51 protein-coding genes (2 of these 51 running past the window's edge) are annotated in these 56,621 nt (G+C 68.2%); 23 read left to right on the forward strand and 28 right to left on the reverse strand.

Features of this window, described 5'->3' with window-relative positions:
• The 3 genes in view from MNR00_RS02605 to MNR00_RS02615 are tightly spaced (each overlapping or abutting the next) and all read left to right on the forward strand, a layout consistent with a single transcriptional unit that may run on beyond the window.
• Positions 1–764: the 3' portion of an ABC transporter permease gene (locus MNR00_RS02605; RefSeq protein ID WP_241927622.1), read on the forward strand. Its footprint begins 193 nt before the window's first position; only the last 764 of its 957 coding nucleotides appear in the window; its start codon lies off the left edge, out of view; its stop codon occupies positions 762–764.
• On the forward strand, positions 761–1,630 hold the full coding sequence (locus MNR00_RS02610; protein WP_241927623.1) for an ABC transporter permease: 870 nt from the start codon (positions 761–763) through the stop codon (positions 1,628–1,630). The genes MNR00_RS02605 and MNR00_RS02610 overlap by 4 nt, the downstream gene beginning before the upstream one ends.
• A complete protein-coding gene (locus tag MNR00_RS02615; RefSeq protein ID WP_241927624.1) occupies positions 1,627–3,228 on the forward strand; it encodes an ABC transporter ATP-binding protein in 1,602 nt (533 codons plus the stop codon). The genes MNR00_RS02610 and MNR00_RS02615 overlap by 4 nt, the downstream gene beginning before the upstream one ends.
• A 112-nt stretch (positions 3,229–3,340) precedes the next feature.
• Here the strand turns inward: MNR00_RS02615 and MNR00_RS02620 are convergent, their stop codons facing one another.
• Both MNR00_RS02620 and MNR00_RS02625 read right to left on the reverse strand, forming a co-directional pair.
• Positions 3,341–4,729 carry an aspartate aminotransferase family protein gene (locus tag MNR00_RS02620; RefSeq protein WP_241927625.1) on the reverse strand — a complete coding sequence of 463 codons (1,389 nt, stop codon included), beginning with the start codon at positions 4,727–4,729 and terminating at the stop codon, positions 3,341–3,343.
• A 26-nt stretch (positions 4,730–4,755) separates the two neighbouring features.
• The gene (locus MNR00_RS02625; RefSeq protein WP_241927626.1) at positions 4,756–6,240 is read right to left on the reverse strand and encodes a CoA-acylating methylmalonate-semialdehyde dehydrogenase; all 1,485 of its coding nucleotides are present in this window, start codon (positions 6,238–6,240) and stop codon (positions 4,756–4,758) included.
• Positions 6,241–6,350: 110 nt separating this feature from the next.
• Here MNR00_RS02625 and MNR00_RS02630 point away from each other — a divergent pair, with 110 nt between their 5' ends.
• Entirely contained in the window at positions 6,351–7,874 is a 1,524-nt protein-coding gene (locus MNR00_RS02630; protein WP_347271923.1) for a PucR family transcriptional regulator ligand-binding domain-containing protein, read from the forward strand.
• Between the two features lie 127 nt (positions 7,875–8,001).
• Here the strand turns inward: MNR00_RS02630 and MNR00_RS02635 are convergent, their stop codons facing one another.
• Positions 8,002–8,241 (reverse strand): hypothetical protein, encoded by a 240-nt coding sequence (locus MNR00_RS02635; RefSeq protein WP_241927628.1) that lies wholly within the window; start codon positions 8,239–8,241, stop codon positions 8,002–8,004.
• An 865-nt stretch (positions 8,242–9,106) separates the two neighbouring features.
• Here MNR00_RS02635 and MNR00_RS02640 point away from each other — a divergent pair.
• On the forward strand, positions 9,107–9,559 hold the full coding sequence (locus MNR00_RS02640; protein WP_241927629.1) for a matrixin family metalloprotease: 453 nt from the start codon (positions 9,107–9,109) through the stop codon (positions 9,557–9,559).
• A gap of 16 nt (positions 9,560–9,575) precedes the next feature.
• On the forward strand, positions 9,576–10,136 hold the full coding sequence (locus tag MNR00_RS02645) for a hypothetical protein (protein WP_241927630.1): 561 nt from the start codon (positions 9,576–9,578) through the stop codon (positions 10,134–10,136).
• Positions 10,137–10,222: 86 nt separating this feature from the next.
• Here the strand turns inward: MNR00_RS02645 and MNR00_RS02650 are convergent, their stop codons facing one another.
• From MNR00_RS02650 to MNR00_RS02660, 3 genes are read right to left on the reverse strand one after another with little or no spacing between them, the layout of a single operon-like run.
• The gene (locus MNR00_RS02650; protein ID WP_241927631.1) at positions 10,223–10,585 is read right to left on the reverse strand and encodes a cupin domain-containing protein; all 363 of its coding nucleotides are present in this window, start codon (positions 10,583–10,585) and stop codon (positions 10,223–10,225) included.
• Positions 10,582–11,979, reverse strand: coding sequence for an FAD-dependent oxidoreductase (locus MNR00_RS02655; protein ID WP_241927632.1), 1,398 nt, complete (start codon positions 11,977–11,979; stop codon positions 10,582–10,584). The genes MNR00_RS02650 and MNR00_RS02655 overlap by 4 nt, the downstream gene beginning before the upstream one ends.
• Positions 11,980–12,028: 49 nt before the next feature.
• A complete protein-coding gene (locus MNR00_RS02660; RefSeq protein WP_241927633.1) occupies positions 12,029–12,496 on the reverse strand; it encodes an Lrp/AsnC family transcriptional regulator in 468 nt (155 codons plus the stop codon).
• 101 nt (positions 12,497–12,597) lie between these two features.
• On the opposite strand from MNR00_RS02660, the gene MNR00_RS02665 reads away from it, so the two are divergent.
• Positions 12,598–14,031, forward strand: coding sequence for a gamma-aminobutyraldehyde dehydrogenase (locus tag MNR00_RS02665; RefSeq protein ID WP_241927634.1), 1,434 nt, complete (start codon positions 12,598–12,600; stop codon positions 14,029–14,031).
• A 193-nt stretch (positions 14,032–14,224) separates the two neighbouring features.
• On the opposite strand, the gene MNR00_RS02670 is transcribed toward MNR00_RS02665, so the two are convergent.
• The 4 genes from MNR00_RS02670 to galT all read right to left on the reverse strand — a co-directional run bounded on the left by MNR00_RS02670 (position 14,225) and on the right by galT (position 18,285).
• A complete protein-coding gene (locus MNR00_RS02670; RefSeq protein WP_241927635.1) occupies positions 14,225–14,764 on the reverse strand; it encodes a GNAT family N-acetyltransferase in 540 nt (179 codons plus the stop codon).
• 85 nt (positions 14,765–14,849) lie between these two features.
• Positions 14,850–15,827: a UDP-glucose 4-epimerase GalE gene (gene galE, locus MNR00_RS02675; RefSeq protein WP_241927636.1), complete on the reverse strand. Its 978-nt coding sequence runs from the start codon at positions 15,825–15,827 to the stop codon at positions 14,850–14,852.
• A 71-nt stretch (positions 15,828–15,898) separates the two neighbouring features.
• On the reverse strand, positions 15,899–17,083 hold the full coding sequence (gene galK / locus MNR00_RS02680; protein ID WP_241927637.1) for a galactokinase: 1,185 nt from the start codon (positions 17,081–17,083) through the stop codon (positions 15,899–15,901).
• A 53-nt stretch (positions 17,084–17,136) separates the two neighbouring features.
• Entirely contained in the window at positions 17,137–18,285 is a 1,149-nt protein-coding gene (gene galT, locus MNR00_RS02685; RefSeq protein WP_241928745.1) for a galactose-1-phosphate uridylyltransferase, read from the reverse strand.
• Positions 18,286–18,390: 105 nt separating this feature from the next.
• On the opposite strand from galT, the gene MNR00_RS02690 reads away from it, so the two are divergent.
• Positions 18,391–19,374 (forward strand): LacI family DNA-binding transcriptional regulator, encoded by a 984-nt coding sequence (locus MNR00_RS02690; RefSeq protein ID WP_241927638.1) that lies wholly within the window; start codon positions 18,391–18,393, stop codon positions 19,372–19,374.
• A gap of 42 nt (positions 19,375–19,416) precedes the next feature.
• Here the strand turns inward: MNR00_RS02690 and MNR00_RS02695 are convergent, their stop codons facing one another.
• The 3 genes from MNR00_RS02695 to MNR00_RS02705 form a co-directional block, all read right to left on the reverse strand.
• Positions 19,417–20,439 carry a zinc-dependent alcohol dehydrogenase family protein gene (locus MNR00_RS02695; RefSeq protein WP_241927639.1) on the reverse strand — a complete coding sequence of 341 codons (1,023 nt, stop codon included), beginning with the start codon at positions 20,437–20,439 and terminating at the stop codon, positions 19,417–19,419.
• A gap of 73 nt (positions 20,440–20,512) precedes the next feature.
• The gene (locus MNR00_RS02700) at positions 20,513–22,435 is read right to left on the reverse strand and encodes a DUF2264 domain-containing protein (RefSeq protein WP_241927640.1); all 1,923 of its coding nucleotides are present in this window, start codon (positions 22,433–22,435) and stop codon (positions 20,513–20,515) included.
• On the reverse strand, positions 22,432–23,436 hold the full coding sequence (locus tag MNR00_RS02705; RefSeq protein ID WP_241927641.1) for a hydroxyacid dehydrogenase: 1,005 nt from the start codon (positions 23,434–23,436) through the stop codon (positions 22,432–22,434). The genes MNR00_RS02700 and MNR00_RS02705 overlap by 4 nt, the downstream gene beginning before the upstream one ends.
• 163 nt (positions 23,437–23,599) lie before the next feature.
• Between MNR00_RS02705 and MNR00_RS02710 the strand changes: the two genes are divergently transcribed.
• The 3 genes from MNR00_RS02710 to MNR00_RS02720 are packed head-to-tail and all read left to right on the forward strand — an operon-like array spanning position 23,600 to position 26,304.
• A complete protein-coding gene (locus MNR00_RS02710) occupies positions 23,600–25,336 on the forward strand; it encodes a DHA2 family efflux MFS transporter permease subunit (protein ID WP_241927642.1) in 1,737 nt (578 codons plus the stop codon).
• Position 25,337: 1 nt separating this feature from the next.
• Positions 25,338–25,790 (forward strand): MarR family transcriptional regulator, encoded by a 453-nt coding sequence (locus tag MNR00_RS02715; RefSeq protein WP_241927643.1) that lies wholly within the window; start codon positions 25,338–25,340, stop codon positions 25,788–25,790.
• A gap of 43 nt (positions 25,791–25,833) precedes the next feature.
• Positions 25,834–26,304, forward strand: coding sequence for a MarR family winged helix-turn-helix transcriptional regulator (locus tag MNR00_RS02720; RefSeq protein WP_241927644.1), 471 nt, complete (start codon positions 25,834–25,836; stop codon positions 26,302–26,304).
• Between the two features lie 17 nt (positions 26,305–26,321).
• Here MNR00_RS02720 and MNR00_RS02725 read toward each other — a convergent pair whose 3' ends face one another.
• On the reverse strand, positions 26,322–28,622 hold the full coding sequence (locus MNR00_RS02725; protein WP_241927645.1) for a PQQ-binding-like beta-propeller repeat protein: 2,301 nt from the start codon (positions 28,620–28,622) through the stop codon (positions 26,322–26,324).
• Positions 28,623–28,798: 176 nt separating this feature from the next.
• Here MNR00_RS02725 and MNR00_RS02730 point away from each other — a divergent pair, with 176 nt between their 5' ends.
• Complete coding sequence (locus MNR00_RS02730; protein ID WP_241927646.1) at positions 28,799–30,340, forward strand: alpha-L-fucosidase; 1,542 nt, start codon at positions 28,799–28,801, stop codon at positions 30,338–30,340.
• Between the two features lie 21 nt (positions 30,341–30,361).
• Here MNR00_RS02730 and MNR00_RS02735 read toward each other — a convergent pair whose 3' ends face one another.
• From MNR00_RS02735 to MNR00_RS02760, 6 genes are all read right to left on the reverse strand, one after another.
• Positions 30,362–31,234 carry a gfo/Idh/MocA family oxidoreductase gene (locus MNR00_RS02735; RefSeq protein WP_241927647.1) on the reverse strand — a complete coding sequence of 291 codons (873 nt, stop codon included), beginning with the start codon at positions 31,232–31,234 and terminating at the stop codon, positions 30,362–30,364.
• A complete protein-coding gene (locus tag MNR00_RS02740; RefSeq protein WP_241927648.1) occupies positions 31,231–32,121 on the reverse strand; it encodes a carbohydrate ABC transporter permease in 891 nt (296 codons plus the stop codon). Before MNR00_RS02740 ends, MNR00_RS02735 begins: the two co-directional genes overlap by 4 nt.
• Positions 32,118–33,047, reverse strand: a complete 930-nt coding sequence (locus MNR00_RS02745) for a sugar ABC transporter permease (protein ID WP_241927649.1) — start codon at positions 33,045–33,047, stop codon at positions 32,118–32,120. The genes MNR00_RS02740 and MNR00_RS02745 overlap by 4 nt, the downstream gene beginning before the upstream one ends.
• A gap of 73 nt (positions 33,048–33,120) precedes the next feature.
• Complete coding sequence (locus MNR00_RS02750; RefSeq protein ID WP_241927650.1) at positions 33,121–34,398, reverse strand: extracellular solute-binding protein; 1,278 nt, start codon at positions 34,396–34,398, stop codon at positions 33,121–33,123.
• A gap of 27 nt (positions 34,399–34,425) precedes the next feature.
• Positions 34,426–35,796, reverse strand: a complete 1,371-nt coding sequence (locus MNR00_RS02755) for a sulfatase (RefSeq protein ID WP_241927651.1) — start codon at positions 35,794–35,796, stop codon at positions 34,426–34,428.
• Between the two features lies 1 nt (position 35,797).
• Positions 35,798–36,829 (reverse strand): hydroxyacid dehydrogenase, encoded by a 1,032-nt coding sequence (locus MNR00_RS02760; protein ID WP_241927652.1) that lies wholly within the window; start codon positions 36,827–36,829, stop codon positions 35,798–35,800.
• Between the two features lie 52 nt (positions 36,830–36,881).
• Here MNR00_RS02760 and MNR00_RS02765 point away from each other — a divergent pair, with 52 nt between their 5' ends.
• From MNR00_RS02765 to MNR00_RS02800, 8 genes are all read left to right on the forward strand, one after another.
• Positions 36,882–38,090, forward strand: coding sequence for an ROK family protein (locus MNR00_RS02765; protein ID WP_241927653.1), 1,209 nt, complete (start codon positions 36,882–36,884; stop codon positions 38,088–38,090).
• Between the two features lie 130 nt (positions 38,091–38,220).
• On the forward strand, positions 38,221–39,378 hold the full coding sequence (locus MNR00_RS02770) for a Gfo/Idh/MocA family oxidoreductase (protein WP_241927654.1): 1,158 nt from the start codon (positions 38,221–38,223) through the stop codon (positions 39,376–39,378).
• A complete protein-coding gene (locus MNR00_RS02775) occupies positions 39,375–40,565 on the forward strand; it encodes a dihydrodipicolinate synthase family protein (RefSeq protein ID WP_241927655.1) in 1,191 nt (396 codons plus the stop codon). Before MNR00_RS02770 ends, MNR00_RS02775 begins: the two co-directional genes overlap by 4 nt.
• A gap of 133 nt (positions 40,566–40,698) precedes the next feature.
• Positions 40,699–41,565 (forward strand): sugar phosphate isomerase/epimerase family protein, encoded by an 867-nt coding sequence (locus tag MNR00_RS02780; protein WP_241927656.1) that lies wholly within the window; start codon positions 40,699–40,701, stop codon positions 41,563–41,565.
• Positions 41,566–41,583: 18 nt separating this feature from the next.
• On the forward strand, positions 41,584–42,345 hold the full coding sequence (locus MNR00_RS02785; RefSeq protein WP_241927657.1) for a TIM barrel protein: 762 nt from the start codon (positions 41,584–41,586) through the stop codon (positions 42,343–42,345).
• A gap of 142 nt (positions 42,346–42,487) precedes the next feature.
• A complete protein-coding gene (locus tag MNR00_RS02790; RefSeq protein ID WP_241927658.1) occupies positions 42,488–43,501 on the forward strand; it encodes a LacI family DNA-binding transcriptional regulator in 1,014 nt (337 codons plus the stop codon).
• Positions 43,498–44,505 carry a hypothetical protein gene (locus MNR00_RS02795; protein WP_241927659.1) on the forward strand — a complete coding sequence of 336 codons (1,008 nt, stop codon included), beginning with the start codon at positions 43,498–43,500 and terminating at the stop codon, positions 44,503–44,505. The genes MNR00_RS02790 and MNR00_RS02795 overlap by 4 nt, the downstream gene beginning before the upstream one ends.
• Complete coding sequence (locus MNR00_RS02800) at positions 44,498–45,616, forward strand: glycerate kinase (RefSeq protein WP_241927660.1); 1,119 nt, start codon at positions 44,498–44,500, stop codon at positions 45,614–45,616. The genes MNR00_RS02795 and MNR00_RS02800 overlap by 8 nt, the downstream gene beginning before the upstream one ends.
• A 10-nt stretch (positions 45,617–45,626) precedes the next feature.
• Here MNR00_RS02800 and pgm read toward each other — a convergent pair whose 3' ends face one another.
• Positions 45,627–47,270 carry a phosphoglucomutase (alpha-D-glucose-1,6-bisphosphate-dependent) gene (gene pgm, locus MNR00_RS02805; protein ID WP_241927661.1) on the reverse strand — a complete coding sequence of 548 codons (1,644 nt, stop codon included), beginning with the start codon at positions 47,268–47,270 and terminating at the stop codon, positions 45,627–45,629.
• A 63-nt stretch (positions 47,271–47,333) separates the two neighbouring features.
• Between pgm and pheA the strand changes: the two genes are divergently transcribed.
• Positions 47,334–48,275, forward strand: a complete 942-nt coding sequence (pheA, locus tag MNR00_RS02810; protein WP_241927662.1) for a prephenate dehydratase — start codon at positions 47,334–47,336, stop codon at positions 48,273–48,275.
• A gap of 177 nt (positions 48,276–48,452) precedes the next feature.
• On the opposite strand, the gene MNR00_RS02815 is transcribed toward pheA, so the two are convergent.
• Both MNR00_RS02815 and MNR00_RS02820 read right to left on the reverse strand, forming a co-directional pair.
• Positions 48,453–49,172, reverse strand: coding sequence for a DUF559 domain-containing protein (locus MNR00_RS02815; RefSeq protein ID WP_241927663.1), 720 nt, complete (start codon positions 49,170–49,172; stop codon positions 48,453–48,455).
• Positions 49,173–49,677: 505 nt separating this feature from the next.
• A complete protein-coding gene (locus MNR00_RS02820) occupies positions 49,678–50,721 on the reverse strand; it encodes an LLM class flavin-dependent oxidoreductase (RefSeq protein ID WP_241927664.1) in 1,044 nt (347 codons plus the stop codon).
• A gap of 80 nt (positions 50,722–50,801) precedes the next feature.
• Here MNR00_RS02820 and MNR00_RS02825 point away from each other — a divergent pair, with 80 nt between their 5' ends.
• Together MNR00_RS02825 and MNR00_RS02830 are read left to right on the forward strand one after the other, a co-directional pair.
• Positions 50,802–51,443 carry a phosphoribosyltransferase family protein gene (locus tag MNR00_RS02825; RefSeq protein ID WP_241927665.1) on the forward strand — a complete coding sequence of 214 codons (642 nt, stop codon included), beginning with the start codon at positions 50,802–50,804 and terminating at the stop codon, positions 51,441–51,443.
• A 49-nt stretch (positions 51,444–51,492) separates the two neighbouring features.
• Complete coding sequence (locus MNR00_RS02830) at positions 51,493–53,202, forward strand: cation:proton antiporter (RefSeq protein WP_241927666.1); 1,710 nt, start codon at positions 51,493–51,495, stop codon at positions 53,200–53,202.
• Between the two features lie 60 nt (positions 53,203–53,262).
• Here MNR00_RS02830 and MNR00_RS02835 read toward each other — a convergent pair whose 3' ends face one another.
• The 5 genes from MNR00_RS02835 to MNR00_RS02855 form a co-directional block, all read right to left on the reverse strand.
• Positions 53,263–54,636 (reverse strand): dicarboxylate/amino acid:cation symporter, encoded by a 1,374-nt coding sequence (locus tag MNR00_RS02835; protein ID WP_241928746.1) that lies wholly within the window; start codon positions 54,634–54,636, stop codon positions 53,263–53,265.
• Positions 54,637–54,824: 188 nt separating this feature from the next.
• Positions 54,825–55,022, reverse strand: a complete 198-nt coding sequence (locus MNR00_RS02840) for a hypothetical protein (protein WP_241927667.1) — start codon at positions 55,020–55,022, stop codon at positions 54,825–54,827.
• A gap of 78 nt (positions 55,023–55,100) precedes the next feature.
• Positions 55,101–55,337 (reverse strand): helix-turn-helix transcriptional regulator, encoded by a 237-nt coding sequence (locus tag MNR00_RS02845; RefSeq protein ID WP_241927668.1) that lies wholly within the window; start codon positions 55,335–55,337, stop codon positions 55,101–55,103.
• Positions 55,334–56,116, reverse strand: a complete 783-nt coding sequence (locus MNR00_RS02850; protein WP_241927669.1) for a hypothetical protein — start codon at positions 56,114–56,116, stop codon at positions 55,334–55,336. The genes MNR00_RS02845 and MNR00_RS02850 overlap by 4 nt, the downstream gene beginning before the upstream one ends.
• Positions 56,116–56,621 carry the 3' portion of a hypothetical protein gene (locus tag MNR00_RS02855; RefSeq protein WP_241927670.1) on the reverse strand. It continues 121 nt past the right edge of the window, so only the last 506 of its 627 coding nucleotides appear in the window; the start codon falls outside the window, past its right edge — the gene reads right to left on this strand; its stop codon occupies positions 56,116–56,118. Before MNR00_RS02855 ends, MNR00_RS02850 begins: the two co-directional genes overlap by 1 nt.

Below are 56,621 nucleotides of genomic sequence, written 5' to 3' on the forward strand. Positions count from 1 at the left end.
GGCAGCAGTACATCAACTGGCTCCTCGGCCTGCTGCAGGGCGACTTCGGCCGTTCGCTGCAGTACCGCCAGGACGTCTCGGTCGTGATCGGCGAGCGACTGCCGGTGACCCTCACCCTCGTCGCCATGGCGGGGCTCATCATCGCTGTCGTCGGCCTGATCTCCGGTGCCATCGCGGCTCTGAACCATGGCAAGCCACTGGATCGGTCCATTCTGATCTTCCTCACCGTGCTCGGCGCCATCCCCTCCTTCGTCGGATCGATCGTGCTGATCGCCGTCTTCGCCGTGCAGCTGGGCTGGTTCCCCACCTTCGGGTCGGGTGAAGGGTTCTGGGATCGCATCTACCACCTGATCCTGCCCTCCATCGCGCTTGGCATCGTCTTCATCGTGCTGGTCGGCAAGGTGACCCGTTCGGCCATGGTCGAACAACTCGGCCGCGAGCACGTCGAGGTGGCCACCAGCCGTGGCATCGCCTCTGGAACAGTGCTGCGCCGCCACGTGCTGCGCAACGCGCTGATGCCCATCCTCACCGTCTCGGGTGTGCTGGTCGCCGGCCTCATGGTCGCCAGCACCATCGTCGAGGCGGCCTTTGGCCTCGCCGGCATCGGCTCGCTGCTGGTGCAGTCCGTCGACCGGCTCGACTTCCCCGTCGTCCAGGCGATCGTGCTTCTCGTGGTGACCGCGTTCGTGGTCATGAACGCGATCGTCGACATCCTCGAACCCTGGGTCGACCCTCGATCCGCAGCAGGAGCAGGTGCCAGATGACCGCCACCCCGACGCCCACTCTGGCCGTTCGCATCCTGAAGGCCCCGAGGGCGGCCCGTGCGAACCTCCTCTTCACGATCAGCGTGATCGTGCTCGCAGTGGTCACGCTCGCTGCTATCTTCGCGCCCTGGGTCGCCCCGTACGACCCGGATGCCGTCGACTTCTCCGCCTTCTACGCCCCGCCGTCGGCAGCGCACTGGCTCGGCACTGATGCGCTCGGTCGCGACCTGCTCAGCCGCATCATCTGGGGCGGCCGCACGGCCCTGGTCGGGCCGCTCGCGGTCGTCATCTTCTCGACCATCCTGGGCATCCTGCTCGGCCTCATCGCCGGGTGGCGGGGCGGATGGATCGACGCCGTGCTCGGCCGAGTCTTCGACGTGCTGTTCTCGTTCCCGTCGCTGCTGATCGCGATCATGGCCGTCGCGCTGTTCGGCAAGGGCCTGCTCGCCCCGGTCATCGCGATGAGCATCGCCTACGCCCCGTTCGTGGCGCGCCTCACCCGCAGCCTGATCGCCGCCGAACGCACTCGCCCATACGTCGCCGCCTACCAGGTGCAGGGCTTCAGCGGCCCGTGGATCGCGCTGCGCCGAGTGCTGCCCAACGTCGTGCCGATCGTCGGTGCGCAATCGACGCTGAACTTCGGCTACGTGCTGGCCGAGCTCGCCGGCCTCTCGTTCCTCGGGCTCGGCGTGCAGCCGCCGACCGCCGATTGGGGAGCCATGATCAACGAATCGCAGTCCGGCCTCCTCGCCGGCCAGTTCCTGCCGGCGATCGCCCCGGCCGTGGTCGTGGTGCTCATCGTCGTGGCCGTCAACATCATCGGCGAAGAGCTGTCAGACCGCATCGGAGGGGAGATCCCGGCATGACCATTCTTCTTGACATCGACGATCTCACCCTCGACCTGCCGAACGGCACGAGACTGCTCGACGGCATCAGCCTCACGGTCGCCGCCGGCGAGACCGTCGGCCTGGTCGGCGAGTCCGGCTCTGGCAAGTCGCTCACTGCGCGTACGGTGCTCGGGCTCATGCCCGACGGGGCCGTCATCGGCGGCAGCGTGACGGTAGACGGCCAGTCGCCGCTCGACGGCGGAGTGGTGCTGCAGGGCATCCGACGCTCTGATGCCGCGATGGTCTTCCAGGATCCGCGCGCCGGGATCAACCCCATGCGCACCGTCGGCGACCACGTCACCGAGGGGCTGCGGCTCGCTCCAGCGCCCGGCAAGTCGGCCTGGAAGAAGAGCGCCGCGCGCAAGCGCGCCGAAGACCTGCTGACCGCCGTGCGGCTGCCGTCGCCGGCCGCGCACCTCGACCAGCATCCCTACGAGCTCTCCGGCGGAATGCTGCAGCGCGTCATGATCGCAGGGGCGCTGACCACCGAGCCGCGGCTGCTCGTCTGCGACGAGCCGACCACGGCGCTGGACGTCACGACGCAGGCCGAGATCGTGCAGGTGCTGCGCGAGCAGTGCGCGCAGCGCGGGATGGGGATGCTCTTCATCACGCACGATCTGAACCTCGCCGGCTCGCTGTGCGATCGCCTCGTCGTGATGAAGGACGGCGTCGTGGTCGAAGAGGGACCGGCGCGCGAGGTGCTGGTCAACCCGCAGAACGCCTACACCCGCCGCTTGGTCGCGGCGACGCCGCGCCTGCACGGCGAGGGCGGCGCGACGGGCGGTGCCGCCGCCGATTCGGATGCCATGGTCACCGTCACCGGAGTGTCGAAGACGTACAGCATCCGCGGCGGCCATCAGGTGCGGGCCGTGGTGGATGCTGAGCTGACGATCCCGGTCGGCGGCGCGCTTGCCGTCGTGGGGGAGTCCGGGTCTGGCAAGTCGACGCTCGCCCGCATGATCGTCGGCCTCGAAGGAGCCGACACCGGCGACATCCGCATCGGCGGACAGGATGCCACGACGCCGCCGCGCAACAAGGTCGAGCGACTGGCGCGGGCAAAGAGCGTGCAGATGGTGTTCCAGGATCCGTACCTGTCGCTTGACCCGCGGATCCCTGCCGGGCGCGCCATCGAAGACGTGCTGAAGCTGCACCAGGGTCTTGACGGCGCCGCGGCGCGGGCTCGTGCCCTCGAGCTGCTGACGTCGGTCGGCCTCGGTGAGGAGCACCTGAAGGCGCGGCCCAAGACGCTCTCGGGCGGCCAGCGACAGCGCGTCGCGATCGCCCGTGCGCTGGCCATCGAGCCCGACCTGCTGGTGATGGATGAGGCGACCAGCGCCCTTGATGTCTCGGTGCAGGCGCAGGTGCTCGATCTGGTCGCCGACATCCGCCGCAGGCAGGGCCTCACGCTGCTGTTCATCAGCCACGACCTGGCCGTCGTGCGCAAGGTGTGCGAGCAGACCATCGTGATGAGCAAGGGCGAGATCGTCGAGCGGGGCGCCACGGCACAGCTGCTGGCCGATCCGCAGCATCCGTACACCCGCCTGCTCATCGACTCGGTGCCGGTGCCGGTGGTGTGAGCCGGGCGGAGGCGCTCCGAAACCACGATGCTCCCGTATGAGTTTCTGTCGCTGATCCCGCGATCAGGCGACAGAAACTCATACGGGAGCGGGTTCGGTCAGCGGCTTCGGCTCAGGCAGTCGTGTATTCGTCCGCCACGGTCAGCGCCTCGTCGAGCACCGTCAGACCGCGCACCAGGTCGTCCTCGCTGATGATCAGCGGAGGCGCGACGTGCATGCGGTTGAAGTGCGTGAACGGCCAGACGCCGCCCTTCTTCGCGGCAGCGGTGAACGCGCCCATCGGCGCAGCATCCGCCCCAGACGCGTTGAACGGCACCAGCGGCTCGCGCGTCTCGCGATCGCGCACCAGCTCCACGGCCCAGAACAGGCCCTGCCCGCGGACCTCGCCGACGCTGGGGTGCTTCTCAGTCCACGCGCGCAGCGTCGGCTCGACGACGCGCGAGGAGAGGTCGCGCACGCGCTCGAGAATTCCGTCGCGACGGAACACCTCGAACGTCGCCACGCCGGCAGCGCAGGCCAGCGGATGCCCGGAGTAGGTGAGCCCACCCGGGAACGCGACCTTGTCGAAGCGCTCGGCGATGGCATCCGAGATCACGACGCCGCCGAGCGGAACGTACCCCGAGTTCACGCCCTTCGCGAAGGTGATCAGGTCGGGCTTCGCATCGAAGGCGTCGATGCCGAACCATTCGCCGAGCCGGCCGAAGCCGACCATGACCTCGTCGGCGATGTACACGATGCCGTGCTTGTCGCACAGGTCGCGCACGCCCTGCAGATATCCGGGCGGCGGCACGAGCACGCCGTTGGTGCCGACGATCGTCTCGATGATGATCGCCGCGATCGTGGCGGGGCCCTCCAGCAGGATGGTCTGCTCGAGGTGCTCGAGGGCGCGCTGCGACTCCTGCTCGATGGTTTCGGAGTGGAATGCCGAGCGGTACAGATACGGGCCGAAGAACCGCACCGCTCCCGCGTCGCTGACCTCGGTCGCCCAGCGCCGCGGGTCGCCGGTGAGCGAGATCGCGGTGGCAGTCGAACCGTGGTAGCTGCGGTACATCGAGAGCACCTTGCGGCGGCCGGTCACCTGGCGGGCCATGCGCACGGCGTACTCGTTGGCGTCGGCGCCGCCGTTGGTGAAGAACACCTTGTTCAGCCCGTCGGGTGCGACCTCGGCGATCAGACGGGCGAGCTCGCCGCGCACGTCGTTCGCGATGGCCGGCTGGATCGTCGCGAGACGGCCTGCCTGATGCTGGATGGCCGCGACGAGATCCGGATGCTGGTGACCGAGGTTCAGGTTGACCAGCTGGCTCGAGAAGTCGAGGTAGTCCTTGCCCTCGTAGTCCCAGAACGTCGCGCCCTCGCCGGCGGCGACGGGCAGCGGGTCGATGAGACCCTGTGCGCTCCAGGAGTGGAACACGTGGTTGCGGTCGTCCGCACGCACCTGCGCTTCAGCATCCGGCGCCGGAAGCGCGTGCTGCGCGCCGTGACGGTCGGTGAACTGTGCCATGTCGATTCCTTTCCGAGTTTCGGGGCTCAGTGGTTGCTCGGGAAGCCGAGGTCGATCTGGGCGGGGGTGTGGTCGGGCCAGCGGGTGGTGACGACCTTGGAGCGCGTGTAGAAGTTGATCGACTCGGGGCCGTAGATGTGCGAGTCGCCGAACAGCGAGTCCTTCCAGCCGCCGAACGAGAAGGCGCCGACGGGCACGGGGATCGGCACGTTCACGCCGACCATGCCGACCTCGATGTCGTACTCGTACTGGCGGGCGGTGCCGCCGTCGCGGGTGAAGATCGCGGTGCCGTTGCCGAAGTGGTTGGCGTTGATCAGCTCGACGGCCTCGGTGTAGCTCTCGACTCTGACCACGGTCAGAACCGGGCCGAAGATCTCGTCCTGGTAGACCTTCATGTCGGTCGTGACGTTGTCGAGCAGCGTGACGCCGGTGAAGAACCCGTCGCCCTCGAACGTCTTCTGCGTGCCGTCGACGATGACCGTCGCACCCTCGGCAGCGGCGCCGGCGACGTAGGAGTTGACCTTGTCGCGGTGCTCGCGGGTGATCAGCGGTCCCATCTCGCTCGACGGGTCGGTGCCGGCGCCGATGCGCAGGTCGCCGATGCGCGAGCGGATGCCCTCGACGAGGTCATCGGCGATGTCGCCGACAGCGACCAGCACCGAGACGGCCATGCAGCGCTCGCCGGCCGAACCGTATGCGGCCGAGATCGCAGCCGCTGCGGCGCCCTCGAGGTCGGCGTCAGGCATGACGACCATGTGGTTCTTCGCCCCGCCGAGTGCCTGCACGCGCTTGCCGTTCGCCGATGCGCGGGAGTAGATCGACTTCGCGATCGGGGTGGAGCCGACGAAGCTGACCGCGCCGATGTCCTTCGAGTCGAGCAGGGTGTCGACGGCGACCTTGTCGCCGTTGACGACGTTGAGCACGCCGTCGGGCAGGCCCGCATCCTGGAACGCCTTGGCCAGCCAGATCGCGGCCGACGGGTCCTTCTCGCTGGGCTTGAGCACGACGGTGTTGCCGCACGCGATGGCCGAGGCGACCATCCAGAGCGGAACCATCACGGGGAAGTTGAACGGGGTGATGCATGCGACCACGCCGACCGGCTGCTTGACGGAGTGCACGTCGACGCCGCGCGAGACCTGCTCTGCCCGCTCGCCCTTGAGGTGGTGCAGCAGGCCCGCGGCGAACTCGACGTTCTCGATGCCGCGCGAGACCTCGCCGGCAGCATCCGAGAGCACCTTGCCGTGCTCGCTGGTGACGATCGCGGCGAGCTCATCCGTGCGCTCGGCGAGGATCTGGCGCAGCCGGAAGAACACGTCAGCGCGCTTGATGAGGGTGGACTGGCGCCAGTCGGCCGCGGCGGCCTTCGCGGTGGCGATGGCCTGCTCGACCTCGGCGGCGGAGGCGGCGGCGACCTGACGGTGCGCCTCACCCGTTGCGGGGTTGTAGACCGGCAGGGTGCGGGTGGTCTCGCCGGCGTCTGCGCCGCCGATGAAGTGACGAATGATGGTCACGGGATTGCTCCTCATCGAGTTCTGGTGGGGTGCCGCACACAATGACCGGGCGGCTTGATTCCAATGCTGACAGAGGCGAGGATGGGTTGGTGCCCGCAGATCGTCAGGACTTGAGCGCGATCCATACAGATCGTCCGGATGCTGTCGCGCTGCCTTCGGTGCGCGACGTGCTGCAGGTCGAGGCGGTCCGCCGCGGCGGTCCTGAGGTGCTCGTCGGCGGGGACGCACTCGACGTCCCGGTGCGCTGGGCCCATGTCTCGGACAGTGATCAGGTGGCCGACCTGCTCGAGGGCGGTGAGCTGCTGCTGACGACCGCCGCGGGGTGGTCGGGATCGGATGCCGCCCTGCGCGCCATGGCGAACAGCCTGGCCGATGCCGGAGTGGCCGGGATCGTCGTCGAGCTGGGCAACCGTTTCGCCGTCGCCCCGCCGGCACTGGTCGCCGCGTGCCGCGCGCGCGGGCTCGCGTTGATCGCGCTCGAGCGCGTGGTGAAGTTCGTCTCGGTCACCGAGGCCGTCCATCGGCAGATCATCGCTGGGCAGTTGGAGGCGCTGCAGGAGCGCCAACGGCTGCACGAGCTGTTCACCGAGCTCAGCCTGCGCGGGGCGCCGGCCGACACGGTGGTACGTGAGACCGCTCGGGTGCTCGGGGCGCCGGTGGTGCTCGAGACGCCGGGCCGCGAGGTGGTCACCGCCGATGCGCGCGATGCCGTGGCATCCGATGTTCTGAACGGCTGGGCCGCGCGATCGCGAGCCGACGCCGAACTGCTCGCCGTGCCGGTGCAGGCGCGCGGCGTGCGCTGGGGCACGCTTGTCGCGCTGCCGGGAGCGGCGCATCCGGCCGGGGTGATGACCGTGCTCGAGACCGCAGCGACCACTTTGGCACTGGCGCGGCTCGCGGACGGTCCGGCGGCGTGGGCCGCGCTGCCGGCGCGTGAGATCGTCGAGGCGATCGCCGGCGGGCGGCACACCGGCGTCGACGACGTGTCGGCTCGGATCGAGGCTGCGGGGCTGCCATTGCGTGGCCGGATGCTGAGTGTGCTGGTCGCCGAGCGGGTAGAGGCCGCGGCGGTGGCCGCGGTTGTCGGCTCGCTGACATCGTCGGATGCTGACGTCAGGGCGCTCGGGGCCGTCTTCGACGGCGACGGCGTGATCGTCGTGTCGTCGGCTCGGGAGCTCACGCCGGACGAATTGTCACGGGCCGCCGAAGGGCTGCCGGCCGGGCTCGCGATCGGGGCGCCGGCGTCGTCGGTGGCGGAGCTGCTGGCATCCATGCGCCCCGCGCGACTGCTGGCGGCGCGACTCGGTGCCGGCGAGGTGCGCCGCGTCGATGACCGTCCGCTGACCCGGCTGGTCACCGAGCTCGGCGACGACCACCGGCTGCAGGAGCACAGTGAGCGGATGCTGGCACCGCTGATCCGCTACGACGAGCAGTACGGCGGTGACCTGGTGCGGGTGCTGCGCGCGGTGGTCGCGCATCCCGGCAATCGCACGGCAGCCGCCGGGGCTTCGCACCTGTCGCGGTCGGTGTTCTACCAGCGGCTCGCGCTGATCGCAGATCTGCTGGACGCCGACCTCGACGACGGCGAGACCCTCGCCGCCCTGCACCTGGCGCTGCTGGCCCTGGCGGGGTGACGCCGGGTCTGAACCGAGGTCGACCCGCCCCAGCGGCGCCATGCAATCGCCTTGAGACCAAGCGCGGTGAGAGTCGTCAACGGGACGGCCCGAGGGTGGCCGATGAGGGCTTCTCCGCGGATACGGATTAGCCCCGGATGATGTCGACGACGTGCTCTTCGTTGATCTCGGGGAACACCACCACGGCCTTGTCGGGGATCACCTCGCCGACGTGCTCAGCTGAGAACGAGTGCGTGGTCGGCGCCATGTCCGCGGTGCACGGGCCCGCCGCATCGACCTCGAACACGATGACGAGAAGCGAGCCATCGTTCTCGATCGCTGTCGCCGTCGCCGGGCAGCTACCGCTGCCATACGTGACGACCTTCACTGAACCGTCATTGAACGCGAACACCGTCGGGGGTCAGTGTCGAATTCCGGGACCTCCACACCTTCGGGGATCCCGGCTTCGCGCGAGTCTGCCACTCCTGCCGAGGAGCACGATGCGAGCAGGGTCGTCATCCCGATCATCGTGCACGCCAGGGCGATGCGCATCTTCCGCACCGTGCTCGTCATATTCAGGACGTCGTGTAGATCAGGTTGTGCGTGGACTGCGCTGACGTCCAGCGGCATTCGCGGGCACGGTGGTGGACGCGAGTACCGGCGCGAAGATGAGGGCGAGTGCCCGTCTGAAATACGGCAGCTTCATCTGGACTCCTTCATCGGGCGGGACCACATCGTCCTGCTGTGCGACTTACCCTGACCGATACCCCGATGGAAAGCAAGGAGAGCTCCTACACCGGCGCCGGGGCTCGGCTTCCGCGCGACCCGGCGGCCCTCCCCCGCATGAACGCCGCCAGCAGCAGCCTGCCATTGCTGCGGGCCGCTGGCGGCGCGGCTCGGCACCGGCGAGGTGCGGCGCGTCGACGACCGTCCGCTGACCCGGCTGGTCACCGAGCTCGGCGACGATCACCGTCTGCAGGAGCATAGTGAGCGGATGCTCGCGCCCCTGATCCGCTACGACGACCAGAACGGCGGCGACCTGGCAAGCGAATGTCCTCTATTGACACCGGTCTCCATTGCGGCCAGTATCTATGCCCAACAGAGGGGCGTTCGGTCCTGGCCCAGTGCAAAATGAAGTGGATTGGTGATCTGAGATGGAGATATCGACACGCAGGCGCGGGCAATCTCGAGGCATCGCCCTCATCGCAACAGCATTGTTGTTTCTCACAGTCATTTTGTTCCCAGCGCCAGCAATGGCGTACGTGAAGACCGGCTGCTACTGGCCGAACAATCCAGTGACGTGGAATCGAGCGGTTACCGGGAACTACGCCACGGCGGCGAATGCGGCGGCCGCTTCCTGGAGCTCGTCAACCGACGTGAACATGACCATGTCCTACTCCTCCAACCTCAAGGCATCTTCCAAGAATAAGGGAGCAGATGGATATGACGGCTACGCAGTGTGGAACTGCCCGATCCTGAACGTCACCATCTCGGCCGAGTGGTGGTTCAACACTCATTACACAACTGGCATGGCCGTCAACAAGCTGAGGGCTATTGCTGTACATGAGTTCGGGCACACGCTCGGACTGAACCACGTGACCAGCAATAAACAGATGATGTACAAGTGCCCGGCGTGCGTGTACAACACCAACGGCTTCTACACCCCGCAGGACGACGACAAAAAGGGCATGAACGCGATTTACTAGCGGTAAGGAGAACATCATGAATACGAGGCTGATTCGGCGCTTGGTGCCTGCTCTTGTTGGAACAGTGCTGGCCTCCGCGCTGATCGGCTGCGCGCCATCAGAGAAGAGTCTGGAGGGCGCCAGGCATGAGATCTACTCGTCAAACGAAGCCGTCATCGAGTCGAGTAACGCGATGGTCACCGGCACAGTAGTGTCACAGTCCGAGACGCAGCTTGATGGCGATATGGCTCCGACCACGTTCTCGGAAGTGAAGGTCGAGACAAGCTACGCGCCAAAGGGGCTCGCAGCGAAGCTGACTGATTCCTCTGTTACGCAGATCAGGACCGGAGTGACCGTCACTGTGATGCAGCTTGGTGGCAAGGGGTGGGAGACGCCCTATCAACTTCTCAAAGAAGGTGAAACGTACCTTCTGATGCTCAGCGACAGCATGCTCGCCGAGCGTCCCGGCTTTTACACGACCGGTGGTCCGGCGGGCATATTCAGTCAGACTGACGTTGGATTCGCGCCGACCTCGACCGATGGCGACGCGCTGACCCCCTACAGTGTCTCTCAACTGCAGGCCATCCCTGCGCGCTGACGCAGGCCCGCGGCGTCGAGCGCATTCTCGGGTCCAGCCCCTATCAGCTGCTACCCGGAGTGCGTAGTCGGGGCGGGCTGTCGTTGTCAGGCCTCGACCAGGTACACCTTCCGGAGCGTCTCGGTGACGGTCCACGTAGTGCGCATGCCCTGTGTCAGGCGCACCACCGAACCAGGGCTCACCTCGATCGACGGCAGCGCGGGCATGGTGAAGTCGATGCGGGCGCGGCCGGACAGCACGATGAAGACCTCATCGGCTTCGGTGTCTGTCGCGACTCCCGGGCTCATCTCCCAGACGCCCAGCTCGACGCCCGCGAACGTTCCCAGCTCGTGCACGCCGGCGGTCGGGGTGCCATCGATGACGTCATTGGCGGGGAGCAGCTCGTGCACGACGGTCAGCTCGCCAGCATCCGACACCGCGCCAGCGGCCTCCAACGGCAACCCGCTCATGAGTCGAAACCCATCCCGATCGCATCGAGGGTCTTCAGCAGCAGGTTGCGTTTGCCCTCGTTGTGGTCGGCGCGGTCCATCGAACGGCGCACCAGGTTCACGCCGATCGCGGCGGCGGGCTCGGGCGGGAACGGGATCGGGCGCGTGCGCACCATCTCGAGCTCGGTGCGCTCGGTCTTCAGCCCCTCGAGCTTGTCGAGCATGACGTCGGCGGCGAAACGGGTCGCGCCCACCCCAAGGCCGGTGAACCCGGTGGCGTACGCGACGCGTCCGCCGCGGGCGACGCCGTAGAACGCGCAGAAGCGGCTGCACGAGTCGATCGCGCCGGCCCACTGGTGCGTGAACTTCAGACCCTCGAGCTGCGGGAACGTCGTGAAGAAGTGCGAGGCGAGCTTGCGCCACGACTCCGGCCGGTTCTCGCATTCGGCGCGCACCTTGCCGCCGAAGTGGTAGACCGCGTCGTACCCGCCGAACAGGATGCGATTGTCGGCGGTCATCCGGTAGTAGTGGAACTGGTTCGCGGTGTCGGCGAGGCCCTGGCGGTTCTTCCAGCCGATCGCGTCGACCTGCTCGTCGGTGAGCGGCTCGGTCATCAGCACGTAGTCGTACACCGGAACGGTCATCAGCTTGTTGCGCACCAGCAGCGACGGGAAGACGTTGGTCGCCAGTGCCACGTGCTCGGCGACCACGGTGCCGCCGCCGTCGATGGTGATCGTCTGCGCGCCCTTGCCGGTGATCCCGGTCACGCGGCTCTGCTCGTGGATCTCCACGCCCAGTTCGGTGGCCACGCGCGCGAGCTCGATGGCGAGCTTGGCGGGGTGCACCATCGCGCAGCCCTCACGGTCCCAGCTGCCGGCGAGGAAGGTCGGCGAGTGCACCTCGGCACGCACGGCGTCCTGATCCAGGAAGTCGTCGCCCTCGAGCCACTCGATCTGGTGCGGCTCCGTGGCGATGCCCATCTGGCCGGTGCGCTCCCAGTCGACGTCCATGCCGTAGCGCTGCACGGTCTCCTCGATGCCGTCGAGGTTCTCCAGCCCCAGTCGCTCGAGATGCTCCATCTCGTCGGGCCAGCGGCTCATGCCGTTCTCGTAGCCGTGCGTGAGGCTCGCCTCGCAGAAGCCGCCGTTGCGGCCGGAAGCTGCCCAGCCCACACGCGCCGCCTCGAGCAGCACGACCTTGCGCTCGGGGTTGCGCTCCTTGGCGCGCACGGCTGTCCACAGTCCCGCGTAGCCACCGCCGACGACGACGAGGTCGGTGTGGATGCTGCCGCGAAGCGGCGGGTAGGCCGGACGCTCGACGTCCTCCAGCCAGAAGGTCTCGTGCTTGGTGTCGCGCAGGGCGTCATCGATCAGCGCGTCGGCAGGGGGGAACCGCTCGAAGACGGTGGTGCCCATGTTCTTCACTCCAGTAGTAGGTGAGGGTGGTTGCGTGGTGCGTCCCGGGTCAGCGGGTGCCCCAGTTGTAGAAGTCCTTGTGCAGGCCCGCGTAGAGGAAGCTCTCGGTGTGCGTGACGCCGGGAATGGTGCGCACGCGCGTCGAGAGCAGTTCGAGCAGGTCCTCATCGGTCTCGCAGATCGCCTCGGCGAGCACGTCGAACGACCCGAGCGTCACGACGACGTACGCGAACTCGTCGATCGCCTTGATCGCCTCGGCCAGCTCGCGCGGGTCGCCGCTGGTGCGGATGCCGATCATCGCCATCCGGGCGAAGCCGAGCTGACGCGGGTCGGTCACCGCGACGATCTGCACGATCCCTGAGTCCGTCAGGCGCTGCACGCGCTGCCGGACTGCGGCTTCGCTGAGTCCGACCGCGCGGCCGATGTCGGCATAGGGGCGCCGGCCGTCCTGCTGCAGCAGCTCGATGATCTGTTTCGAGACGTCGTCAAGGACGGGGGCTTTCGACTTGTCGCTCACGTGTCGATCTTGACACTCCAAACGATGGAATGCAACTGATTCCGCAGAATTACTGACGGAATACTTCCGATTCCGTAGGAAAGCCGGCTAAAGTGGGGTTCATGGCCACGAAGACGTTGCAGAACCACATCGCGGGTGCGTACCGCGAAGCCCACGCCACCGAGCGGCTCGACCTGATCGACCCCGCCACCGAGGGCGTATATGCCAGCATCCCGCTGTCCGATCAGACCGACATCGATGCCGCCTACGCGGCGGCAGCGGCGGCGTTCCCGACGTGGTGCGACGCGACGCCGGGCGAGCGTCAGCTCGCACTGTTCCGAATCGCGGATGCCATGGCCGCGCGCGCCGAAGAGTTCGCCGACCTCGAGTCGCAGGACACCGGCAAGCCGCGCGCGAGCCTCGTCGACGACGAGATCATGCAGTCGGTCGACCAGTTGCGCTTCTTCGCCGGTGCCGCTCGCAGCCTGGAGGGACGTGCGGCGGGGGAGTACCTCGCGGGGCACACCTCTTATGTGCGCCGAGAGCCGATCGGCGTGATCGGGCAGGTCACACCATGGAACTATCCGCTGAACATGGCGGTCTGGAAGATCGCCCCCGCGCTCGCCGCGGGCAACACCGTGGTGCTCAAACCTGCCGAGTCGACCCCGCTGTCGACGCTGCTGCTCGCCGAGATCGTCGCCGAGCACACCCCCGCCGGCACCCTGAACGTCGTGCTCGGCGCCCGCGACACCGGCGCCGCGCTCGTCGCACACCCCGTGCCGCAGATGGTCGCGATCACCGGTTCCGTGCGGGCCGGCATGGCAGTGGCCGAGTCGGCAGCATCCGATCTCAAGCGTGTGCACCTCGAGCTCGGCGGCAAGGCGCCGGCGGTCGTCTTCGACGACGCCGAGATCGAGAAGGCAGCGGATGCCATCGTCGCAGCAGCCTTCTTCAATGCCGGCCAGGACTGCACCGCCGCCACCCGCGTGATCGTGCACGAATCGGTGCACGATGAGCTGGTGCGCGCACTCGTGGCTCGGACGCAGGCGCATGCCCGCACCGGCGGGCCGCACGAGGAGGGCGTCTTCTTCGGTCCGCTCTCGAGCGCGGCGCAGCTCGCGCAGGTGCAGGGCTTCATCGACCGGCTGCCAGCGCACGCGAAGGTCGAGACCGGCGGGCGTCGTCAGGGTGACACCGGCTACTTCTTCGAGGCGACCATCGTGTCGGGCATGCGCCAGGACGACGAGGCCGTGCAGAACGAGATCTTCGGCCCGGTGCTGACCGTGCAGTCGTTCAGTGACGACGACGAGGCGCTGGGCTTCGCGAACGGCGTGCGCTACGCGCTGGCGGCATCGGTCTTCACGCGCGACCACAGCCGCGCGATGCGCTTCACGCGCGACCTCGACTTCGGCTGCGTGTGGGTGAACACGCACATCCCGTTCGTGTCAGACATGCCGCACGGTGGATTCAAGCATTCCGGCTACGGCAAGGACCTCTCGCAGTACGGCTTCGACGACTACACGCGCATCAAGCACGTGATGACCGCCTGGGACTGACTGCTGGCGACGGCCGCGGCCGAACACCTCTCATCGCTCCGGTCGCAATTTCTCCCGCTTGGACTCGCGTCGAGCGGGAGAAATCGCGACCTGAATAGCGCGATCAGACGCCAGGCGGGAGAAATCGCGACCTGAGCAGGACGCGGGGGACGCGGGGCGCGGGGCGCGGGGACGCGTCAGGCGAGGGGGCGCGTCAGACGAGGCGTTTCACGTGGCGGTGCTCGTGCAGCACGAGGCCGGGGCGGCGGTCGATCTTCGTGCCGCCGTCGGCGCGCCAGTCGTGGCGCTCGTAGAAGCCCGCGGCCCGATCGTTGCCCTCCAGCACCCAGAGGTACGCGACCTCGTGACCCTCGGCGCGCAGCGCCGCTTCGACCGCGGTGAGCAGAGCGTGCCCGACTCCGGTCGCCCAGGTATCAGGGTGCGCGTAGATGCCCCACAGCTCGCCGGTTCCAGGGGCATCGTCATCGCGGGCGGAGCCGAATCCCGCCCAGCCGACGACGTGTCCGTCGCGTTCGACCACCAGGGTGCGCGAACTGCGCTCCGGATCCTCCATGAACCGCGCCCAGTTCGCCTCGCGCTCGGGGATGGAGAGGCCGTCGAGCACGTCCTGCGGCATCAGTCCGCGGTACGCCTCCTGCCATCCGCGCACATGCACGACGGCGAGATCATGGGCATCGGCGACGGTGGCATTGCGCACCAGCATCCGATTCGCAGGCATCCGATCGTTCGTCATCGCACCATCCTCGTGCATCTCCGGTCGCACGTTCGGTCAGTGTGACGGCGTTCGCACTCGCAGGCCCGCGACCGGAACGTGGGACTCAGCCGGCGTTGCGGCGCGCGGCCCAGCCCGAGCGCACCATCTCGTCGACCGTGTGGCGCATCTGCCAGTCCAGGTCGCGTGCGGCCAGCTCGCCGGTGGCGACGATCCGGTCGGGATCGCCCGGCCGGCGCGGACCCACCGCCGGGACGAAGTCGATGCCAGTGACGCGCACCATGGCATCCATGATCTGCTTCACGCTCAGCCCGTCACCCGAGCCGAGGTTGTAGGCGGGCTCGATCGGCTCGCCGCCGGCGAGGCGCTTCGCGGCCGCGACGTGCGCGAGCGCGATGTCACCGACGTGCACGTAGTCGCGCACGTTGGTGCCATCGGGGGTGTCGTAGTCGTCGCCGAAGATGGCCGGGGTGCGGCCCTCGATCAGCGCCTCGAACACGATCGGGAAGAGGTTGTGCGGGCTGACATCGAACACGGTCGGGTCTGCGGATCCGACGACGTTGAAATAGCGCAGTGAGGTGTGCCGCAGCGGAGCGTCGGATGCTGCCGTCGCCACACCCTGATCGCGCAGCAGCCACTCGCCGATGAGCTTGGACTCGCCGTACGGGCTCGCCGGCTTCTTGGCGGTGTCCTCGGTGACCAGTGCCACGTCCGGCGTGCCGAAGACCGCAGCGCTGGACGAGAACACGATGTTGGTGACGCCTGCGGCCGCCATCGCCTCAAGGATCACACGCGTGCCCTCGACGTTCTGCTCGTAGGTGTGCAGCGGCCGGTCGACCGAGACGCCGGCGTATTTGAACCCGGCGACATGGATGACGCCCTCGACGGAGTGGGTGCGCAGCGTGCTCTCGACGACGTCGCGGTCGAGGATGCTGCCCTCGACGAGCGCGACGTCCTCTGGCACGAACGACGGGCGCCCGCTGGAGAGATCATCGAGCACGACCGGGGTGAGTCCCGCCGCCGCCAGTGCGCGCACCACGTGCGCTCCGATGTAGCCGGCTCCGCCGGTGACAAGCCACGACATGGTGCTCCTCTCGCCGCGCAGGTGCGCGGTGTCCATTGTGTCAGCGATGCAGCTGTGTCAGCGATGCAGCCTCACGCGTCACGGCGCGGTCCCTCGGACGGATGCACGGTGAAGATGTTCGGGGCGGTGAAGCCGGCATCCGCGAAGGCCTGCGCGACAGCATCCGACACCGACGCGACCGCGTCGTGCTCGATCAGGGCGATCGCCGCCCCGCCGAAACCGCCGCCGGTCATGCGCGCGCCGATCGCGCCGTGCGCAAGCGCGGTCTCGACGGCCAGGTCGAGCTCTGGCACCGAGATCTCGAAGTCGTCACGCATGGAAGCGTGCGAGGCGACCAGCAGGTCTCCGATCGCCCGCGGGCCCTGTTCGGTGAGCGCGGCGACCGTGTCGAGCACCCGCTGGTTCTCGGTGAGGATGTGGCGCACGCGACGGAAGGTCACGTCGTCCATCAGCTCGGCCGCGCGGGGCAGGTCTGAGGTGTCGGCATCGCGCAGCGAGCGGATGCCGAGCAGCTCGGCGCCCAGCTCGCACGACGCCCGGCGCTCACGGTATCCGCCGGTCGAGTGCGCGTGGGTGACCTGTGTGTCGATCACCAGCAGCTCGAGGTGCTCGGCGGTGAACCTGGTGGGCACGGAGCGGGTCTCGAGGGTGCGGCAGTCGAGGAACGTGGCGGCATCGGGGCGGCCGAGCATGGATGCCATCTGGTCCATGATCCCGGTGGGGGCGCCGACCGCCTCGTTCTCGGCGCGGCGGCCGACCTGGGCGAGGGTGACGGGGTCGAGTCCGAGCGACCAGAGATCGTTGAGGGCGGATGCCACTGATCCCTCGATCGCGGCGGATGATGACAGTCCAGCGCCGACCGGCACGTCGGAGGCGATGGCGATGTCGACGCCAGGTGTGACGGCATCGGGACGCAGCGCACGCAGCGCCCACGCGATGCCCAGCACGTACGCCGACCACTCCGGCACGTCACGGTCGGCACCCTGAGATTCGACGGGGAACATCCGGTCGAGATCTGCCAGTGCGCAATCGACGGTCAGGTGCGCGAAGCTCGAGGTCACGCGGATCCGGTCGTCTGCGCGCAGACCGACCGCGGCATAGGTGCGGTGCTGGATTGCGAAGGGCAGCACGAAGCCCTCGTTGTAGTCGGTGTGCTCGCCGATCAGGTTCACCCGGCCCGGCGCCGACCAGATGCCGTCCGGGGCGCTGCCGGTCAGGTCGGTGAACAGATCGCGGGCGGCGGTGAGAGCGGTCATGGCGTGTCCAAACGAGGTGGTGGGGAGTCGTGCGGTGAAGGCGAGGGGCGGGCTCAGGAGACGGAGGCGATCGCGGTGCGCAGGCGATCGGCAGACACCTCGGGCAGGATCTCAGCGGTCCAGGCGCCCATGGCGGCCTCGGACCCGGCGAGGAACTTCAGCTTGTCCTCGGCGCGCCGCGGGCTGGTCAGCTCGAGGCGCATGCGCACCGTGTCGCGGCCGACGTGCACGGGAGCCTGATGCCAGCCGGCGATGTACGCGGTCGGCGTCTCGTAGAGGGCATCCACTCCACGCAGCAGCTGCAGGTAGAGCGGGGCGAGCTCGTCGCGCTCGGCATCGTTCAGCGCGGCGAAATCGGGCACGTGCCGGTGCGGCATCATCTGCACCTCGAGGGGCCAGCGTGCCGCGAAGGGCACGAAGGCCGTCCAGTGCTCGCCCTGCAGCACGACCCGCTCAGAGGTCCGCTCGAAATCGAGCACCTGACCCAATAGAGCGGGGATGGTGCGGTGGATGCTGTCGAGCAGCTGCTGCGTGCGCGGGGTCACGTACGGGTAGGAGTAGATCTGGCCGTGCGGGTGGGGCAGCGTGACGCCGATCGCCTCGCCGCGGTTCTCGAACGGGAACACCTGCTCGACGCCGGGCAGTGCCGAAAGCGCGGCGGTGCGGTCGGCCCAGGCCTCGATGATGGTGCGGGCGCGGGTGACCGACTGGCTGCCGAACGACCCCTCGTGCTCGGGGCTGAAGCAGACGACCTCGCAGCGGCCGACGCTCGTGCGGGTGCGGCCGATGCCGAGCTCGGCCAGGTCGTCGAGTCCGCGGGTGGGGTTCACGGCGGCGGGCACGCCGCCGGTGGCCCGGTTCAGTGCCGGACCGAACGCGGGGGAGCGGTTCTCGAACACGGCGACGTCGTACCGCGATGGCACCTCTGACGGGTTGGTCGGCGTCTGCGGGGCCAGCGGGTCGGCGTCGGCGCTGGGCATCATGACGCGGTTCTGCCGCTTGGTGGCGAAGGTGATCCAGTCGCCGGTGAGGATGTCCTGCCGCATGGTCGCGGTCTCGGGGCGCTCGTCGAGCATGCGGGCGTCGACATTGCGCTCTGGGCCGAGTGCGGTGCCGGGGTCATCGAAGTAGAACAGCTCGCGACCGTCGGCCAGGCGCGTGCTGCGCTTGACGACGCCGGCGCCGAGTTCGGTCGTCTGCATCTCCGGAGTTTCGCTCGTGTTCACGTCAACACGGTAACGCATCGAGCGTGGTAACGTCAACACGCCGGAGTTGCGGCGGAGCCGGAGTCGAAGAGGAGAGATCGGATGCTGAAGACCACGCGCGTCTCGATGGCGATGGTCGCGGCGCGGGCCGGAGTGTCAGGGCAGACCGTCTCGCGCGTCGCCAACGACAGCCCTCGCGTTGATCCGGAGACCCGGCAGCGCGTCGAGCAGGCGATGGCCGAACTCGGCTACCGTCCGAACCGCGCCGCCCGCGCCCTGCGGACCGGTCGCACGCAGACCCTCGGCCTCGTCGCACAGACCCTCGCGACCGTGGGAAACTCCCGCATGCTGCAGGCGGTCGCCGACGCGGCATCCGCCCGCGGCTACGCGCTCACCATCGTCACGCTGGGCGACGACGGTGACATCGCCCAGGCGTTCGAGCGGCTGCACGATCAGGGGGTCGATGGCGCGATCGTGCTGAACGAGGCCACCGCGCTCGCTCGCGAGGTGGCTGCCGCCGGCATCCGACTCGTCGTCGTGGACTCGCCGCCCGATCCCCGCTTCACCGTCGTCAGCACCGATCACGCCACCGGCGCGCGTGCCGCGGCGGCGCACCTGCTCGCATCAGGACACGAGACCGTGCACCACCTCGCGGGCCCGGTCGGCTCATTCGCAGCATCCGAACGCGAGCGCGGCTGGCGCGATGCGCTCGCCGCTTCCGGCGCCGAGGCACCCGAGATCGCGCGCGGCGATTGGAGTGCGGCGTCCGGCTTCGAGCAGACGGAGCGGATGCTGGCAGCTGGCGCCCCCGACCTGTCCGCGCTGTTCGCGGCCAACGACCAGATGGCGCTTGGCGCGCTGCGGGCGCTCGCCGAGGCGGGTCGCCGAGTGCCGGAGGATGTCGCGGTGGTCGGCTTCGACGACATCGCGGATGCTGCGCAGTTCCGCCCGCCGCTGACCACGGTTCGCCAGGATTTCGACGCCCTTGGCGAGGAGGCCGTCGAGCGCCTGGTCGCGCTGATCGAAGGCACCCAGCCCGTCGACCTGCGCCTCGCGCCGGAACTCGTCCTGCGCGCCAGCGCCTGAGCGACGTCCGGCGCTCCGCGCCTTGCCCACAGGGTTCCTCGCTCAGAACTCCAGCATCGTCTTGATGGCGCGCCGCTCGTCCATCGCACGGTAGCCCTCGCCGGCCTCGTCGAAGGGCAGCGTCAGGTCGAACACGGCGCCTGGATCGATCTGATCGGTCATGATCAGGTCGATCAACTCGGGCAGGAATCGCCGCACCGGAGCCGGACCACCGTGCAGGTGCACCGTCGCGCCGAACAGCGCGCTGCCGTCGATCGTCACCCCGTGCGACACCCCGACGAAGCCGACGTGCCCGCCGGAGCGCGTCGAGCGGATCGACTGCTGCATGGCCTCCTGGGTGCCGACCGCCTCGATCGTGGAGTGCGCTCCGTAGCCGCCCGTCATCTCCTTGATGCGTGCGATGCCGGCATCCCCGCGCTCCTCGACGATGTCGGTCGCGCCGAATCGCTGTGCGAGTGCTTGGCGGCTCGCGTGCCTGGACATCGCGATGATCCGCTCGGCGCCCAGCCGTGATGCGGCGAGGATGCCGAGCAGCCCGACCGCTCCGTCGCCGACGACGGCGACGGTCTTGCCCGGCCCCGCCTCGGCGGCGACTGCTGCGAACCAGCCGGTGCCGAGCACGTCGGATGCTGCCAGCAGGCCGCGCCGGCGACTCGGCGTCACGTCTCCTTCGACCTTGACCAGCGTGCCGTCTGCCCACGGGATGCGGGCGTACTCGGCCTGTGTGCCGACTGACCCCATGCCCACGACGTGGGCGCAGCGGGACTGGTACCCGGCGGCGCAGATCTCGCACGTGCCATCGGATGCCATGAACGAGCCGACCACGTAGTCGCCGACCTTGATGCCCTGCACATCCGCGCCGACCTGCTCGACGGTCCCGATGTACTCGTGGCCCATCTGCGTCGGGCGCGACAGTTTCGAGACGCCGCGGTAGGGCCACAGGTCCGACCCGCAGACGCAGGTGGTGTCGACCTTGATGATCGCATCGGTCGGTTCGATGATCTCAGGGGTGGGGACTTCTTCGACCCGGACATCGCCGGGTCCGTGCATGATGACAGCGCGCATGTGCTCAGTCCACCACCGCAGCGGTCCTGGCGCGAGCACTTTCTGCGGCGCTGGACTCCAACCTGGTGAGAGGTCAGGCCGGCAGCGCGGGGGTGGTCGTGTGGGCGTCGGGCCAGGTGATCGTGTGGGTGGACGTGACGACAGGGGCCGTCGCGTCGCCGGAGGCGCCGAGGTGGATGCCGAAGACCTGCCACTCCCCGGGACGAGGGGCGACCTCGACCCACGGCACGGCGGTGCGGCCGGCCAGCGGCGTCACGTCGTCCTGCACGAGGGCGCCGGACTGCGTCGGCGGGTCAGAGGCTGCAGCATTCGATCCGGCCAGCGTGACGACCCTGCTCGCAAGCCGTGGAGTCTGCGCCCAGGCACCCTCATGGGTCGTGACCTCTCCGGTGAGCGCCCACCCGCCGACGCGCAGCACGTCGCGGAGCGCGAGGCCAGTGGCGTGAACTCGCACGAAACGCACCTCCCACGCCCCGTGCACGACCGAGACGGTGTCGATGAGTGGCCCGATGTCGGTGTGCCCGGTGTGCGTGTCGACACCGTGGTTCGGCCGCACCTCGTATCCGAGAGGCCAGTGCGCCCGCGCAGTGGAGGACCCAGACAGCGTCGTCGAGTCGAGTGCGCAGGACCCACCCACGACGAACCCCGAACGGTGGCTCGGCAACCCATCGCGCACGAGCGCGACCGTGCCGTCGACGGGTGCCGCCACACCGGGGCCGGCCAGCACAGGCGCGGTCGCCGTCGAGTAGCCGAACTTCGCATAGAGCGGGGAGTCCGGCTCCAGAGAGCCCTCGACGCGGTGATCCGTGCCGTGATTCACCACGCGCACGATGCCGTCAGATGTCCCGACCGCCAGCCATCCTGGCGTCACCAGCGCTCGCGCGAAAGGCCCCTCATCGATCGGCAGGGGCTTCTCGACTGCCGTCCACGCCGGATGAGTCGCCGGCAGAGCGAGCCCCAGCATCCCCTTCGACGCCCAATACGGTGATCCGAGGCCGGAGTAGTTCTGCGCGATGGCCCGCCACGGGTGGTGCCAGCCGAGGGAGAGGATGCCATCGGCATCCGGTGCACCGCGTGAGACGAAGTGCTTGATCTGGCCGCTCGCGGCGCGGCGCAGCAGTCCGGCATCGTGCCGGGATCCGCCGTGGAACGCGGCCGCCCACGCTGGCGCGGCCGTGGCGAAGCGGTAGGTGAGGCTGCGTCCCTGCAGCAGCGGCGCGCCATCGGCGCCGATCAGGTGCAGCGCGTCGTCGAGGTAGTCGTCGAGGCGGGCGCGGTAGCGGGCGATGCGCGCGGAGTGCCCCGGGTCGCCCTCGACCATCTGCGCCCAGATGACCGGGTAGAACGGCAGCGCCCATCCGCAGTAGTGGTCGAAGTTGCGGCCGACACCGTCGGCGATCCAGCCGCCCGGCAGATCGAACGAGTCGAGCAGTGCGAAGTCCTCCGCGCGGTCGGTCTCCGAGAAAGGCCCGCCGACGCTCTCGAGGAAGTACGAGACCATGATCCGGAACCACGCCCAGTTGTTCGGCGGGTACGGCCGGCGCATGAACGTCGCGAGGTAGTCAATCGTCTGCTGCTGCGCACGATCGTCGAGCCTGGCCCACACCGTGTCGAGGGTCAGGTGCAGACCCAGCGCGAGTGCCGCCGCCTCGACCTTGGCCTGGTCGTGCTCGTCGATGCGCACCCAGCGCTGCGGATGCTGCGGATCGACCCCGGCGGCGATACCGCGCGCATAGCGCTCGGCCAGCGCTGTCGTGCCGGCCGGGTCGCCGGCGATGCGGAATGCGGCGAGCATGAAGGTGCGCGTGAACCCCTCGAGGTGGTCGATGTCGCGGCCGAGGCCGCCGGGTTCGCCGGGATAGCGAATCAGAGATTGCGCCGGGCTGGCGTGCCGTACGGCCCCGTCCAGGATCGCATCGGCGACGCGCTCCCAGTGGGCGCGCGTCCATCCGGTGTACGGCGAGAGAGTGCGATCGTCGCCGGGCAGAGCGATCATGCCGAGGTCGCCATATCGGCGGCGGTGATCGGATGCTGGGGCGCGGCCCCCGCGGTGTACGCCGCCAGCTCGTCCAGGGCCGAGTCCGCGAGACGGCGCAGCTCGGTGCCGAGAGAGCCGGCGATGTGCGGGGTGATCGCGACGTTCGGCAACCGGTGCAGCTCGGAGTCGGCCGGCAGCGGTTCGGGGTCGGTGACGTCGAGCACGGCGTCCAGGCGTCCGGTGCGGCATTCCACCAGCAGCGCGTCGTGGTCGAGGATGCGCCCGCGCGCGGTGTTGATCACGGTCGCGCCGTCGGGCAGCGCGGCGAGCTGCGCTGCCCCGATCATGTGGTGCGTTGAGGGCAGGTCGGGGGCGTGCAGCGAGAGCACGTCGACCTGCGGAAGCAGATCGTCGAGGGGCACGAGCTCTGCGCCGGCAGCAGCCACGGCCGCCGCTTCAGCGAACGGGTCGGCGACCAGGACCCGCACATCCAGCGCCCGAAGCATCTCCGCCACCCGCCTGCCGATGCGCGAGAAGCCGACCAGGCCGATCGTGCGGTCGACGTTGCCGATGTTCGTGTAGTCGAGCAGGCCGAGCTGGGCGCGCTTCTCGACCGGCGTGCGCAGGTGCACGAATGCGCGCTTGCCGGCGAGCACGATCGCCGCGAACGTGAACTCCGCGACCGGCACGGCGTTGGCATCCGCGGCGGAGGTGATCAGGATGCCTCGGTCCCAGAACGCGTCCGTGACGATCTCGCGCACGCTGCCGGCGGCGTGGAAGACGGCGCGCAGCTTCGGCAGACGGGCCAGGCGTCGGGCATCCAGCGTCGGCGCGCCCCATGAGGTGATGAGCACTTCGATGTCGCCCAGCTCCGCATCCGAGATCGCGTCGATGTCGACGGGGACGGCGGATGCCAGGTCGCTGAACTCTGCCAGCCGGGTCAGACGGCTGTCGTCGAACACGGTCTGTGCGGCATCCGCCGACATGGCGAGCAGGGCGCGAGGGCGCGGAGCAGTCATGGAGTCTCCTGAGATCGGGCGGCGCTGTCAACGATAGATCCTGGCGAACGGGCAACGGGCAACGGGCATCCGTGAACTGGTTGACGCTCGGCAATAGTTGCCAAAGTGCAACTACTCGTGTATGGTTGACGTCTGTCAACTTTCTATCGGGAGCATCCGCCTTTTGAACGCCACTAAATCCACCACCTCCGAGACCGCGAGCTCGCCCCGTGAGATCTTCACCGCGATTTCCGGCCTCGTCGTCGGCATGTTCGTCGCGGTGCTCTCCGGCACCGTCGTCTCGACATCGCTGCCGGTCATCATCGCCGACCTCGGCGGCACGCAGTCGCAGTACACCTGGGTGATCACGGCCAGCCTCCTGGCCACGGCAGTCTCCACCCCGATCTGGGGCAAGCTCGCCGACCTCGTCGACCGCAAGATCCTCGTCCAGCTCTCGCTGATCCTCTTCACTGTCGGAACCGTGATCGCGGGATTCTCGACCGACACCAACATGCTCATCGCCGTCCGCGTCGTGCAGGGCATCGGCGTCGGCGGTCTGATGTCGCTGGTGATGATCGCAGTGGCACTGATCATCTCGCCGCGTGAGCGCGGCAAGTACATGGGTGTCGTCGGCGGCATCATGGCGTTCGCCACGATCGGTGGCCCGCTGCTCGGCGGCTTCATCACCGATGTGTGGGGATGGCGTGCCAACTTCTTCGTCGGCGTGCCGTTCGCCATCATCGCGCTGATCCTGCTGCAGTTCACCCTGCACCTCCCCAAGCCGCAGACCGCGAAGGTCTCGATCGACTACTTCGGCATCGTGCTGCTCGCCGTCGGCGTCTCGACCCTGCTGATCTGGGTCTCGATGGGCGGCAGCCAGTTCGATTGGGACTCGAGCACCAGCATCATCCTCGCCGCCATCGCTGCGGTCACGATCGCCGCGTTCATCACCGTCGAGTTCTTCGTCAAAGAGCCGATCGTGCCGATGTCGCTGTTCCGTAACCGCACCTTCACGCTGTCGGTCGTGGCATCCATCGCCATCGGCGTTTCGATGTTCGCCACCTCGGTCTTCCTTGCTCAGTACTTCCAACTCGCGCGCGGCGCGACTCCCACCGAGTCGGGTCTGATGACGATCCCGATGATCGTCGGGCAGATGGGTGCGTCGATCATCATCGGTCAGCTCGTCAGCCGCTTCGGCAAGTGGAAGGGGTGGATGCTGACCGGCTCGATCCTGGCGCTGATCGGCGTCAGCCTGATGGCGACGCTGCGCTACGACACTCCGTTCGTGCTGGTCGCGGTGTACATGTTCGTCCTGGGCGCCGGGCTCGGCATGGTCATGCAGAACCTCACGCTGATCGTGCAGAACGACACGCCACCCCAGCAGCTGGGCGCGGCATCGTCGAACGTCAACTTCTTCCGCACGATCGCCGGCACCATCGGCGTCACGATCATGGGCTCGGTGATGGCGAGCAGCGTCGCGACCCACGTCTCCGACGGTCTGAAGGGCTTCACACCGACGTCCGCCGACGAGGTCGAAGCGCTGGGGCACCTCGCCTCCGGCAACGTGCCGAACGTCGGTGAGCTTCCGCACGCCATCCGCACGGTCGTGGAATCCGCCTACGGTCTCGGCATCGCCGACGCCTTCATCATCGCCATCCCGCTCGCCGTCCTCGGTGTCTTCGCGATCGCCTTCATCAGGAACAAGCCGCTGTCGACGAAGAACGCCGCCGAGCAGCTGCGCGAGCAGGCGGAGGAGTCCGTCATCGACGTCGGCGAGGCCGAGGTCGGTGCATCCATGAACACCACCGGTGCGATCCGGGTCGTCGGCGCGGATCAGACCTCGACGAATCGCGTGGCCGTGCTCGAGCGTGAGGACGCGGAGTCTTCGGCCGCGCCCGAGGACGAGGGCCGGGGACGCTGAGATGACGGTCCGTGCCGTGGTGCCCGTCGACTCCGACGAGGCGGTCGCTGAGTTCCAGGGGCAGCTGCACCTGGTCTTCGCGAGGGCCCGCACGGTGTGGAAGGAGTCCGCGGCGCGCGTCCACGGCGAACTGTCGCCGGCGGGGTACAAGCTGCTGACATTCATCGCCCGAGCGGGGAGCGCCAGCGCCCACCAGCTCGCCGAGGCGTTCGAGATGGATAAGTCGGTCGTGAGCAGGCAGGTGCGGATGCTGGAGGAGCTCGGTCTCGTGCAGTCGCGCCCGGACGAGAGCGATGGTCGTCTGCGGGTGCTCGAGGCGACACCGGATGCCGTCGCGGCGCTCGCAGCAGTGCGGGCGGACCACTCGGCGTGGCTGCGGTCTGCGCTCGTGCAGCTGACACCCGAAGAGCTGCGGGCCGCGTCGAAGGTGTTCAACGCGCTCGCAGAGGCGTGATGCGGCACCGGCCGCAAGGTCTCGGCGCCGTACACTGGCGAACATGAGCGACCCGTCCGACCACCCTGCTGACGCCACTCTCGCAGGGGACGCTCTCGATCAGGCGGTCACCCGCGTCGAGCATGAGCTGGGTCGGCTCTTCGCACGGATCAGGGTCGGCTGGCGCGAGGCGGCGGCCACCGTGCATCCCGACCTTCAGCCGCTCGGGTACCAGGTGCTGACCTCTATCGCGAGTGGCAAGGCGAACTCGGCCGGTGCGATCATCGAGCGGCTGCAGACCGACAAGTCGGCGGTCAGCCGGCATGTGCGCCAGCTGGAGCAGCTCGGCCTCGTCGACAGCGTCCGCGACCCCGACGACCGTCGTGCCAGACGGCTGGTCGCCACCGACCTCGCGCAGGAGCGCGTGGCGATCGCGCGTGCACAGTACGAGGGCCGGATCGGCGACCGCCTGCGCACCTGGTCGGCCGCCGATCTCGAGCACTTCGCAGACCTGCTGGATGCTCTCGGGCGCTGAGAAGAGCCCTCAGCTTGTCACGAGCACACCGGTGATTCGTAGCTGGTGGTGCTGCGGCTGGTGAGGGTCGCGCCGGCGACCGTGGCCGTGGCCTCCACGACGACGGCTCCTGCGGTCGAGGAGGGTCGGTGCAGGTTGAACGGACGCGTGCTGCTCTGGCCGGGGGCGAGATCGCGGATCGTCTTGGTTCCCCGGTCGGTCGTGATGACGACGTCGACGGGGACGGACTCCGTGTTGCGCACCGTCACCGAGATCTTGACGTTCCTGCCCGCACAGCGCGTCGCGACGGTCGTCTCGATCGCCGGATAGGCGGGCACGGTGATGCGGACGAGCTCGCGATCGCGCATCGTGTAGATGTCGCCCTTCTCGTCCACGTCCATCTTGGTGTGACCACCGTAGAACGCGCCGTTGAGCTCGGGGACGACGACCGTCGGCTCGAACGTCACTGGATCGAACCGGTACAGCGTCGTGCTCGACACGCCGTGGACGCGTCCGCCGCTGACGGCGAGTGAGGAGCGGTTGGTGCCGAGCTCGCGGATGTCCGCCGTGTGCACGATCTCGCGCTTGACGACATCGATCACACAGAATCTGCCCTTGTTGACGCTGACGTAGAGCAGGTCACCCAGGAAGGCCAGAGAGCTGACACCCCCCGGCAGCTGAGGGTCGATCCGCCAGAGCTCCTTGCCGCTCATCAGGTCGAACGCGACGACTTCACCGCGCGGGCCCTCGGATTGGGCGTTGTCGCCGCCGAGATAGGCGATGCCGTCCCGGGTCTCGACCCAGCGGATGAGCTGTCGACTGTCGATGGGGTTGATGTGCACCGTCATGTCGTCGGTGGCAGGGTCGTACGCGCCGACGGCGCCGCCCCCGTCGATGTCCGACTGGGTGGAGATGATCACCCGCTTGTTGACGTCATCCCATCCGACGAATACGGGACGGTTCTGTGAAGCAGGCAGTGGTGCGAGCTGTGCGGGGAGCCGGCCCGTCGCAGGGTCGTAGCCGAACAGACCGAGACCGGCGTACTGGCCCATGTACAGCCTGCCGTCGACGACCTCGCCGTGCTTCGTCTCGCCCGCGGCGATCAGGTTGAGCACCGTGTGATCGTCGAGCGAGTGGCGCGCCAGTGATCCGGTGCCGGCGACGTACGCGTACCCGCCGCCCGCTGTCACACTCATCGCCAGCTGTGGCTCTGCGGGAGCGCCGGCGTCGATGAGCCCGGTCAGCTCCGCCGTGCGACCGGCGACGTCCACGTGCGCGACGAAGCCGTACGCCGAGACGACGTGCAGTCGTCCGTCGAGCCATCCCATGCCCCAGACCTCGCCGAAGTCGACGCCTTCGATCTCGAGCGACGTCATCTCGAGCGTGTCGAGGGAGACGATGCGCACATCGTTCGCTCCAGCGGAGAAGTACAGGTCTCCGTCGTGCACGAACGGTGCGCGCGTGGTCACCGCGGCCGTCTCGAGCACGCGGTACGAAGTCGGATCGACGGTGGAGATGACCGCGAGCTTGCTCGGCACCGAGCCGCCGTACGTGCCGACGACCAGCTTGTCGTCGTGGAGGGCCAGCGAGCGCACCGTCTCGTCATCGGCCAACTCGGGCGGGAGGATCTGGCGCATCTCACCGGTGGCGCGGTCGTAGGCGGCCAGGACGGCGTTGCTGGTGGTCTCGCTGCCGTTGAGCACGGTGCCGGAGCCGATGTAGACGGTCTCGTCGGTCGCCAGAACGGTGCGGATGCCGGTGGCCGTCGCCTCTGGTGTGCCGATCGAGGTGATCTGTCCATCTGCCGGGCTGTACTGCCACACCGTCGGGGGAGCCTCCTTGCCGCCGAAGTAGGCGAACCCGTCCGGGGCGACGCTCATGTTCCAGATCGTGACGTCCGCTGCGCGGCCGAGTGGCTCGGCGGGAAGGGATCGGTCCGTGAGGTCCCACCGGTACACCGTGTCCTGGTCGCCCGCAGGACTCTCGATCGCGAAGTACAGCCACTTGCCGTCCGCCGACCCGTCCATGCCCTGGATCGAGCGTCCGTTGGGGATCGCCGCGGTCGCGATGATGCGCCTTGTCGGGATGTGGAAGGCGGCGACGTAGGTCGGCTCGATGTTGCGCGAGCCGATGTAGATCGTGTCTCCGACCTGCACCGCGCTCTTCGAGCCGAACTGCACGACACCGGCGCCGAGGCTCTCGACGGCCGGGCCGAACGCGCTGTGCGAGACCGAGGCGGATGCGGCCTCGGTCATGCCGACTCCGCAGACGACGGCGACCGCTCCGATGGAGCCCAGTTGGAGGACGCGACGGCGGGTCAGTGTGAGGTTCTCATTCACGGGGTGATCTCCTTCGATCGGGCGGGAGTTCCGCACTTTTATCAGTGACAAAAATTAGCGATGGCAGTCATGCTAACGACCGTGACAGAGTTATTTCAATGATTGACTTAACTGCGGTCGGCCCATATGGTCGGGCGTAGCCGACTGGCTGCTGCAGAGGCACGAGGAGTTCATGCATGCCTGATCTGACGTGGGTGCCGCCCCGTATCCGCCCATCGAGCGAAGACGACGCCGCCGAGGTTCGCGAGGTCGAACGGATCATCGCGCAGGGCCCGTTCTCGGACACCTGGGAATCGCTCGAAGCGTACGAGCCGCCGACCTGGTACATCGATGCCAAGTTCGGGATCTTCGTCCACTGGGGTGCGGCGTCCGTCCCGGCGACTATGAGCGAGTGGTACCCGCGTCTGATGTACCGCCGGGGCAGCGAGGAGCACCTTCTGCACCGGGAGCACCATGGATCGCTGGCAGAGCACGGTTACAAGGACTTCCTGCCGAGATTCACGATGGCCGACTATGACGCGCCGCAGATGGCGGCGCTCTTCCGGCAGGCCGGCGCCCGATTCGTCGTTCCGGTCGCCGAGCACCACGACGGCTTCACGATGTACGACGAGCCGCGCACGCGTTGGCGGGCACCGCTCGTCGGTCCCCGTCGTGATGCCTTCGGTGAACTCGCGCAGGCCACCCGTGAACTCGGCATGATAGCCGGCGCCTCCTCGCACCGTGCGGAGAACTGGTGGTTCTTCAATGGCGGCAGAGTCGGCGAGACCGATGTGCAGGAGCCTGAGTGGAGTGACCTGTACGGCCCGGCCGCTCGCGAGGAGGTCAGCCCGGACGAGGATTTCCTCCAGGACTGGCTGCTGCGCACCGTGCACATCATCGATCGCTATCGCCCGCAGATGCTGTGGTTCGACTTCTACATCGAGGCACCCGGCTTCGAGCCTTACCTCCGCAAGGTCGCGGCGTACTACTACAACCGCGCGGCCGAGTGGGGGCGGGGCGTCGTGCTGTTCTACAAGAACGAGGCGTTCCGCCCAGGGACGGCCGTCTTCGACGTCGAACGCGGAGCATCCGCCGGCATCCGCCCAGAGATCTGGCAGAACGAGACCGCGGTGTCACGCAACGCGTGGGGCCACATCGACACCCACGACTACAAGACGCAGCGCGAGATCGTGAGCGAGCTCGTCGACGTCATCTCGAAGAACGGATGCCTGCTGCTGAACGTCGGGCCCAAGGCTGACGGAACTCTGCCGAGCGAAGAGGCGGAGCTGCTGAGAGGCGTCGGTCGCTGGCTCGACGTCAACGGCGAGGGCGTCTACGGAACCCGGCCATGGCGGGTGTTCGGTGAGGGGCCCACGGCATCCCGTGCAGGGGCGATGATCGATGCGGCGCCGTTCGAGCTCGCGCACGGCGACTTCCGCTTCACCTGGCGAACCAATGCCGATGTCGACTACCTCTACGTGCTCGCGGTGACTGCCGAGTCGCGTGATGTCGTGGTGCGAAGCTTGGCGTCCGAGCTGAATCTCCTCGAAGGAGAGGTGGAGTCGGTCGTGCTGCTCGGCGATCTCGAGCCGCTCGTCTGGCGGCGCGATGGCGACGCCCTGCGGGTGCACCTTCCCGATTCCGTCGATCTGCAGGATGGCTTCGGGCTCAGAGTGGCGGTGCAGCGCCCGCCTCGCATCGAGCGACGCGACTTCCTGCACAACGGCACCGCTCCCTGAGCGGCGGTGTACCCGGAGCGGTCAGCGCAGCGACACGGGTGCGTCGTCGGCGAGTGCAGCAGTGCCTGCCGCGACGACCCGAGAGATCTCGCGGATCTCGGGCGCCGTGATGTTCGGCTCGCCTGAGCGGCACGACTCCACGACACTGTTGAGCAGGCCGATCAGCATGTGCTCGTCGGCCTCGATCGCGAAATCGATCGTGCCGCCGTCGACCGTGCGTGCCGTGCCCCGTGTCCACGGCTCCCACTCGGCCGATCCGCCGATGGTCGCGGAGCGCCCATCGGGCCATTCCAACCTGAGGCGCTCTCCTGCCGGTTCCACGCGAGTGCATCCCGGGCCGAACACGGCGACGGCGAGATCAACGAGATGCACGCCATACCAGGCGAGCCCCGGATGCCCTGGCTGCGCCACCATCGGGCCGGTCAGCTCGAGGGTCTCGACCTCCGCTGCGCGCACGGGGGCGAACTCGGGCGTGAACCGTTTGGGCGAACCGCTGAGCACGAGGGTGTCGTGCTCAGCGGCGAGTCTCAGCAGGGCATCCGTCTCCTCCGGCGAAGCCGAGAACCGGGTGTCGACGTAGATCGGCAGGCCGAGAGGTGCGAGGCGACGGACGTGCTCGAAACGGGTGCGCGCATCGGAGGCGACCAGCAGCAGAGCATCGGATGCTGCCGCGACGGCCTCTGGCGTCTCGAGCAGCTGCACGCCCAGCTGCGGAAGCACCAGGGCATGATCCTCCGCACGCCGGCTGAGCGGGAAGTCGGTCACCGCGGGTGCTTGCCATGCGCTGACCACCCGCCCGCCCTCGACGCGACCGTCGCGGAACACGCGGGTGAACTGCGGAGCGTGCGACGAGTCGATGCCGATGAGTCCGAAGCGGAGCTGCCGTGTCGTCATCCCTTGATCCCACTCGCAGCGATGCTCTCCACGATGTGGCGCTGCAGGAAGATGAAGATGATCAGGCAGGGGATGAAGCTGATCAGGGCCGCCGACATGATGTTCGACGTCGAGATCGTGTCGCTGTCGAGCGACGCGAGGCCGACCGTCAGCGTGCGCGCCTCATCGGACTGGCCGATGATGAGCGGCCAGAGCAGATCGTTCCAGTGCCACAGGAAGACGAAGATGGCGAGGGTCGCGAGCACCGGCTTGATCAGCGGCAGCACGATCTGCACGAAGGTGCGCCATTCGCCGGCACCGTCGATCCGTGCCGCGTCGAACAGCTCGTCCGGCATCCCCTTCACGAACTGGCGGATGAGGAACACCGCCTGCGCGTTCGCGAGCGTCGGCAGGATCAGTCCCCACAGGGTGTTCACGCCACCCCAGTCCGCGATCATGATGAACATCGGAATCAGCGTCGCCTGCATCGGCACCATGAGGGTCGCGACGATCGACCACAACACGATGTTCTGGCCGGGGAATCGCTTGCGTGCCAGTGCGTAGGCGGCCATCGACGCCGTCAGCAGAATGACGACGACCGACACCACCGAGTACACGAGGGAGTTCCAGATCCACTGCGGGAAGGCGCCGACGTTGAAGATGCGCGTCAGGTTGTCGAAGGTGAACTCGGACGGCCATGTGTACGGGATCGTCGGCGCGTGCTCGGGCGTCAGCGCGAGGATGACGACGGCGATCAGCGGGGCGACGGTGAACAGCGAGATGACGCTGAGGGCGATGATCGGCCACGGCTTCGTCTTCGGCCTGCGGCGGCGGGTGATGGGGCGTCGGCCACCGGGAGTCGTCGGGTCGGTGGCCGCGACGGGCGCTTCGAATGAGACGGTTGTCATTTCTCTTCCCTGCCTTCGAAGAAGTAGCGCTGGATCAGCGAGAGGATGAGGACGATCGCGAACAGGACGAGTCCGATGGCGGCTGCGTAGCCGAAGTCGAAGAACCGGAAACCCTGGTCGAACAGGAAGTAGATGATGCTGTAGCTGGCGCGCGATGGCCCGCCGCCGGTCATGACGTAGATCGTGTCGAAGACCTGGAAGCCGACGATCGTCTCGATCACGAGCACGAAGAAGACCACGGGCTTCAGCAATGGCAGAGTGATGTGCCAGAAGGACTTCCAAGGTCCTGCGCCGTCGATGCGGGCGGCCTCATGCACCTCGGCGGGCTGCGCCTTGAGGCCGGCCAGGAAGATCAGCATCGAATACCCGAACCCCTTCCAGACAGCGACGGCGGCGAGGCTGGCGAGGACCAGCCACTGATCCCCGGTGAGGAACGGGATCGGACCCACGCCGACCGCGCCCAATGCGGCGTTCATCGGTCCGTCGGCGGCGAAGATCCACTTCCAGATGATGCCGGCGAGCACGAACGAGCTGAGATAGGGGATGAAGAGCAGGGCGCGGAACAGCGAACTGGTTCGGGAGAGCCCGTTGAGCAGGAGCCCGCCCACGAGCGATACGGCGATGATGAATGGGACGAAGATCGCAACATAGCCGATCGTCACCCACAGCGACTGCCAGAAGTGCGGATCCTGGAAGAGGCGGGTGTAGTTGTCGGCGCCGATGAACTCCACGTCGCCATTGAGGCGGTAGCGGGTGAGGCTCATCGCCCCGGCGCCGCCGATCGGGATGAACTTGAACACGACGAAGATCACGATCGTCGGCAGGACGAACAGCAGGCCGGCGATCGCCTCACGACGTCGTGCGGCGCGACTGCCGGGGCGCATCATCGCGTCGGACCGTCGGGATGCGGATGTTGCGGTGGACATGAGGAGGCCCTTCTCGGCGGAAGTGTGGAAAGTGTGTGGGGGCCGTCGCGGGTCACGGCCCCCACACAAGTGGTCAGCTGCGCTCGAGGATCGCACGCGCCTCGGCGGCGGCCTTGTCGAGAGCCTCCTCGGGCGACAGATCGCCTCGCAGCGCGGACTGGATGTACGGTGCGAGCGCGGCCATCACGGGGCGTGCTGCCGGGCTGGGCTCGCCGGGGTTGGAGAACTCGAGCACCTCCTGCAGCGTCTCGTAGTCGGCACCCTCGCCCGGCGCGGGGACATCGGTGCGCGGCGAGAAGTTGCCGGACGCGACGCTCAGCTCGGTCTGGAACTCCGGCGTGGCGAGGTATTCCAGCACGGCGAGCGCAGCGGCGCGGTTCTCGTCCTTGTTGATCGACGTCAGCGAGAGCAGACCAGGATTGCCGAAGGTCACGCGCTCCTCGTTCTCGAACGGAAGGGCGACCTCGACACCCTCTCCGCCCACGGCGGCGCGCAGGGGCTCGACCTCAGCCGGCAGGCCGTTGGTATGGATGCCGACCTTGCCCGCGGCCCACGGTGAGCCGTCGACGTTGATCGAGGCGGTCGGCGCTTCATCCGGCAGTCCGCCCATCTCGTACAGGTCGACGAGGAAAGAGAGCGCCTCGACACCGGCATCCGAATCGAAGGCGATGTCCGAGCCGTCCTCGGTGAAGACGGTGCCGCCGGCCTGCCAGAGGAACGGGTAGAACGACAGGTTGAGCGTCTGCTCGGTGGTGCCGGCGTAGTCCATCACGGCGATGCCCTTCTGCGCCAGGATCGGCGCGGCCTCGAGCACCTCGTCCCACGTGTCGGGGACCTCGAGGCCGGCATCCTCGAAGATCTTGGTGTTGACGACGTTGGTGGCGACGTTCTGGAAGATCGGCAGACCGTACAGCTTGCCGTCGAAGGTGGTCGCCTTCAACGAGCTGGGCACGAACGCGTCGCGCTCGGACTCGGGCAGGGCGTCGTCGATCGGCAGCACGCCGCCGACGTTCAGGTACGTGGCCGCCATGTCGGGGGTGACCAGGGCGAGATCCGGTCCGGAGTTGGCGGCGAGAGCTGCGGAGATCTTCTCATCCCGCTTGGCGAACGGCTGCAGCTCGATGCTCAGGTCGACTCCGGGGTTCGCGTCCTCGATGTCCTTCTCGACGCCGGTCCAGAACTCCTTGCTGGCGGCCTCGTCCTTGATGACGGGGTACATCCACATGGTGACCTCACCCGAGACCTCGCCGTCAGCGGCGGGTTCGGACGAAGAGTCGTTGGACGAGCAGGCGGTCAGCACGAGTGCTGCTGCCGCGGTGAGGGCCGCCGCGCGGGCGATGCGGTGCGTCATTGCAGGGATCTCTCTTTCGGGGTGGGTTCAGATCGCGAGCGCGGCGTCCGCGGTCGGGCGTGCGCGAACGATCTGAGCGAGGGTGGACAGTGCTTGGGCATGGCGGGGTGAGGTGGGCTGCGAGAGCAGCGGATCATCGACCCGCCGCATCCAGTCCTGGAGGGCCTCGGCGAGTTCGGCGATCCGATCTGCATAGGCAGTGTCGTCGATGCGGTTGTCGAGTTCGTTCGGGTCGGTCCGCAGATCGTAGAACTCCAGCACGGGGCTGGTGCCGATCGTCGGCCCGCGCAGATCGACCGGCACGCTGCGGTGCATCCACGACTGCGTCGGGTCCATCGCCTGCGGAGCGTTCGACAGATTGAGGATCAACTTGGCATCCGACGAGCGCACCGATCGCTTGGGATCGAAGTAGGTATGGTACGTCAGCTGCCCGAACGCGTGCTCGCGGGCGGGCACGTCGTCCTCGACCAGCGGGACGAGACTGCTGCCTGCGACGTCGGCGACGGGGCCTGCCGAGGTCAGTTCCATCAGCGTCGGCAGGACGTCGACATGGCTCACGAGTCCGCCGATGCGGCGAGCCGCCCATAGCGGGCGGCCGGGCACGCGGATGATCAGCGCCACGCCCACGCCGGCGTCATACAGCGTGCACTTCGCGCGGGGGAGTGCGAGGCCATGATCGGTGGTGAAGACGACCACGGTGTCCTCATCGAGCCCCAGTCGCTCCAGCGTGGCGAGGATCGAGCCGACTCCCTCATCCATGTAGCGCACGGCGCCCTGCAGCTCCGCGATCTCCGCGCGGGCCTCATCTGTCGCGGCCAGGTACGACGGCACCGAGACGCCGTCGGCAGAGTCGGGATCGACGGCATCGCCGAGGAATCCCATGATGCCGGTGTCATCGCGGTCGGAGGGTGTGCGGTGCGGCTCATGGAAGCCGACCTGCAGGTAGAACGGGCGCTCGGAGGTCGCGGCCAGCGCCAGCGCCTCCTGCGCCCGCGCGACGACGGTGTCACGATCACTGGCGGTGCGTGCGCGGTCGAAGCCGAGGCGTGTGGCGATCTGGTCGTCCGGCAGGTCGGCGGACTCGTGGTGCACGCCGATCAACTCGGTGCGGTACCCCTGGTCGCGCAGGCGGTGCGCGATGTGGGTGCTCGGGTCGATCAGATCCCAGCCGAACGGCTGGTGCGCCAAGCCCAGCACACCGTGCTGCTGCGGGTAGTTCCCGGTGAACAGCGAGGCCCGGGCCGGGCTGCAGTGCGGAGCGGTGGCGAATGCCGATTCGAACAGCGTGGCACCATCGGCGAGCGCGTCGATGTGCGGGGTGCTCACGGTCTCCACGCCGTATGCGCCGGCGAATCGACCGAGGTCGTGGCAGTGCAGGATGAGGATGCTGCGAGACATCTCAGCCCATCCTTTCGAGAGTCGCGCGGGTCACTGCGTGCTGAAGGGGGGCGCCGGCCCGGAAGCGGGCGACCTCGTCGACGACGATGCGGCCTGCGCGAGCGCGCGACTCCGCCGTGGCGCCACCGACGTGACCGGTGAGCAGTGCGTTCGGCAGGCTGCGCCAGCGGTCGTCCGTGGCGACAGGCTCCGGATCGAAGACATCGAGTGCCGCGTCGATTCGACAGGATGCCACTTCCTCGTAGAGGGCGTCCTCATCGACAAGGGAACTGCGGGCGGTGTTGATGAGCGACGTCCCATCGCGCAGCAGCGCGAGCTCGCGCCGCCCGATCATGCCGCGGGTCTCGTCGGTGGCGGGCGCGTGCAGCGCCACGACATCGCTGGAGGCGAGCAGTTCGTCGAGGCCGAGAACGTGCGGGTGCAGTGGATCCGAGTCGGTCACGTAGGGGTCGTAGACGCGCACGTCGGCACCGAGAGCTGCGCACATTCGGATGTACTCGCGACCCGTGCGAGACGCGCCGACGACGCCGATGCGGGCACCAGAGATCTCGCGGGCGCGGGAGATTGTGCGGGCCTCATCCCAGGCGGCGCCCGTCCGCAGCGCGTGATCCATGCGGTGCACTCGGCGCAGCAGCGACAGAGTGAGGGTGAGAGACATCTCGGCCACAGCGGGCGACATGGCGGCGCCGGACTGGGTGATCGGGATGTCGGCGTTCCAGAAATCATCGGTGACGAGGGCCCGCACCGAGGAGGCAGCGTTGACGACCAGATCGAGTCGCGGCATGCGAGCCAGCAGCGCGGCGTCGAATGCCGGGAATCCCCACGCGACCACGGCGATGTCGATGTGTCGCAGGTCTGCGTCCGCGATGTCGGCGGGGTCGATGATGTCGATCGACTCGGTGATGTCGGCGAGCGCCGCAGCGGGGCCCGCAGGGAAGAATGCGGCGCGCTCGTGGGGCGCGATGCTCACCAGGAGGCGGGGCTCTGTGCCCGGCACTTCACTGTGGTGCTGGCGGACGGCTTCGTTCGGCATGCCGAGAATTCAATCAGCCCAGATTCGTTTTGTCAATGACAAAAATAATAGAATGAGGGACACGGCGAACGGCGGGAGAGACGGCGTGAATGCGATGGCATCGAATGCAGAGGTGCAGCGGTCCGCGGCACGCGTGGGCAGCAAGGCGCTGATCCGCGAGATCAACGAGGCCCTGGTGCTGGACGTCGTTCGCCGACGCGGCGAGACCTCGCGTGCGGAGATCACTGCCATCACCGGCCTGAGTCCCGCGACCGTCACGGGGATCACGGCGCAGCTGGTGGGGGACGGACTGCTCATCGAGAGTCAGGTGCTGCGCGGCACCGGCGGACGCCCCGCGCGTCTGCTCCAGCTCGGCAGCGTCGCGGTCGTCGCGGCCGGCGTGCGGCTTTCCATCGACAGCGTGGAGGTCGTGCTCGTCGATCTGCGCGGCGACGTGGTCGCCACGCATCAGGAGTCGCTGCAGAACGTCTCGCCGGATGCCGCGGCTGACGCTGTCGCGGCCGCCGTCAGCGCCGTGCGCGAACGCGTTGCAGACGCTCGGATGCTCGGAGTGAGCGTCGCACTGTCGGGCATCGTCGATCGCCCTCGCGGCATCGTGCGACACAGCGGTTCGTTCGGCTGGCATGACGTGCCGTTCGCCGAAATGGTCGCGCAGCGTTGCAGCACACGCGTGGTGATCGACAGCCTGGTGAACGCGTTCGCCACCGGGCTGCTGCTGCTCGACGACGATCTCGCCGAGCGCGATGCGATCATCTTCAGCGTGGGGGTGAGTCTGGGCGCGTCGGTGCTCGTGGGTGGTCGGATCCACCGCGGACATGCGGGCGCCGCCGGGGGCTTCGCCCACGGTGCGCCCGGGCCGCGCGATGAGGCCAGGCCATGCCACTGTGGTGACGTCGGGTGCCTGGAGACGTGGAGCAGCATCGGGGGCATGCGCGCCGAGATCGAGCGTCGCGGAAGCGCGGGCGATGCCCTGGATGGCCAGGAGGCTGGTGCGGTGCTCGACGACGGCGGTCGCCATCTCGGCATCGCCATGGCGAACACAGCCAAGATGTTCGGACCCGAGCAGCTGGTTCTCGTGCAGGCGCCGGAACTGGAGGGGACGGCGTTCGAGCGCGCGTGCCGCGAAGCCTTCACCCTCGAGTACGCGCACAGCGAGACGCCTGCTCCGCCGCTGGCGCTGACCCCCGCCGACACCGATGTCTTCGCCCGCGGGGCCGGCTACGGCATGATCAACGAGCTCTTCACCGCCGACGCTCGCTGAGTTGGTGCTCGCGCAGTTCTCTGGCGCCCCCGAGGTTGCGCTTGCGCACAGAACCTGGTTTTATGGCGGAAAGCGCTTACCCAGTCGGGTGTAGCGCGATGACTTCCAGCAACTGAGAGAACGGACCACCATGACCGACGTGCGTGAGATCGGCATCATCATGAACGGCGTCTCCGGACGCATGGGCTACCGCCAGCACCTGGTGCGCTCGATCCTCGCGATCCGCGACCAGGGCGGCATCGAACTCTCCGACGGCACCCGCGTCACCGTCAAGCCGATCCTCGTCGGACGCAGCGAAGCCAAGCTCGCCGAGCTCGCCGCGAAGCACGACATCGCCGACTACACCACTGACCTCGACGCGGCGCTCGCCGACCCGCAGTGGGAGATCTACGCCGACTTCCTCGTGACCAAGGCTCGCGCCACGGCGATCCGCAAGGCCATCGCGGCGGGCAAGGCGATCTACACCGAGAAGCCCACCGCCGAGTCGCTCGAAGAAGCCCTCGAACTCGCCAGCCTCGCCAAGGCCGCAGGCGTGAAGACCGGCGTCGTGCACGACAAGCTCTACCTGCCCGGTCTGCAGAAGCTCAAGCGCCTCATCGACTCCGGCTTCTTCGGACGCATCCTCTCGGTGCGAGGCGAGTTCGGCTACTGGGTGTTCGAGGGCGACTGGCAGCCCGCGCAGCGGCCCAGCTGGAACTACCGCACCGAAGACGGCGGCGGCATCATCACCGACATGTTCCCGCACTGGAACTACGTGCTCGAGAACCTGTTCGGCGAGGTCAAGAGCGTCTACGCGCAGGCCGCCGTGCACATCGCCGACCGCTGGGATGAGAAGGGCGAACACTACACCGCCACCGCCGAAGACGCCGCCTACGGCATCTTCGAGATAGAGGGCGGCATCATCGCCGAGATCAACTCCTCGTGGACCGTGCGCGTGAACCGCGACGAGCTGGTCGAGTTCCAGGTCGACGGCACCCACGGCTCGGCCGTCGTCGGACTGTTCGGCTGCAAGATCCAGCCGCGCAACGCCACCCCGAAGCCGGTCTGGAACCCCGACCTCGAAGACACGCACGACTACGACGCCGACTGGCAGAACGTCCCCACCAACGACGTCTTCCTCAACGGCTTCCGCCAGCAGTGGGAGGAGTACCTGGAGTCGTACGTGCTCGGCACCGAGTACGCCTTCGACCTGCTGGCCGGCGCCAAGGGCGTGCAGTTCGCCGAGGCCGGCCTCACCTCCAGCGCCGAGGGCCGCAAGGTCGTGCTCGACCAGTTGAGCCTGTCATGACCCAGCTCCGCCTGCTGTCAGCATCCGGTACCACGTCGGATGCCGCACTCAACGACTCCGGTGCGTACACGCGCCCTGTGTCGCCGCTGCGCAGCCGCGTCGCGTACGCGGCTGCGCACGTCGTGCCCAAGGTGCACGCCGACAACACCCCCGGCCAGCCCGCCGACATCGACTGGGACGCGACGCTCGCGTTCCGGCGCAACGTGTACTCGTGGGGCCTCGGCGTGGCCGATGCCATGGACACCGCGCAGCGGAACATGGGCCTCGACGCCACCGCGACCCGCGAGCTCATCGCACGCAGTGCCGAGGTCGCCCGCGAAGAAGGCGGCTCGGTCGTGGTCGGCGTGAACACCGACCACATTCTCGAGGAACGCATCTCGCTCGACGAGATCATCGACGCGTACAAGTCGCAACTGCACTTCACGGAAGAGCAGGGTGCAGGGCCCGTGCTGATGGCATCCCGTCATCTCGCTCGCGTCGCGACCAGCGCCGACGACTACCGCCGGGTGTACCGGGCGGTGCTCGAGTCCGCGACCACGCCGGTCGTGCTGCACTGGCTGGGGACGGCATTCGACCCGGCACTGGAAGGCTACTTCGGCGCGACCGACTGGCAGACGGCATCCGACGTCCTGCTCGAGATCATCAACGAGAACCCGGCGAAGATCTCGGGTGTGAAGATGAGTCTGCTCAACGCCGAGAGCGAGCTCTCGGTGCGCTCTCGTCTGCCGGAACAGGTGCGGATGTTCACCGGAGACGACTTCAACTACGTCGGCCTGATCGGCGACTCCGGGGCCTCCGACGCCAAGCGCACGCACTCCGACGCCCTGCTCGGCGCCTTCGCGGCGATCACGCCGGTCGCGTCGGCGGCGATCCAGGCGCTCGATGCCGGTGACCACGCGCTGTACGAAAAGATCCTCGGCCCGACCGAAGAGCTCAGCCGCCAGGTGTTCGCCGCTCCCACGTTCTACTACAAGACGGGCGTCGCGTTCCTGTCCTGGCTGAACGGCCACCAGCCGGCGTTCCAGATGGTCGGCGGGCTGCACTCCGCACGCAGCCTTCCTCACCTCTCGCGCATCGTCGAGCTGGCGAACGCCTCGCTGGCGCTGGAAGATCCGGAGCTGGCCCGCGGGCGCTGGCACGACATGCTGCTCCTGAACGGCATCAGCGTGAACGGATTGGACGCATGAGCCGTATCAACCTCGCGGCCACTACACGGATGGCGGGCGAAATCACGGATGGCGGGCGACACGCCGGGCTTCCTCCTGCCAAGCGTTCAAGCTCCCGCCAGCCGTACCCGGCACTGGCGAACGGAGCGACCCGATGACCGTCCCGCATCCCCGCCTGTCGATCAACCAGGCAACCATCAAGTACGCGAACCTCGAGACCGCCCTGCGCGTGACAGCGGATGCGGGCGTGCAGTCGATCGGACTCTGGCGCGAGCCGGTGAACGAGGTCGGCCTCGACACGGCCACCAAGATGCTCACCGATTCCGGTCTGCGTTTCTCGACGCACTGCCGCGGCGGGTTCTTCACGCTGCCTGCAGGCCCGGAGCGCGATGCCGCACTCGAGGACAACCGCCGAGCCATCGACGAGACGGCAGCCCTCGCGGCGGCCGGCGCCGAGGGCTCAACCGCCGTGCTGGTTCTCGTCGCCGGTGGCCTGCCCGAAGGGTCGCGCGACCTGATCGGGGCGCGTGAGCGGGTGCGTGACGCCATCGGCGAGCTCGTGCCCTACGCGCAGAGCGCCGGTGTGACGCTGGCGATCGAGCCACTGCATCCGATGTTCGGATCTGATCGCTGCGTCGTCTCGACGCTCGGACAGGCGCTCGACATCGCGTCCGACTTCGCTCCGGAAGCCGTTGGTGCGGCTGTTGACACGTTCCACATCTGGTGGGATCCACAGGTGCTCGAGCAGATCGCCCGCGCCGGGCGCGAGGGCCGCATCGCGACGTACCAGGTGTGCGACTGGGCGACACCCCTGCCTGCTGACGTGCTGCTGTCGCGTCACTACATGGGCGACGGCGTGATCGACTTCGCTTCGCTCACGAGTGCGGTCGTCGCGACCGGCTATGACCGCGACATCGAGGTGGAGCTTTTCAACGCCGACATCTGGAACGATGATCCGGCCGCTGTCGTGGCGCGCACCGTGGCATCCTTCACCGCCACCGTCTCGCCGCATCTGCCCTGACCGGGCCACACTGAGGAGATGACTGTGCGACCTGGACTGTGCTCTGTGACGTTCCGGCAGCTCACGCCGGAGCGGATCGTCGCGCTCGCCGCGGACGCGAAGCTCGAGGTGATCGAGTGGGGCGGCGACGTGCACGTGCCGCCGGGTGACCCCGAGCGCGCTGCCGCAGTCGCGCGGATGACCTCGGATGCCGGACTCGCCGTCGCCTCGTACGGCTCGTACTTCCGCGCCGGCGCCGAAGAGCCCCTCGCACCGATCCTCGACAGTGCGGCCGCGCTGGGCGCGGACCGTGTGCGCATCTGGGCCGGCCAGCTCGACTCCGCGGACGCGACGCCGCAGGAGTACGCACAGGTGGTCGCCAGGTTGTCGGATGCTGCCGCCGAGGCATCCGATCGCGGCATCTCCCTCGCACTGGAGTTCCACCGCGGCACGCTCGCCGACAACCCCGAGGCGGTGCTGCGGCTGCTGGCCGACGTCGACAGCCCTGCGCTGACGACGTACTGGCAGCCGTCGGTCGACGCGCCAGATGCCGTCGCGCTCGCCGAGTACGACGCCGTGGCCGTGCACACCAGCGCCGTGCACGTGTTCTCGTGGTGGCCAGCAGCTGAGCGTCTTCGACTGGATGTACGGGAGGGCCTGTGGCGGGCGCTGTTCGCTGCGGCCGCCGCACAGCCCGCGCCGCCGAGGGACGCCCTGCTGGAGTTCGTACCCGACGACGACCCGATGCTGCTGGCATCCGAGGCCGCGACCCTGCGCCGCTGGCTCGCCGAGGCGCGATGACCTGGGTCGGTCTTCCCGTCCAGGTCGCAATGGTTGCCGCTATTCGCACGTCGAAGCGGCATCCATTGCGACCTGGACGAGTCCTGGGTCCCGAGAGCGGCATGAAGCACGACCCGCACGCGCCCGTCGATAGGCTCACCTCATGACTTCCGACGCGCGGCGATCGCCCACCCTGCACGACGTCGCCCGCGAGGCCGGTGTCTCGCTGGCGACAGCATCGCGCGTGCTGAACGGCTCCGAGCGCAAGGTCGCGGAGTCCTACCGCGAGCGGGTCGAGAAGGCCGCCGACGACCTCGGCTACACCGCCAACGCGTCGGCACAGGCCACCGCCCGCGGCACCTCGGCCGCCATCGCCCTGCTGGTCGCCGACATCGCCGACCCGTACTTCGGGCTGATCGCCTCAGGCGTCGCGCACGGCGCCGATGAGGAAGGGCTCATCGTGACGATCGCAATCACCGAGCGAGACCCCGACCGCGAAGCGAAGATCCTGCGCGCGCTGCGCGGACAGCGACCGCGCGGCGTGATCCTCGCGGCCTCGCGAACAGGGGACAGCGACAGCACCTCGCTCGCCGAACTCGCCGCCTTCGGCGACCTCGGCGGACGCACAGTCACATTCGGTGAAGGCGGTGATCGCAGCATCCGCATCGACAACCGCGGCGGCGCCGAGCGGCTCGGCCGCGAGATGGCGCGCCTCGGCTACCGCCGCGCGATCGCGATCGCCGCCGACGAAGGCGTGCGCACGTCCGACGACCGCCTCGCCGGCTTCATCACCGGATTCGCGGCGGGCGGCGGTGAGGTCGAGCGCACCTATCGCGGCACCTTCGAGCGCGAGTCAGGCATGACTTCGATGACGCAGGCGCTCGCCGACGGAGTGGATGCCGGCACGCTGGTCTTCACGCTCAGCGACGTCGTCGCGATCGGCGCCATGAAAGCCATCCGCGAAGCGGGGCGCACGGTCGGAACCGACATCCCCGTGACCGGTTTCGACGACGTGCCCGTCAGCCGTGACGTCACGCCGCAGTTGACGACCGTTCGGGTGCCACTGAGCGACCTCGGGTATCAGGCGTTCCGCGCCACAGTGGATGCCGAGTGGGAGCAGCCGGCAATGGATCTCGAGGTGCTGGTGCGCGAGAGCACGCCAGGGCTGACGCCGTGAGCCCAGAAGCGGACCAGCGCCGTCGACGACGGAGTTGGGTGATCCGGGGCGTCGTCATCGCTGCGGTGGTGGGCTTGGCTGTGGTGGTCTTCCGTGCGTGTGCGCCCATGACAGTCGCCTCGTGGTCGGCGGTGTCTGCAGCGGAAGCCCTCGTCGGCGACCGGGGAGAAGTGGACGCGTACATCGTCGAACCGAACATCAATGTGATGCCGCGATGCGAGGTGCGGCTGCAGATGCGCGAGAACGTCACCGCAGACGAGCTCGTCGAGGTGCTGTCGGGCATCGACGGCACGGACACGGGCAGCACCTGCTCGATCGTGTCGGTCCGGACCGAGCATCCGACCTCGCTCGAGGCGGACGACTGGAGCGGTGTCAGCGATGAGGGATGGGCGCTGCTCGCGGACCGGATGCTGCGCAGCGAGTGGGTGTCGATCTACCGGGCCGACGAGCAGAGCGATGCCGCCCGTGACTGGAAGATCGTAGGGGTCAAGCTCGACGGTGATACGGCGCAGGGCGCTGCGGGCATCCGCGAGATCATCTCAGGCGGGCCGCTTGAGCCGGAGCTCGGCAGGACAGAGTGGGACGTGCATTGGAATCCGTCGCGCGCGGATCCGGTGCCCCACGAGATGGGGATCATCTCCGACGTCACCCCGCCGATCGCCGTGGCGGACATGTTCGACGACCTGGTGCCGATCATCGAGCGGATCTCCGCCGACACGGCCGCGCACCAGCAGGACGGGGTCGCCGACATCGGCGATGCCGTCTACAACGTGCAGGTCTGGGTGAACATCGCAGGCGACAGCACACGCGTATCCATCGCGATGCCAGTGCGCGACTGGGGCAATGACGACATGATCGAGCATGAGGCGGAGTTTCTCGCCGACAGCCGCGCGGCGGGGTACGCGGCGGACTTGATCGCCGCCGTGCGCGGGTCGGCGCTGGAAGTCGACGCCGTCACCGTCATCGGCAGTGACTATCTGGTGTGGGGAGACGCACGTGAGTGAGCGACAGTCGCGCAGAGTCGTCATCGCCCCGGACAGCTTCAAGGGCTCTATCACCGCGGCAGATGCCGCGCACGCGCTCGCCGCGGGGTGGCGCGACGTGGAGCCTGCGGCCGAGATCGTGCTGCGCCCCATGGCAGACGGGGGAGAGGGCACGGTCGCGGCATTCGCGTCGGCGGTGCCCGGCGCGAAGCGGATGCCCGTGACAGTCGACGGTCCGGCCGGAATGCCCGTCGAGACGGCATGGCTGCTGCTGCCGTCGACCGCCGAGGCGCCAGGCGGCACGGCGGTCATCGACATGGCCTCCACCTCGGGGATCGAGATGCTCGTCGAACTGCGTCCCTTGGCTGCCGATTCCTCGGGCTTCGGTCAGGCGATCGAAGCGGCGCTCGACCATGGCGTCTCGCGGCTCGTGCTCGGCATCGGGTCGAGTGCGTCGACTGACGGGGGCACCGGCATGCTGCGGGCACTCGGCGCACGGTTCCTCTCCTCTTCGGGGGCGGAGGTGGCGCCCGGTGCGCGGGGCCTTCCGGACATCGCGCGCGTCGATCTCGGCGGGCTTCGCCGCGCCGATGAGGTGCGCGTGCTCACCGACGTCACCAACCCCCTCACCGGCCCCCGCGGGGCCGCGACCGTGTTCGGGCCGCAGAAGGGCCTCACCGATGCTGCGGATCAGCAGCGGACGGATGCTGCGCTCGCGCACCTCGCAAAGCTGCTCGATCTCGATGCGCAGGCACCAGGCGCAGGCGCCGCCGGTGGCGTCGGTGGTGCGCTCATCGCCTGGGGTGCGACGCTCGCGCCCGGTGCTGGAGAGGTAGCGCACCTGATCGGCCTCTCCGACGCGATCGCCGGCGCCGATGTCGTCATCACCGGCGAAGGTGCCTACGATGGCCAGTCGGGCGACGGCAAGGTGCCGTCCTATGTCGCGTCGCTGGCAGCGGATGCCTCGGCCGAGCCCATGCTCGCCGCGGGCCGCATCGACGAAGATTCCGATACCGGCATATTCACGAGCTCGGTGTCATTGACCGAACTCGCCGGTTCCGGGGCATCCGCCCTCGCCGACCCGGCACACTGGCTGCGCGAGGCCGGCGCTGTGCTCGCGCGTCGGCGCTGACGGTCGGCCGTCAGCCGCCCAGCGCAGCGGCCACCACGGCCTGCGCCTCGGCCTGCACCTCGGCGAGGTGTTCGGGCCCGCGCAGGCTCTCGGCGTACAGCTTGTAGACGTCCTCGGTGCCTGAAGGGCGCGCGGCGAACCAGGCGTGCTCGGTCTGCACCTTCAACCCGCCGATCGCAGCACCGTTACCCGGAGCGTGGGAGAGCTTCGCGATGATCGGCTCTCCGGCCAGTTCCGTCGCCTTGACGGCATCCGGGGCCAGCTTCGCAAGCGTCGCCTTCTGCTCCGGCGTCGCCGGGGCGTCCACTCGCTGGTACGCGGAGGCGCCGAAGGCTTTCTCCAGTTCGGCGTAGCGCTCGGACGGCGACTTGCCGGTGACGGCGATGATCTCGGCGGCCAGCAGGCAGAGCAGAATGCCGTCCTTGTCGGTCGACCACACGCTGCCGTCGCGGCGCAGGAACGACGCACCCGCCGACTCCTCGCCGCCGAACGCCACCGAGCCGTCGAGCAGCCCTGGGACGAACCACTTGAACCCGACCGGCACCTCCAGCAGCCGCCGGCCCAATGACTCGGCAACCCGGTCGATGATCATCGACGACACCAGCGTCTTGCCGATCGCAGCGTCGCGCGGCCACTCGGCGCGGTGCGAGAACAGGTAGTCGATCGCGACGGCGAGGTAGTGATTGGGGTTCATCAATCCGGCATCCGGAGTCACGATGCCGTGCCGGTCGGCGTCGGCGTCGTTGCCGGTGAGCACGTCGAAGTCTCCTCGGCGAGCGACCAGCGATGCCATCGCGCTGGGCGATGAAGGATCCATCCGGATCTTCTCGTCCCAGTCCAGCGTCATGAAACGCCAGGTCGGGTCGACCTCGGGGTTGACGACCGTCAGGTCGAGCCCGTGCATCTCGCGGATCAGCGCCCAGTACTCCACCGACGCGCCACCCAGCGGATCGGCGCCGATCCGCACGCCTGCGCGCTTGATGGCGTCGATGTCGATGATCGACGGCAGGTCGCGCACGTACGCATCGCGGAAGTCATACGTGCCGATCGTCGCCTCGTCGATGTCGGCGTGCCTGATGCGCTTCACGCCGGCAAGGCCCTCGGCGATCAGCGCGTTGGCGCGGTCGGCGATCCAGCCGGTCGCGTCCGTGTCAGCGGGGCCGCCGTGCGGCGGGTTGTACTTGAAGCCGCCGTCGCGGGGCGGGTTGTGCGAGGGGGTGACGACGATGCCGTCGGCGCGGGCGGAGTCGGATGCTGCGCGCTCGCGGTTGTACGTGAGGATGGCGTGGCTGAGCGCGGGCGTCGGCACCCACGATTCACGGGAGTCGATCCGGACATCAACGCCATTGCCGGTGAGCACCTCGATCGCGGTGCGCTCTGCGGGCAGCGAGAGCGCGTGCGTGTCTCGGCCGAGGAACAGCGGACCGCGGATGCCCTGGCTGTTGCGATAGTCGACGATGGCCTGCGTGGTGGCGAGGATGTGGTCTTCATTGAAGCTCGACGACAATGCGGAGCCGCGGTGACCACTGGTGCCGAACACGACGCGCTGCGACGCGACAGCAGGATCCGGATGCCGGTCGTAATAAGCGTTGATCAGTTCATCCACGTCGATCAGATCTTGTTCCTCCGCAGGGAGGCCGGCACGGCTCGTCATGGAGATAGTCTGCCCCGCCGTCGTCAGATCCGCACCCTCGTGACGGGTGAGTAGGCTGGCGAAGTGAACGAACGCCGCACGTACAGCTACCTGGGCCCTGCCGGAACCTTCACCGAGGCGGCGCTCGATCAGGTGCCCGAAGCGCGCGGCCAGGACTGGAAGCCGGTGCACAACGTCGGCGAGGCGCTCGCCGACGTGCTCGACGGCACCAGCCACGCCGCGATGATCGCGATCGAGAACTCGGTCGAGGGTGGAGTCTCCACGACCCTGGATGCCCTCGCCGTGCTCCCCGGCTTGCGGATCGTCGGCGAGTACCTGGTCAACGTCAACTTCGTGCTGGTCGCGAAGCCAGGCACCAAGCTCGAGGACGTGCAGGTCATCGCCGCGCATCCGGTCGCCTACGCACAGTGCCACGCCTGGCTCGGCGCGCATCTGCCGAAGCACGCCCATGTGCCGGCCGCCAGCAACGTGGCATCCGCCATCGGCATCCTCGACGGCACTCTGCACGCGCAGGCCGCGATAGCGGCCCCCGGCATCGTTGCGCACCACGACGTCGAGGTGCTCGCCGAGCAGATCGGCGACAACGACAACGCCGTGACCCGCTTCGTGCTGGTGTCGAAGGCGGTGAAGCCGGCCGAGCCGACCGGCGCCGACAAGACCTCGCTGATCGTCGAGCTGCCCGATGACCGCCCTGGCGCGCTGCTCGACATGCTCGAGCAGTTCTCGACCCGTGGCATCAACCTGTCGCTGCTGCAATCGCGGCCAGTGGGCGATGCGCTGGGCCGGTACCGATTCGTGGTGGATGCTGACGGGCACGCCTATGACGAGCGGATGGCCGATGCGCTGCTTGGCATCCGTCGGTTCAGCCCGCGCGTGGTGTTCCTCGGGTCCTACCCGCGCGCCGACCGCAAGGTCGTGCACTATCCGGAGCGCTACGCCGACGGTGTCTTCGTCGAGGCCCGTGACTGGCTGCGTGCACTGATCCACGGCGAGCCGGAGGCATAGGCTCGGGGCTCGCGGCCGCCGCGGGCAGTCTCAGGCTAGGGATGTCAAAGTCCGGTGCTATGACCCGCTCACCCGACGAATCCATCCCGGGCCTGTCACCCGCGAGGGCGTGGGATGCAAAGGTGCGGTTGGAAGGTAACCGAACCGTCAGATGGCATCCCAAGCCGCGCCTGAAGGTCAGCGGCGGGACGCGATGGCGGCGCGGATGCGATCGATCAGCCCATCCGCATCATCCAGGTCATCCTGCGTCAGTCGAATGACGATCCATCCGCGGGCTTCCAGCTCTCGCTGCCGCTGGATGTCACGCCGCCATTGTTCTTTGCTGGTGCGGTGTCCATCGCCTTCGTACTCGATCGCGATCTTCAGCTCGGGGTAAGCCAGGTCGACGCGAGCGACGCACCTGCGCCCGTCGAACACGTCATGTTGCACGACCGGCTCCGGCATGCCGCGGTGCACGAGCAGCAGGCGAGTTTCAGTCTCCTTCGGCGATTCGACGCCGTCGCGAGCGAGGGCGAGTGCCGCGAGAATGCCCCCACGTCCCTGGAAATATCCCCAGGCCTCGACCCGTGCTTCGATGTCACTGCGACTGAAGCGGGGGCGACCGGGGTACAGCCCCGGATAATTGGCGGATTCAGTGACGATCGCATCGATGGAGGTGACTGCCGCGTCAACGGACAGTTCGTGGGCGGAAATGATCAGCGCGGCGACAGGATCGACGACCTGCGTCCCGCGAACCGTCCAGGTCACCGCGCGTTCGGCGTTGAGGCGCCGTCCGGAGACTCCCGCCGCCCTTGGTGGAGTTGCATTCCGCGGCACGGCGATCTCCAGCGGCTCCCGATTCTTCTTCGATGTCTCGGGCTGCCATTCGACCGGGTGAGGGAGTCCCCACAGTCGCATGGCAGATCTGCCGACGAGTCGGTGGTGGGGCCGCATCTTCGGCCGATAGCAGTCGACATTCTGGAGGAACGTCTTCGGAGCGGCGGGGGCGCGTACTCCGCGAAAAGGGCGGACAAGGTCGGGCGTGCTGGCCCGCCACTTGCCGATGCCAGCAGCCGTGGCATCCCGGAGCGCGAAGTGGTTGCCCAGGGACGGAGGCAGTATGATCCGGTGGCGCATCCGAACATGTTGACCCGAGCCGCGTGCCGGCAATTGTCGGTATTCCGGAATCGGTGGACAAGCGGGGGCATGCCCGCTTCTGTGGAGGAGGAGTGGTGTCGCGTCGTCCGTCACTGCTGCATGGGATGGAAATGTGCGGCGGCCGCATCTCCGCACCAGACGAAAGCATCCCCGTCGTGCGGTCGGGATGGATTCCTCCGGTGGGAAGGCCGGCCTCGCCATCGGAGGAACCCATCCCTTGTCGCGACCCGACCCAGGCGCATGCGCGAGGCAGAGCCGCGGCTCCTCAGCCGGCCAGCAGCTCCAGCGTCTGCACTCGGCCTGGCGACGCATCCAGCGGCTCAGCCTCATACGAGCCGGACACCGGCGAGACCATGATCTCGTCGACGCCGTGGCGTGCGGCGAAGGACGCGAGGTCGGATGCCACTGACGTGGCGTCTCCGATGAACCAGCGCTCCCGCATCGAGTCGATCAGCGCGAGCTCCGCCGAGTCCGACGTGGCCGCCAGCCCTGCGACGGCCTGCTCCACTGTCTCGAGCGCGGTCATCGGCTTGTTCTGCCGAAGCCGAGCCATCGTCCGCAGCTGGGGCAGCGCGCGCTCAGACGCCTCGTCAGCGGTAGGAGCCGCCACGACGTTCGCGGTCAGGAACGTCAGCGGTGCAGCCAACGCAGCAGAAGGCTGGAACGCCGTCCGGTACAGATCGAGCGCCCGCTCGAGCCCGACACCCGAGAAATGGTTCGCGAACACGTACGGCAGTCCGTGCGCAGCCGCCAGCTGGGCAGAATAGTCACTCGATCCGAGCAGCCAGATCTGCGGAGCGCCCGTGGCCGCGGGCGTCGACGTCACGTTGTACTCGCCGCCGCTGGTGAACTGCAGCGTGGCGCCTTCTGGCTGCAGCATCAGGGCGATGTCCTGCACGTGAGACGGGAACCGCTCGACGTCAGCTGCGGTGCCCGACTGCCGCAGCAACTGCGTGATCACGGGGTCACTGCCCGGAGCACGCCCGATGCCGAGGTCGATCCGTCCAGGGGCGAGCGCTTCGAGCGCAGCGAACTGCTCCGCCACGATCAGCGTCGCGTGATTCGGCAGCATGACACCGCCCGATCCCACCCGGATCCGAGAAGTGCGCGACGCCGCGGCCGCGATCAGAACGGGCGGAGAAGTGGATGCCACAGACGGCATGTTGTGATGCTCTGCGAACCAGTAGCGGCGCAGACCCAGCCCATCAGCCCTGACAGCGAGCGCCATCGAGGCGGTCACCGCCTGAGCGCTGGTCTGTCCGTGACGGACGGGAACGAGGTCGAGAACGGAGAGGGCGGGAGCAGTCATCATCATTCCCAACCTCGCACATGCCGGCCGCATTCCGAGAAACTCTTGATCCGCGTCCGAGGTCGGCGTAGGCCGAGAGCATGCGCACCTTCATCGACCGATCGGATGCCGGTCGCCGGCTCGCCGAAGAGCTCGCGTCACGGGCATCCGGCGCATACGAAAGAGGCGTCATCCTCGGCCTGCCGCGCGGCGGCGTCCCCGTCGCCGCCGAAGTCGCCCATGTGCTGGACGCCCCGCTCGACGTGCTGGTCGTCCGCAAGGTCGGCGCACCTGGTCAGGAGGAGCTCGCACTCAGCGCGGTCGGCGAAGAGGGCGCGACCGCGCGCAATGACGACCTCATCCGGGCATCCGGGATCTCATCCGCCGACCTCGCCGCGCGAGAAGCCGTGCAGCGCGAGGAGGTCGAGCGCCGTGCGACTCTCTTCCGCCCCGGACGCGCGCCCGTCCCAATGGAGGGTCGCACCGCGATCATCGTCGACGACGGCATCGCCACCGGGGCGACGATGCGCGCCGCCTGCGCGATCGCACGCGCGAGAGGAGCCGCGCGCGTCGTCGTCGCGGTGCCCGTCGCCGCTCCCGATGCGCTCGAGCAGCTGCCCGACGTCGACGAGGTCGTGTGTCTGCATGCGCCGCGTACGTTCATGGCCGTCGGGATGCACTACATCGACTTCCGCCAGACGAGTGATGCCGAGGTCATCGAATTGCTGGCGCAGCCTCGTTAGACGGGCACGCACCCTCAATAGACGGGCACGTACCCGTTACGCTTTCGTGATGGATGCCAGCATCTTCTTCGTCGTTGTCGGAGCTGTCGCGGTAGCGGCCGTCGCACGCAGACGGGGGTGGCCGGCGCCACTGCTTGTGACGGTCGTCGCGCTCGCGGCATCGTTCCTGCCGTTCGTCCCGAACATCTCGATCGACGGCCACGTGCTGCTGAACATCGTGCTGCCGCCGCTGCTGTACTCGGCGGCGCTCGACGTGTCGTTCTTCAGCTTCCGGCGCAGCATGCCGCAGATCCGCCGCCTCGGCATCGGCCTGGTGGTCGTCACCGCGGTGGTCGTCGGACTGGTCGCCTGGTGGCTGATGCCGTCCCTCACCCTGCCCGGCGCGCTGCTGCTCGGAGCGATCGTCGCACCTCCGGATGCGGTTTCGGCAGCATCCATCGGGCGAAAACTCGGCCTGCCGCGGCGGGTGATGACGGTGCTGTCGGGGGAGAGTCTGATCAATGACGCCACCTCGCTGACGATGTTCCGCGTGTTCGCGGCGGTCGTCGCGGGCGCCGCGGCGTTCAACCTCGGCGAGACGATCTGGCAGTTCCTGCTCGCGGTGATCGTCGGCGTGGCCGTCGGCATGGTGTTCGGCATGGTGCTGCATCAGCTGCGCATGCGCGTTGACGATCCGGTCGTCAACGGCACGTTCGGGCTGCTGGCTCCGTTCGGCGCCTACGGCATCGCCGAGCAGCTGGGCGGCTCGGGCGTGCTGGCGGTGGTCGCGATGGGACTCTACGTCGGCTTCAACGCACCCAAGACCAGTTACACGAACCGCATGCAGGAGGCGCCGCTGTGGCTGTCGGCCGACTTCCTGCTGGAATCGTTCGTCTTCGCCTACATCGGACTGCAGCTGCCGCGAGTGCTCGGTGATCTGCAGGACGGCGATGTCGGCCCGATCATCGTGCTGTCGCTGATCGTGCTGCTGGTCGTGCTCGTGGTGCGTCCCGCGTTCGTCTACCCGGCCGACATGTGGGGGCAGTGGTGGTTGAAGCAGCGCCTGCGCAAGTGGGAGAGGGTCGCGTCGCACCAGGCGCGCTTGCCCGCTGACGAGGCCCACCGACGGCGGCAGCCCCTCACCATGGAGCAGGTGCGCGCGCAGCTTGCCGAGACGAAGCTCTCGTGGCGCGACAACGCCGTGATCTCGTGGGCCGGCATGCGTGGCGTTGTCACGCTGGCGACGGCGCTCGCCGCGGCGGACCTTGCGGGACTGGATGCTCAGGCCGAGCACGCCATCGTCGTGGTCGCCTTCGTCGTGACCGTGGGCACACTGCTGCTGCAGGGGCTGACGCTGCCGTGGCTGATCCGGGTGCTCGGCGTGGTCGACGACAAGGAGGCGCAGGAGGATGCCAGGCAGGTGGCGGCTGTGCGCCAGCGCAGTCGCGAGGCAGGCAAGGCGTACCTGCGTGAGATGCGGCGCGAGTGGGCGAAGGAGTACGGCGAGGATCGCCTGCCTGCATTCGATAAGTTCGCGCAGCGGCTCGTGCGGGTGGAGTCGGATGCGGAAAGCGCGCAGCTGGACGATCACGCGCTGCCGACGCACGACGAGCTCGCGGCGATGTCGCGCAAGTGGCTGTCGGTGCGCCGACAGCTGCTGCTGGAGGAGCGGGATGCCGGCAACCTCAGCGAAGAGGTGATGCACGAGCTCATCGCGGCGATGGATGCTGAAGAGCTGGCGCTGGATGCGAGGATCGCGACCCGCGGGCCAGGTTCCTGACGCACAAGCGCCCCGCCCCAAGAAGGGGCGAGGCGCCTGTGACGTGGAGAGCGGTGAGGGTCAGCCCGCGGTGACCGGCTCCTTCGTGGCGTCCGGCTCACCAGCATCCGACGCTTCGGTCTCCGAGTCGTCGTCGAGGTCCTCGGCGAAGGGGAGGCCGTTGCGGGGAGCGTTGTAGAGCTCCTCATCGAGGATGCCCTCGCGCTTGGCGACGATGGTCGGGACCAGCGCCTGACCTGCGACGTTGACCGCGGTGCGGCCCATGTCGAGGATCGGGTCGATGGCGAGCAGCAGGCCGACGCCCTCGAGGGGCAGGCCGAGGGTCGACAGGGTCAGTGTGAGCATGACGACGGCACCGGTGGTGCCAGCGGTGGCTGCCGAGCCGACCACCGAGACGATGATGATCAGCAGGTACTGCACGAGGTTCAGCTGGATGTCGAAGAACTGCGCGACGAAGATCGCGGCGATCGCGGGGTAGATGGCGGCGCAGCCGTCCATCTTGGTGGTCGCACCCAGCGGCACGGCGAACGACGCGTAGGCACGGGGCACGCCGAGGTTGCGCTCGGTGACGCGCTCGGTCAGCGGCAGGGTGCCGATCGAGGAGCGGCTGACGAACGCCAGCTGCACAGCGGGCCACACACCGGAGAAGTACTGCTTGATCGACAGGCCGTGGGTCTTGATGAGGATCGGGTAGACGACGAACAGCACCAGGGCGAGGCCGATGTAGATGGCACCGGCGAACCAAGCGAGCGAGGTGAGCTTGTCCCAGCCGTACTTGACGACCGCGGCGCCGATGAGGCCGAAGGTGCCGATCGGGGCGATGCGGATGATCCACCACAGCACGCGCTGGATGACCTTCAGCAGCGACTCGGTGAAGGCGAGGAACGGCTCGGCCTTCTTGCCCGCCTTGAGCGCGGCGATGCCGACGGCTGCGGCGACGACGATGACCTGCAGGATGTTGAATCCCACGTTGGCTGAGATCGCGCCGGTCGGGTCCTGACCCGCCGAGACCGTCAGGCCGAGGAAGTTCTGCGGGATCAGACCGAGCAGGAAGTTCCACCAGGTGCCGACCGTGTACGGGTCGCCGGTCTCGAGCCCAGCGCCGGCGCGAGCGCCCGGCTGGATGACGAGGCCGAGCACGATGCCGATCGACACGGCGATGAACGCGGTGATCGCGAACCACAGCAGCGTCTGACCCGCGAGGCGCGCGGCGTTCTGCACACGCCGCAGGTTGGCGATGCTCGCGACGATCGCCGTGAAGATCAGCGGAACGACCGCGGCCTTGAGGATCGTGACGTACGAGCTGCCGATGGTGTCGAGGGTGACGAACAGCGCCGTCTTGTTCTCTGCGCTCGCTCCGGTCGCGACCGCGATGAGGCCGGCGGCGATGCCGAGCACGAGGGCGGCGATGATCTGGAACCCGAAGGAGGTCAGCAGCTTGCGCACCGGGCCTCGGGTGTCGGGCGCCTTGGCGGCGCGGGTGGTGCTGCTCACGGGGGTCTCCATGTTCGCTGTCTTCGCGCGCCTTGTGCGCGCCACGTGGATCCAACGTTATGAGCGCCACACCATTCCCTGGGCGGGGATGACGAAGAATGACGAAGGGCGAGGACCAGTTGTTCGCGTCACCGCTTGCGGCGGCGCAGGATCCCCATCGCGATCAGCACCAGTCCCACGATCAGGACGATCGGGCCGATCGTGCCCCAGAGTGAAGAGCCACTCATCACCGAGCCCTGCAGCACGTTCAGGCCCTGCAGCATCCACACCACACCGATGGCCACAAGGACGATGCCTGCGACCAAGAACGGCCAGGTTCGCTTCATCGCACACCTCATTGCTGCATCGGGAGCTGCTGTTCCGCTAATCCTGCATCGACGAACGTGCACCCGCAAGGGGTGCATTCAGCGCTCGGCCACGACCAGCAGCTCACCCACTTCGCACTCCAGCGCGTCGCAGATCGCCCGCAGCGTCGAATAGCGGATCGCCCGCGCGCGGTCGTTCTTCAGCACCGACAGGTTCACGATGCTCACTCCCACTCGCGAGCTCAGCTCGGTGAGGGTCATGTTGCGTTCTGCAAGCAGCTCGTCGAGACGGCAGTGGATGCCAGTGAACTCGTCGTCCGCGTCGGCGGGGCTCATATCAGGCCGTCCGTCTCACGCTTGAGCGTCTCGCGCTCCTCCTGTAGCCGGTGTCCGTGCCGGAACACCGCCGCCAGCGCGGCGAGCACCAACGCAGCGGCGAACGGCCAGATCTGCACCGTCAATTCGAACGTCGGCGACGCCACGAGTCCTGCATCCGCGCGCTCGAAGGGCAGTACGGCCTGCGCGGCCAGGGTCTGTGAGATGGGATCGATCAGGTCGCGAACGATTCCGGCGACCAGCACGACGAGCGATGAGACCCACAGCGTCTTCGCCACTCGCGGAGCGAACGGATCGCCCAGCGCGGCCTTCACCGTGATCGCGCGCACGACGACCGCCGGCAACGCGGCCAGTGCGATGTTGAGCACCTGCACGCTGACGAACAGGAGCCGGATGCCCAGGGGCAGGCCAACGATCTCCAACTGGGTCCCGTTCGAGTAGCCGCCGATCAGTGCCGGAAGGCCATCATCAACGGCATCGGGGTCGTTGAAGCCCTTGCCGCCACTCCACGTTCCGTCCGGCTCGCTCCAATCCACGCCGGCGCCCGAGGTCAGCACGTTCGAACCGGCCAGGCTCTGCCATGTCACGAACACCACCGCGACCGCGCAGAGCACGAGCCAGACGAACGACAACGACGCTGCGACATCCAGCGCCACGGAAGAGCTGCCCGCTTTCTTCGCCCGGACGCCCACGATCGAGGCGATCAGGCCGACGACGACGAGTGCGAGCAGCACCTGCGACAGGCCGGACGCGAGGTCCGACGTTCCCACGCTGAACATCACACGAGCCCTTCCGTGTCGCGCTGCATGCGCTGGCCCGTCGCGAACGCCATTGCGATCAGTGCGAGGGCGAAGCCCCAACCGAGTGGCGCGAGATCGAGGTCGATCGAGAACACCGCGAATGTGTCGTAGATCGACGGATCGTCGGATCCGAGCCGATCGACGATCATGGCTCGACCGATCGCTCCGCACAGCTGGCCGAACATGCCACCGGCGACGACGAGGCAGGCTGCGATTCCGATGGTCGTCGACATGGTCTTGCGGAACGCCCGTCCGCGGATCAGCGAGACGCCCAGCCACCAAGCCACGGCGCACACACCGATGGTCGCCAGCGCCGGCAGTGCGCCCTCGAGCAGCAGCATCCACCGTGCCCCGGCCGAGAGCGTCGTGAAGGTGACGTCGGCCTGAGAGTAGTCGGCAGAGCGGATGCCATCGACGCCGGCCAGCGACGAGACCGCACCCCCGGTGACGGGCATCCGCACAGCAACCTCGGAGCCGAACACCT

This window comes from Microbacterium sp. H1-D42 (assembly GCF_022637555.1).
In the GTDB taxonomy this organism is placed as follows: Bacteria; Actinomycetota; Actinomycetes; order Actinomycetales; family Microbacteriaceae; genus Microbacterium.

What these genes read in the sequence shown, in the direction of transcription:
- MNR00_RS02610 (WP_241927623.1), top strand. Translation starts at nt 761, where the DNA reads ATGACCGCCACCCCGACGCCCACTCTGGCCGTTCGCATCCTGAAGGCC.
- MNR00_RS02615 (WP_241927624.1), top strand. Translation starts at nt 1,627, where the DNA reads ATGACCATTCTTCTTGACATCGACGATCTCACCCTCGACCTGCCGAAC.
- MNR00_RS02620 (WP_241927625.1), bottom strand. Translation starts at nt 4,729, where the DNA reads ATGGCACAGTTCACCGACCGTCACGGCGCGCAGCACGCGCTTCCGGCG.
- MNR00_RS02640 (WP_241927629.1), top strand. Translation starts at nt 9,107, where the DNA reads ATGGCGTACGTGAAGACCGGCTGCTACTGGCCGAACAATCCAGTGACG.
- MNR00_RS02645 (WP_241927630.1), top strand. Translation starts at nt 9,576, where the DNA reads ATGAATACGAGGCTGATTCGGCGCTTGGTGCCTGCTCTTGTTGGAACA.
- MNR00_RS02650 (WP_241927631.1), bottom strand. Translation starts at nt 10,585, where the DNA reads ATGAGCGGGTTGCCGTTGGAGGCCGCTGGCGCGGTGTCGGATGCTGGC.
- MNR00_RS02655 (WP_241927632.1), bottom strand. Translation starts at nt 11,979, where the DNA reads ATGGGCACCACCGTCTTCGAGCGGTTCCCCCCTGCCGACGCGCTGATC.
- MNR00_RS02665 (WP_241927634.1), top strand. Translation starts at nt 12,598, where the DNA reads ATGGCCACGAAGACGTTGCAGAACCACATCGCGGGTGCGTACCGCGAA.
- MNR00_RS02670 (WP_241927635.1), bottom strand. Translation starts at nt 14,764, where the DNA reads ATGACGAACGATCGGATGCCTGCGAATCGGATGCTGGTGCGCAATGCC.
- galE (WP_241927636.1), bottom strand. Translation starts at nt 15,827, where the DNA reads ATGTCGTGGCTTGTCACCGGCGGAGCCGGCTACATCGGAGCGCACGTG.
- galK (WP_241927637.1), bottom strand. Translation starts at nt 17,083, where the DNA reads ATGACCGCTCTCACCGCCGCCCGCGATCTGTTCACCGACCTGACCGGC.
- galT (WP_241928745.1), bottom strand. Translation starts at nt 18,285, where the DNA reads ATGCAGACGACCGAACTCGGCGCCGGCGTCGTCAAGCGCAGCACGCGC.
- MNR00_RS02690 (WP_241927638.1), top strand. Translation starts at nt 18,391, where the DNA reads ATGCTGAAGACCACGCGCGTCTCGATGGCGATGGTCGCGGCGCGGGCC.
- MNR00_RS02695 (WP_241927639.1), bottom strand. Translation starts at nt 20,439, where the DNA reads ATGCGCGCTGTCATCATGCACGGACCCGGCGATGTCCGGGTCGAAGAA.
- MNR00_RS02700 (WP_241927640.1), bottom strand. Translation starts at nt 22,435, where the DNA reads ATGATCGCTCTGCCCGGCGACGATCGCACTCTCTCGCCGTACACCGGA.
- MNR00_RS02705 (WP_241927641.1), bottom strand. Translation starts at nt 23,436, where the DNA reads ATGACTGCTCCGCGCCCTCGCGCCCTGCTCGCCATGTCGGCGGATGCC.
- MNR00_RS02715 (WP_241927643.1), top strand. Translation starts at nt 25,338, where the DNA reads ATGACGGTCCGTGCCGTGGTGCCCGTCGACTCCGACGAGGCGGTCGCT.
- MNR00_RS02720 (WP_241927644.1), top strand. Translation starts at nt 25,834, where the DNA reads ATGAGCGACCCGTCCGACCACCCTGCTGACGCCACTCTCGCAGGGGAC.
- MNR00_RS02730 (WP_241927646.1), top strand. Translation starts at nt 28,799, where the DNA reads ATGCCTGATCTGACGTGGGTGCCGCCCCGTATCCGCCCATCGAGCGAA.
- MNR00_RS02735 (WP_241927647.1), bottom strand. Translation starts at nt 31,234, where the DNA reads ATGACGACACGGCAGCTCCGCTTCGGACTCATCGGCATCGACTCGTCG.
- MNR00_RS02740 (WP_241927648.1), bottom strand. Translation starts at nt 32,121, where the DNA reads ATGACAACCGTCTCATTCGAAGCGCCCGTCGCGGCCACCGACCCGACG.
- MNR00_RS02745 (WP_241927649.1), bottom strand. Translation starts at nt 33,047, where the DNA reads ATGTCCACCGCAACATCCGCATCCCGACGGTCCGACGCGATGATGCGC.
- MNR00_RS02750 (WP_241927650.1), bottom strand. Translation starts at nt 34,398, where the DNA reads ATGACGCACCGCATCGCCCGCGCGGCGGCCCTCACCGCGGCAGCAGCA.
- MNR00_RS02755 (WP_241927651.1), bottom strand. Translation starts at nt 35,796, where the DNA reads ATGTCTCGCAGCATCCTCATCCTGCACTGCCACGACCTCGGTCGATTC.
- MNR00_RS02760 (WP_241927652.1), bottom strand. Translation starts at nt 36,829, where the DNA reads ATGCCGAACGAAGCCGTCCGCCAGCACCACAGTGAAGTGCCGGGCACA.
- MNR00_RS02765 (WP_241927653.1), top strand. Translation starts at nt 36,882, where the DNA reads ATGAGGGACACGGCGAACGGCGGGAGAGACGGCGTGAATGCGATGGCA.
- MNR00_RS02770 (WP_241927654.1), top strand. Translation starts at nt 38,221, where the DNA reads ATGACCGACGTGCGTGAGATCGGCATCATCATGAACGGCGTCTCCGGA.
- MNR00_RS02775 (WP_241927655.1), top strand. Translation starts at nt 39,375, where the DNA reads ATGACCCAGCTCCGCCTGCTGTCAGCATCCGGTACCACGTCGGATGCC.
- MNR00_RS02780 (WP_241927656.1), top strand. Translation starts at nt 40,699, where the DNA reads ATGACCGTCCCGCATCCCCGCCTGTCGATCAACCAGGCAACCATCAAG.
- MNR00_RS02785 (WP_241927657.1), top strand. Translation starts at nt 41,584, where the DNA reads ATGACTGTGCGACCTGGACTGTGCTCTGTGACGTTCCGGCAGCTCACG.
- MNR00_RS02790 (WP_241927658.1), top strand. Translation starts at nt 42,488, where the DNA reads ATGACTTCCGACGCGCGGCGATCGCCCACCCTGCACGACGTCGCCCGC.
- pgm (WP_241927661.1), bottom strand. Translation starts at nt 47,270, where the DNA reads ATGACGAGCCGTGCCGGCCTCCCTGCGGAGGAACAAGATCTGATCGAC.
- MNR00_RS02815 (WP_241927663.1), bottom strand. Translation starts at nt 49,172, where the DNA reads ATGCGACTGTGGGGACTCCCTCACCCGGTCGAATGGCAGCCCGAGACA.
- MNR00_RS02820 (WP_241927664.1), bottom strand. Translation starts at nt 50,721, where the DNA reads ATGACTGCTCCCGCCCTCTCCGTTCTCGACCTCGTTCCCGTCCGTCAC.
- MNR00_RS02825 (WP_241927665.1), top strand. Translation starts at nt 50,802, where the DNA reads ATGCGCACCTTCATCGACCGATCGGATGCCGGTCGCCGGCTCGCCGAA.
- MNR00_RS02830 (WP_241927666.1), top strand. Translation starts at nt 51,493, where the DNA reads ATGGATGCCAGCATCTTCTTCGTCGTTGTCGGAGCTGTCGCGGTAGCG.
- MNR00_RS02840 (WP_241927667.1), bottom strand. Translation starts at nt 55,022, where the DNA reads ATGAAGCGAACCTGGCCGTTCTTGGTCGCAGGCATCGTCCTTGTGGCC.
- MNR00_RS02845 (WP_241927668.1), bottom strand. Translation starts at nt 55,337, where the DNA reads ATGAGCCCCGCCGACGCGGACGACGAGTTCACTGGCATCCACTGCCGT.
- MNR00_RS02850 (WP_241927669.1), bottom strand. Translation starts at nt 56,116, where the DNA reads ATGTTCAGCGTGGGAACGTCGGACCTCGCGTCCGGCCTGTCGCAGGTG.